The sequence below is a fragment of the Photobacterium rosenbergii genome, from assembly GCF_003026455.1.
GTDB lineage: Bacteria > Pseudomonadota > Gammaproteobacteria > Enterobacterales > Vibrionaceae > Photobacterium > Photobacterium rosenbergii.
Genome location: NZ_PYMB01000004.1, coordinates 115343 through 173013, shown reverse-complemented (window position 1 = coordinate 173013; position 57671 = coordinate 115343). Strand labels below are relative to the sequence as shown.

Annotated in this window: 52 protein-coding genes and 1 tRNA gene (2 of these 53 running past the window's edge); 21 read left to right on the top strand and 32 right to left on the bottom strand. The window is 48.6% G+C overall.

The window, feature by feature from the left end:
* The 3 genes from hcp to fldA all read left to right on the top strand — a co-directional run.
* On the top strand, positions 1–422 hold the final stretch of the coding sequence (gene hcp, locus C9J01_RS13220) for a hydroxylamine reductase (RefSeq protein WP_039459247.1). It extends 928 nt beyond the left edge of the window; 422 of the gene's 1350 nt are visible here — the last part of the coding sequence; the start codon falls outside the window, past its left edge; it ends in the stop codon at positions 420–422.
* Between the two features lie 142 nt (positions 423–564).
* A complete protein-coding gene (nifJ, locus tag C9J01_RS13215; protein ID WP_107298622.1) occupies positions 565–4137 on the top strand; it encodes a pyruvate:ferredoxin (flavodoxin) oxidoreductase in 3573 nt (1190 codons plus the stop codon).
* 98 nt (positions 4138–4235) lie between these two features.
* Complete coding sequence (gene fldA / locus C9J01_RS13210; protein WP_107298621.1) at positions 4236–4724, top strand: flavodoxin FldA; 489 nt, start codon at positions 4236–4238, stop codon at positions 4722–4724.
* 116 nt (positions 4725–4840) lie between these two features.
* Here the strand turns inward: fldA and C9J01_RS13205 are convergent, their stop codons facing one another.
* From C9J01_RS13205 to yejK, 3 genes are all read right to left on the bottom strand, one after another.
* Positions 4841–5221, bottom strand: a complete 381-nt coding sequence (locus tag C9J01_RS13205) for a nitrous oxide-stimulated promoter family protein (RefSeq protein WP_237156963.1) — start codon at positions 5219–5221, stop codon at positions 4841–4843.
* Positions 5222–5381: 160 nt separating this feature from the next.
* A complete protein-coding gene (locus tag C9J01_RS13200; protein ID WP_107298619.1) occupies positions 5382–6581 on the bottom strand; it encodes an Hpt domain-containing protein in 1200 nt (399 codons plus the stop codon).
* A 203-nt stretch (positions 6582–6784) separates the two neighbouring features.
* Positions 6785–7798 (bottom strand): nucleoid-associated protein YejK, encoded by a 1014-nt coding sequence (yejK, locus tag C9J01_RS13195; protein WP_107298618.1) that lies wholly within the window; start codon positions 7796–7798, stop codon positions 6785–6787.
* Between the two features lie 84 nt (positions 7799–7882).
* Here yejK and C9J01_RS13190 point away from each other — a divergent pair, with 84 nt between their 5' ends.
* Positions 7883–8101, top strand: coding sequence for a YejL family protein (locus C9J01_RS13190; protein ID WP_107298617.1), 219 nt, complete (start codon positions 7883–7885; stop codon positions 8099–8101).
* A 49-nt stretch (positions 8102–8150) separates the two neighbouring features.
* The gene (locus C9J01_RS13185) at positions 8151–9995 is read left to right on the top strand and encodes a DUF3413 domain-containing protein (protein ID WP_107298616.1); all 1845 of its coding nucleotides are present in this window, start codon (positions 8151–8153) and stop codon (positions 9993–9995) included.
* Between the two features lie 77 nt (positions 9996–10072).
* On the opposite strand, the gene C9J01_RS13180 is transcribed toward C9J01_RS13185, so the two are convergent.
* Positions 10073–10348: a hypothetical protein gene (locus C9J01_RS13180; protein WP_107298684.1), complete on the bottom strand. Its 276-nt coding sequence runs from the start codon at positions 10346–10348 to the stop codon at positions 10073–10075.
* 123 nt (positions 10349–10471) lie between these two features.
* Between C9J01_RS13180 and C9J01_RS13175 the strand changes: the two genes are divergently transcribed.
* From C9J01_RS13175 to C9J01_RS13165, 3 genes are all read left to right on the top strand, one after another.
* Positions 10472–11167, top strand: coding sequence for an SDR family oxidoreductase (locus C9J01_RS13175; RefSeq protein WP_107298615.1), 696 nt, complete (start codon positions 10472–10474; stop codon positions 11165–11167).
* Between the two features lie 173 nt (positions 11168–11340).
* On the top strand, positions 11341–12423 hold the full coding sequence (locus tag C9J01_RS13170) for a GGDEF domain-containing protein (protein ID WP_107298614.1): 1083 nt from the start codon (positions 11341–11343) through the stop codon (positions 12421–12423).
* 364 nt (positions 12424–12787) lie between these two features.
* Positions 12788–14443, top strand: coding sequence for a GGDEF domain-containing protein (locus C9J01_RS13165; protein ID WP_237156962.1), 1656 nt, complete (start codon positions 12788–12790; stop codon positions 14441–14443).
* Here C9J01_RS13165 and C9J01_RS13160 read toward each other — a convergent pair.
* The 5 genes from C9J01_RS13160 to C9J01_RS13140 form a co-directional block, all read right to left on the bottom strand.
* The gene (locus C9J01_RS13160; RefSeq protein WP_107298612.1) at positions 14440–16455 is read right to left on the bottom strand and encodes a DNA topoisomerase III; all 2016 of its coding nucleotides are present in this window, start codon (positions 16453–16455) and stop codon (positions 14440–14442) included. The genes C9J01_RS13165 and C9J01_RS13160 overlap by 4 nt on opposite strands.
* A gap of 193 nt (positions 16456–16648) precedes the next feature.
* The gene (gene mnmH, locus C9J01_RS13155) at positions 16649–17743 is read right to left on the bottom strand and encodes a tRNA 2-selenouridine(34) synthase MnmH (RefSeq protein ID WP_107298611.1); all 1095 of its coding nucleotides are present in this window, start codon (positions 17741–17743) and stop codon (positions 16649–16651) included.
* Between the two features lie 2 nt (positions 17744–17745).
* Positions 17746–18786, bottom strand: coding sequence for a selenide, water dikinase SelD (selD, locus tag C9J01_RS13150; protein ID WP_107298610.1), 1041 nt, complete (start codon positions 18784–18786; stop codon positions 17746–17748).
* A gap of 140 nt (positions 18787–18926) precedes the next feature.
* A complete protein-coding gene (locus C9J01_RS13145) occupies positions 18927–19475 on the bottom strand; it encodes an NAD(P)H nitroreductase (protein ID WP_107298609.1) in 549 nt (182 codons plus the stop codon).
* A 179-nt stretch (positions 19476–19654) separates the two neighbouring features.
* Positions 19655–21667 carry an NADPH-dependent 2,4-dienoyl-CoA reductase gene (locus tag C9J01_RS13140; protein WP_107298608.1) on the bottom strand — a complete coding sequence of 671 codons (2013 nt, stop codon included), beginning with the start codon at positions 21665–21667 and terminating at the stop codon, positions 19655–19657.
* A gap of 344 nt (positions 21668–22011) precedes the next feature.
* Here C9J01_RS13140 and sppA point away from each other — a divergent pair, with 344 nt between their 5' ends.
* From sppA to C9J01_RS13125, 3 genes are all read left to right on the top strand, one after another.
* Entirely contained in the window at positions 22012–23862 is a 1851-nt protein-coding gene (sppA, locus tag C9J01_RS13135; protein WP_107298607.1) for a signal peptide peptidase SppA, read from the top strand.
* 89 nt (positions 23863–23951) lie between these two features.
* Positions 23952–24962, top strand: coding sequence for an asparaginase (ansA, locus tag C9J01_RS13130; RefSeq protein ID WP_107298606.1), 1011 nt, complete (start codon positions 23952–23954; stop codon positions 24960–24962).
* A 130-nt stretch (positions 24963–25092) separates the two neighbouring features.
* Entirely contained in the window at positions 25093–25761 is a 669-nt protein-coding gene (locus C9J01_RS13125) for a glutathione S-transferase family protein (RefSeq protein ID WP_107298605.1), read from the top strand.
* 26 nt (positions 25762–25787) lie between these two features.
* Here the strand turns inward: C9J01_RS13125 and C9J01_RS13120 are convergent, their stop codons facing one another.
* Positions 25788–26096, bottom strand: a complete 309-nt coding sequence (locus C9J01_RS13120; protein WP_107298604.1) for a YeaC family protein — start codon at positions 26094–26096, stop codon at positions 25788–25790.
* 196 nt (positions 26097–26292) lie between these two features.
* Between C9J01_RS13120 and C9J01_RS13115 the strand changes: the two genes are divergently transcribed.
* The gene (locus tag C9J01_RS13115; RefSeq protein WP_107298603.1) at positions 26293–27105 is read left to right on the top strand and encodes a DUF2989 domain-containing protein; all 813 of its coding nucleotides are present in this window, start codon (positions 26293–26295) and stop codon (positions 27103–27105) included.
* A gap of 123 nt (positions 27106–27228) precedes the next feature.
* Here C9J01_RS13115 and msrB read toward each other — a convergent pair whose 3' ends face one another.
* Positions 27229–27633 carry a peptide-methionine (R)-S-oxide reductase MsrB gene (gene msrB, locus C9J01_RS13110; RefSeq protein WP_107298602.1) on the bottom strand — a complete coding sequence of 135 codons (405 nt, stop codon included), beginning with the start codon at positions 27631–27633 and terminating at the stop codon, positions 27229–27231.
* Between the two features lie 348 nt (positions 27634–27981).
* Here msrB and gap point away from each other — a divergent pair, with 348 nt between their 5' ends.
* Together gap and C9J01_RS13100 are read left to right on the top strand one after the other, a co-directional pair.
* Positions 27982–28977, top strand: a complete 996-nt coding sequence (gene gap, locus C9J01_RS13105) for a type I glyceraldehyde-3-phosphate dehydrogenase (RefSeq protein WP_039459186.1) — start codon at positions 27982–27984, stop codon at positions 28975–28977.
* 238 nt (positions 28978–29215) lie between these two features.
* Positions 29216–30091 carry a D-hexose-6-phosphate mutarotase gene (locus C9J01_RS13100; protein WP_107298601.1) on the top strand — a complete coding sequence of 292 codons (876 nt, stop codon included), beginning with the start codon at positions 29216–29218 and terminating at the stop codon, positions 30089–30091.
* Positions 30092–30171: 80 nt separating this feature from the next.
* Here the strand turns inward: C9J01_RS13100 and C9J01_RS13095 are convergent, their stop codons facing one another.
* Together C9J01_RS13095 and C9J01_RS29630 are read right to left on the bottom strand one after the other, a co-directional pair.
* On the bottom strand, positions 30172–30552 hold the full coding sequence (locus C9J01_RS13095; RefSeq protein ID WP_107298600.1) for a VOC family protein: 381 nt from the start codon (positions 30550–30552) through the stop codon (positions 30172–30174).
* A 36-nt stretch (positions 30553–30588) separates the two neighbouring features.
* Positions 30589–30765 (bottom strand): hypothetical protein, encoded by a 177-nt coding sequence (locus C9J01_RS29630; protein ID WP_158264539.1) that lies wholly within the window; start codon positions 30763–30765, stop codon positions 30589–30591.
* A 360-nt stretch (positions 30766–31125) separates the two neighbouring features.
* On the opposite strand from C9J01_RS29630, the gene C9J01_RS13090 reads away from it, so the two are divergent.
* Genes C9J01_RS13090 through C9J01_RS13080 form a run of 3 tightly spaced genes read left to right on the top strand, consistent with a single transcriptional unit; the run spans position 31126 to position 35920 of the window.
* Positions 31126–33060, top strand: coding sequence for a PrkA family serine protein kinase (locus tag C9J01_RS13090; protein WP_107298599.1), 1935 nt, complete (start codon positions 31126–31128; stop codon positions 33058–33060).
* A 35-nt stretch (positions 33061–33095) separates the two neighbouring features.
* Positions 33096–34367, top strand: coding sequence for a YeaH/YhbH family protein (locus tag C9J01_RS13085; RefSeq protein WP_107298598.1), 1272 nt, complete (start codon positions 33096–33098; stop codon positions 34365–34367).
* A gap of 23 nt (positions 34368–34390) precedes the next feature.
* The gene (locus C9J01_RS13080) at positions 34391–35920 is read left to right on the top strand and encodes a SpoVR family protein (protein ID WP_107298597.1); all 1530 of its coding nucleotides are present in this window, start codon (positions 34391–34393) and stop codon (positions 35918–35920) included.
* Between the two features lie 84 nt (positions 35921–36004).
* Here C9J01_RS13080 and fadR read toward each other — a convergent pair whose 3' ends face one another.
* Positions 36005–36856, bottom strand: coding sequence for a fatty acid metabolism transcriptional regulator FadR (gene fadR / locus C9J01_RS13075; RefSeq protein ID WP_107298596.1), 852 nt, complete (start codon positions 36854–36856; stop codon positions 36005–36007).
* A gap of 559 nt (positions 36857–37415) precedes the next feature.
* Here fadR and nhaB point away from each other — a divergent pair.
* Both nhaB and dsbB read left to right on the top strand, forming a co-directional pair.
* Complete coding sequence (nhaB, locus tag C9J01_RS13070) at positions 37416–39008, top strand: Na(+)/H(+) antiporter NhaB (protein WP_107298595.1); 1593 nt, start codon at positions 37416–37418, stop codon at positions 39006–39008.
* A gap of 237 nt (positions 39009–39245) precedes the next feature.
* Positions 39246–39770: a disulfide bond formation protein DsbB gene (dsbB, locus tag C9J01_RS13065; protein ID WP_107298594.1), complete on the top strand. Its 525-nt coding sequence runs from the start codon at positions 39246–39248 to the stop codon at positions 39768–39770.
* A gap of 114 nt (positions 39771–39884) precedes the next feature.
* On the opposite strand, the gene C9J01_RS13060 is transcribed toward dsbB, so the two are convergent.
* Positions 39885–39972 (bottom strand) — tRNA-Ser (locus tag C9J01_RS13060).
* A 238-nt stretch (positions 39973–40210) separates the two neighbouring features.
* Here C9J01_RS13060 and C9J01_RS13055 point away from each other — a divergent pair.
* Entirely contained in the window at positions 40211–40798 is a 588-nt protein-coding gene (locus tag C9J01_RS13055; protein WP_107298593.1) for a UPF0149 family protein, read from the top strand.
* An 83-nt stretch (positions 40799–40881) separates the two neighbouring features.
* Here the strand turns inward: C9J01_RS13055 and C9J01_RS13050 are convergent, their stop codons facing one another.
* The 17 genes from C9J01_RS13050 to C9J01_RS12970 all read right to left on the bottom strand — a co-directional run bounded on the left by C9J01_RS13050 (position 40882) and on the right by C9J01_RS12970 (position 56439).
* On the bottom strand, positions 40882–41754 hold the full coding sequence (locus C9J01_RS13050) for a bile acid:sodium symporter family protein (protein WP_107298592.1): 873 nt from the start codon (positions 41752–41754) through the stop codon (positions 40882–40884).
* Positions 41755–41856: 102 nt separating this feature from the next.
* Positions 41857–42918, bottom strand: a complete 1062-nt coding sequence (gene nadA / locus C9J01_RS13045) for a quinolinate synthase NadA (protein WP_107298591.1) — start codon at positions 42916–42918, stop codon at positions 41857–41859.
* A 120-nt stretch (positions 42919–43038) separates the two neighbouring features.
* Positions 43039–43785 (bottom strand): tol-pal system protein YbgF, encoded by a 747-nt coding sequence (gene ybgF, locus C9J01_RS13040; protein ID WP_107298590.1) that lies wholly within the window; start codon positions 43783–43785, stop codon positions 43039–43041.
* Between the two features lie 19 nt (positions 43786–43804).
* Complete coding sequence (pal, locus tag C9J01_RS13035; RefSeq protein ID WP_107298589.1) at positions 43805–44335, bottom strand: peptidoglycan-associated lipoprotein Pal; 531 nt, start codon at positions 44333–44335, stop codon at positions 43805–43807.
* Positions 44336–44370: 35 nt separating this feature from the next.
* Positions 44371–45720, bottom strand: a complete 1350-nt coding sequence (tolB, locus tag C9J01_RS13030; protein WP_107298588.1) for a Tol-Pal system beta propeller repeat protein TolB — start codon at positions 45718–45720, stop codon at positions 44371–44373.
* Between the two features lie 10 nt (positions 45721–45730).
* Entirely contained in the window at positions 45731–46774 is a 1044-nt protein-coding gene (gene tolA, locus C9J01_RS13025) for a cell envelope integrity protein TolA (RefSeq protein WP_107298587.1), read from the bottom strand.
* 13 nt (positions 46775–46787) lie between these two features.
* Positions 46788–47234, bottom strand: a complete 447-nt coding sequence (gene tolR / locus C9J01_RS13020) for a protein TolR (protein ID WP_107298586.1) — start codon at positions 47232–47234, stop codon at positions 46788–46790.
* A 5-nt stretch (positions 47235–47239) separates the two neighbouring features.
* On the bottom strand, positions 47240–47923 hold the full coding sequence (gene tolQ / locus C9J01_RS13015) for a protein TolQ (RefSeq protein WP_107298585.1): 684 nt from the start codon (positions 47921–47923) through the stop codon (positions 47240–47242).
* Positions 47920–48327 (bottom strand): tol-pal system-associated acyl-CoA thioesterase, encoded by a 408-nt coding sequence (ybgC, locus tag C9J01_RS13010; RefSeq protein ID WP_107298584.1) that lies wholly within the window; start codon positions 48325–48327, stop codon positions 47920–47922. Before ybgC ends, tolQ begins: the two co-directional genes overlap by 4 nt.
* 281 nt (positions 48328–48608) lie before the next feature.
* Positions 48609–48911 (bottom strand): cyd operon protein YbgE, encoded by a 303-nt coding sequence (gene ybgE, locus C9J01_RS13005; protein ID WP_107298583.1) that lies wholly within the window; start codon positions 48909–48911, stop codon positions 48609–48611.
* Entirely contained in the window at positions 48904–49017 is a 114-nt protein-coding gene (gene cydX / locus C9J01_RS13000) for a cytochrome bd-I oxidase subunit CydX (protein ID WP_107298582.1), read from the bottom strand. The genes ybgE and cydX overlap by 8 nt, the downstream gene beginning before the upstream one ends.
* A gap of 11 nt (positions 49018–49028) precedes the next feature.
* Positions 49029–50165 carry a cytochrome d ubiquinol oxidase subunit II gene (gene cydB, locus C9J01_RS12995; RefSeq protein WP_107298581.1) on the bottom strand — a complete coding sequence of 379 codons (1137 nt, stop codon included), beginning with the start codon at positions 50163–50165 and terminating at the stop codon, positions 49029–49031.
* A gap of 17 nt (positions 50166–50182) precedes the next feature.
* A complete protein-coding gene (gene cydA / locus C9J01_RS12990) occupies positions 50183–51769 on the bottom strand; it encodes a cytochrome ubiquinol oxidase subunit I (RefSeq protein WP_107298580.1) in 1587 nt (528 codons plus the stop codon).
* Positions 51770–52762: 993 nt separating this feature from the next.
* The gene (gene nanQ, locus C9J01_RS12985; protein WP_107298579.1) at positions 52763–53233 is read right to left on the bottom strand and encodes an N-acetylneuraminate anomerase; all 471 of its coding nucleotides are present in this window, start codon (positions 53231–53233) and stop codon (positions 52763–52765) included.
* 82 nt (positions 53234–53315) lie between these two features.
* Positions 53316–54797 (bottom strand): sodium:solute symporter family protein, encoded by a 1482-nt coding sequence (locus C9J01_RS12980; protein WP_107298578.1) that lies wholly within the window; start codon positions 54795–54797, stop codon positions 53316–53318.
* Between the two features lie 50 nt (positions 54798–54847).
* Positions 54848–55729, bottom strand: coding sequence for an N-acetylmannosamine kinase (locus tag C9J01_RS12975; RefSeq protein WP_107298577.1), 882 nt, complete (start codon positions 55727–55729; stop codon positions 54848–54850).
* A complete protein-coding gene (locus tag C9J01_RS12970; RefSeq protein WP_107298576.1) occupies positions 55726–56439 on the bottom strand; it encodes an N-acetylmannosamine-6-phosphate 2-epimerase in 714 nt (237 codons plus the stop codon). Before C9J01_RS12970 ends, C9J01_RS12975 begins: the two co-directional genes overlap by 4 nt.
* A 268-nt stretch (positions 56440–56707) precedes the next feature.
* Here C9J01_RS12970 and nagA point away from each other — a divergent pair, with 268 nt between their 5' ends.
* A protein-coding gene (gene nagA / locus C9J01_RS12965; protein WP_107298683.1) for an N-acetylglucosamine-6-phosphate deacetylase crosses the window boundary here: on the top strand, positions 56708–57671 show its 5' portion. The gene runs 191 nt beyond the window's last position; 964 of the gene's 1155 nt are visible here — the first part of the coding sequence; its start codon is at positions 56708–56710; its stop codon lies beyond the right edge, outside the window.

Sequence of the window (57671 nt, the reverse complement as noted above, 5' to 3'; positions counted from 1 at the left end):
TCCCGGACGATTGCATTATCCTGACATCTTCGTGCGGTAAGTTCCGTTTCAACGACCATGACTTCGGTACCGTTCCTGGCACAGAGATCCCACGTTACCTCGACCTTGGCCAGTGTAACGACAGCTACGGTGCGGTGATGATCGCACTAGCCTTGAGCGATGCGATGGGTGTGCCTGTCAACGATCTTCCAGTGAACATCGTTCTATCTTGGATGGAGCAAAAAGCGGTATTGATCCTGCTGGCGCTATTCAACCTAGGTATCCAGAACATCTACCTTGGCCCTAACCCGCCAGAATTTGTTAACGAAGATATCTTTGCCTTCCTGCAGCAGCAGTTCAACCTGCAGCTAACTGGCAATGCCAAAGATGATTTGGCTCGCATGCTGAACCCTCAACCGCAACTAGACGTGGTTGAAGTGTAAAACGGCAATCATGCCCTCGGGCCGGCCCTCTGCTACCCACTAGGGGTCGGCCCACCCTTAATTAAAACAATAACACAGCAACATGTTTGCCTGTGTCGATTACCTGCACCTGTTAAACAGGGCTTGCCCATTGGAGCCAGTCATGTCTACTCATCCACAAAGCCAATCGCAGTTTGTCACCATGGACGGCAATGAAGCCGCCGCATCAGTCGCTTACCGCTGTAATGAAGTGATCGGTATCTACCCTATCACCCCGTCTTCCCCGATGTCGGAAGCCTGCGAAACATGGGAATCCCAGCAAAAAGAAAATATCTGGGGCCAAGTCCCTCGCGTTATTGAAATGCAATCTGAAGGCGGTGCCGCCGGTGCGGTGCACGGTGCCCTGATGGCTGGCGCGATGTCGACTACCTTTACTTCATCGCAAGGGTTATTGCTCAAAATCCCTAACATGTACAAAATTGCAGGCGAACTCACCCCGTTCGTCATGCATGTTGCCGCCCGTACTCTTGCAACCCATGCTTTGTCTATTTTCGGTGATCACTCAGATGTGATGGCAGTTCGCCAAACAGGCTTTGCCATGCTGGCAGCAGGCAGTGTGCAGCAAGCCCATGACTTTGCGCTTATCAGCCAAGCTGCAACATTGGAAAGCCGTGTACCCTTCGTGCACTTCTTCGATGGCTTCCGTACCTCGCATGAAATCAACAAAATCAAAGTGATTGATGACGCGACGTTACATGCCATGATAGACAACGAGCAAGTCAACGCCTTCCGTGAACGCGGCCTGACCCCAGATGCCCCGAGCATCCGCGGTACCGCACAAAACCCAGATACCTTCTTCCAGGCTCGTGAAGCTTCAAACCTGTTCTATCAAGCCTGCCCTGATATCGTGGCAGACAAAATGGCACAGTTTGCTGAATTAACTGGCCGCGAATATCGCCCGTTTGACTACTACGGCCACCCACAAGCTGATGACGTCATTGTCGTAATGGGCTCGGCGTCATCGACGGTAAAACAAGCCGTTGACCACCAGCTAGCTCTCGGCCAAAAAGTCGGTGTCATTACCGTTCACTTGTATCGCCCGTTCTCGCTATCACATTTGATTGCCGTTTTACCGACTTCGGTGGCTCGTATCGCAGTGCTTGATCGCACCAAAGAGCCGGGCGCATTGGGCGAGCCGCTTTACTTAGATGTCATGGCGGCCTTACAACAGGCTGTTGCCAACCAGCAATTCCCGCACATGCCTGTGATTGTCGGTGGCCGTTATGGCTTGTCGTCCAAAGAGTTTACCCCGTCCCATGCGGCAGGCATTTTCAACGCCATGCTTGAAGGTCAAATCAGGCATCCGTTTACAGTGGGGATCATCGATGACATCACTCACTTATCCCTACCTCAACCGAATACTATCGACATTGAGCCTGCGGGGCGTCTGCGGGCGCTGTTTTATGGCTTGGGTGCCGACGGAACCGTCAGTGCCAACAAGAACACTATCAAGATTTTGGGTGAGAATACCCCGTTGCACACGCAGGGATATTTTGTCTACGATTCAAAAAAATCAGGCGGGATCACCACCTCGCATCTGCGTATTGATAGTCAATCCGTCGAAGCGCCATATCTGATTGAACAGGCCGACTTTATTGCTTGCCACCAATTCCAGTTTGTCGACAAGCTGGAAATGTTCGAAAAAGCAGCGCCCAAAGCGACCCTGCTCCTAAACAGCCCCCATGATGCTGACAGTGTTTGGCAGCACCTCCCACGGGAAGTGCAGCAGGTGATCATCGGCCGCCAATTGAAGCTGTATGTCATTGATGCAGTTAAACTGGCCCGGGAGCTTGGCCTGAAAAACCGCATCAATACCATTATGCAGGCAGGCTTTTTCGCCCTCAGCAACTTGATGCCACTTGAGGACGCCCTTTCTCAGCTAAAGACAGCTATTGAAAAAAGCTACAGCAAACGTGGCCCAGCAATTGTTGAAGCCAACCATGCTGCGGTAGATGCGGCGGTTGCACATATTCAGTCTGTGGCGATTCCGGATGAAGTCACCAGTGTTTTCCGTCGCCCACCGGTCGTCAGTGAAAATGCACCGGACTTGGTCAAGCGTGTTAGCGCCATGATGATGGCAGACAAAGGTGACCAACTGCCTGTCAGTGCTTTCCCCGTTGATGGCTGCTGGCCGACAGCAACAACCCAGTGGGAAAAACGTAACATTGCTCAGGAAGTCCCAGTATGGGAAGAAGATCTGTGTACCCAATGCAATATCTGCACCTTGGTGTGCCCGCATGCTGCAATCCGAGCCAAAACCGTTTCCCCGGGTGAATTGGTTGATGCCCCTGACGGTTTCAAGCATACCGACTATAAACAGCGTGACTTCAAGGGCCAAGCTTATACCTTGCAGGTCTCTCCAATGGACTGTACCGGCTGTAACCTATGCACTACGGCATGCCCTGCCAGTGACAAAGACAACCCAGCCCGTAAGGCAATCAACATGGTGCCGAAGCAGGAGGTTATCGAACAGCAAAGCACTAACTATGAGTACTTCTTGCAACTCCCAGAAGTGGAGCGCATTGATATCAAACGTATCGATGCCCGCACCAGCCAACTGCTGCAGCCACTGTTCGAGTACTCTGGCGCCTGCTCGGGTTGTGGCGAGACATCTTATGTCAAATTACTTACCCAGCTATTCGGTGACCGCTTGCTGATCGCCAATGCAACTGGCTGTTCATCTATCTATGGGGGTAACTTACCGACCACACCGTACGCCGTTAACAGTGACGGACGTGGTCCGGCTTGGGCTAACTCGCTCTTTGAGGACAATGCCGAATTTGGCTTAGGCATGCGCTTGGCACTGGACAGCAAGCGTAACAATGCCCTGTCACTGCTTGAAAATGCCCGCGATATTATTCCGGCAGAGTTGATCGAGCAGATCCGTGAAGATGCCTTCGACAGTAGTGAAGCTGCCGTTGTCCGCCAACGTGGCAACCTTACCCGCTTGCGTGCTGCTCTACCTTACTCAATGCGCCAGCTTGACACTTGTGCCGACGACTTGGTGGCGAAAAGTAACTGGATTGTCGGTGGTGACGGCTGGGCCTATGACATCGGTTATGGCGGCTTGGACCATGTGCTTGCCGGCGGCGATAACGTCAATGTACTGGTCATGGATACCCAAGGCTACTCCAATACCGGCGGCCAACAGTCAAAAGCTACCCCAACAGGGGCAGTCGCCAAATTCGCCACCCAGGGTAAAACCAGCCAAGGCAAAGATTTGGCGCTCAACATGATGATGCATGGCAATGTCTACATCGCCAAGATCGCACTGGGTGCCAACATGAACCAGACCATCAAAGCCCTGCAGGAAGCAGAAGCCTATCCAGGCCCATCTTTGGTGATCGCTTACTCGCCGTGTATTACCCATGGCTTTGACATGGCAGAAGGCGTCGAGCACCAGCAGTTGATGGTAGATTCGGGGCTATGGCCACTGTTCCGCTTTGACCCGCGCCGGATTGCCAAAGGCCGTGCCGCGCTGCAGATGGACTCTAAGCCAGCCAAGAAAGATATCGAAGAGCTAATTGGCCGGGAAGCGCGCTTTACCCAAATAAAGCGCAAAGATCCGCAGCGCTACGAGCAGAACCTCGCCCAACTTCGTCAGCAAGTTAGCCACAAACACCAACTGCTTGAGCAGTTGGCGCAGTGGAAACCAGCGCAAGAAAAAAGCGAATAACACCATTTATTTCATACAGCACTCAACAAGAACACAAAGCGGCTGGAGGCAAGGTTTACCCAACAACCAGCCGCAAAAAATAGTTAGGAGACCCTATTATGGCTAACATCGGTATTTTTTTCGGTAGCGATACCGGCAACACAGAAAAAGTGGCAGAGAAGATCGCTTCTAAGCTGTCTTTAGAAGCGCAGGACATTGCAGGCAACAGCAGCGAGATCTTTGATGACTATGATTTATTGATCCTAGGTACCCCTACTGCCAACTATGGTGAAATGCAACCAGACTGGGATTACTTTGTCCCTGAACTAGAAGACGCCGACCTCAATGGCAAAAAAGTAGCGCTATTCGGCCTGGGCGATCAGATTGACTACCCAGATAGCTTTCTTGATGCCATGGGCGAGTTGGCCGAAATGGTGGAAGAGGCTGGCGGTACACTAATCGGTGAATGGCCGACTGATGGCTATGAGTTCAACGACTCCCGTGCAGTCAAAGAAGGAAAATTTGTTGGCCTGGCGCTTGATGAAGACCGTCAACCAGAACTTACGGATGATCGTATTGCCACTTGGTTAGCTTCTCTGGGCCTATAGGCGTTAATTTCCCTACTGAACAAAAGAACAAAGGCTGCATCTTCTCGGTGCAGCCTTCTCTGATCTGGGTATTACGCCGATGCGCACACCATTATTAATGGTTTTAGCTAGAGCGGTTACTGTTGCAACGAAGAAGAGGAAGTTTCGACGCTTTCGCCACGGCGCATGCAGTCGAATTTAAACTTTAGGGTTTGCAAAGGACGCCGCCATACCAATTTCGGCATAGCCCATCGCAGCACATGGTTAAAGTGCAGGCGCTTGGCAGGCTGGTAGCAGTGGCTTTTACACTGGATACAGTTTGGCTTTTCATTACCAAGTCGGCATTTTTCAACGCGGTGTTCAACATATTTAATTAGCCCTTCACATTCAGGGCACATAATGGCACCACGGTGCAGCGTTTTACAGTAAAGGCGAATCATCGCCTTTGCAGTATCCAACTCACGCTGCTGACGAGCTGGACTAGAAGTTTGAGAGATCATAGTGGCGCTATTATCCACTGCCACCCCGGCATTTATATGATCTCGATCAAGTCAGGCTAGCGAACAAACAAATCACTCAGCTAAATTGCGACGCACCAAAATAAAATCCTGCTAACAATCTTTGCTTTTTCCCTACAGTACCCCAAAAGATTTACGTCTAACGACGTAGCAAAAAGTACTATGCCCCTATTGCTGACTTAGCAAGGTAAGCCTCAGCACTCGCGATGGTCTGGTTCAAGGTTTGCTCTATTGCTCGACATTCTTCAACCGATACTGGCTCATTTTGCTTAAATTTAGCCTCAGCCACACCACAGCATTCACGTAATGGCCTTGCACTGAGGTTTGCCGCGACCCCCTTCAACGCATGGACAATGTTAAGTGCATGATCTTGCTGACCGGGCTCCGAAACCGCCGCAACCAAGACCTGCCCTTTGCCGGCATTGTCCTCGATGAAAATCTCCAGCAGCATACAGACAGTGTCCTCATCACCATCCATCGCTTCCCGCAATGCATTCACATCAAGCCAATCAGAAGACAGCGTTGCCCCAGGTTCTTCACCTAATCTGGAGTGCTCTGCTATTGTCGCCTCTTGCTTACTTGCATTGAGTTCAGTAGCGGCGTAATTAGAAACCTCTTCATGATGGCTTGCCTCTTCTGATTGTTCACCCAGAGAAGAGTCTTCCTGAGTAGGATGGCGGGACTTAATCTCCGCACTTTCATCCATAAAAGCTTGTATTGCCAATGCTGCAGGTGTGAACACCATCTTCAACAACTCACCAAGGTTTTCTAGCTTTTCACTATTAGCCTGGTTCTTTGCTTCGTGTTCAATCTGTTCGGCCAAGGCATGAATTTGCTCAGTGCCCAAGCTGGCTGACACCCCTTTCAAGCTATGCGAAATCATTTGTACCTGATCTAAATCTCCGGCCTGGAGGGCCTTTACAATCTTATGGCCGTCATCAAGGTGCTCATCAACAAACACTTCCAATAACATAGTGACCATATCACGGTCGCCATCCATGGTATCAAGCAGGTATTCGGTATCAAAGACCACCATGGCTTCCACGTCAGCAGATAAGCTTAATGGCTTAGATACAGGCTCAACAGATTGGTTAAGCTCGAACGCCGATTCAGAGGAAGCTTCCAAGTCAATTTTCGTATCTCCTTTGCTCTTCACCAACTGGTTATACCCAATACCCAGAGCTGCCACCAGCGCCATAACAGAAATGGCTATCAATGAATAACCTATAACACCGGGCATGGTAGCGCCAAGATAAAGACTCGGCAGCGCAACGACAATTAAGCAGATACCAATCAAACTTGCCGCAGAATGGCGAGAGGGCTTGGGGGTAGTAGAACCTTTACCGGAAGCGTTTGTCATGGTCACTCCTTTCCATTTCACCAATGGTAAAACACCTCAACCTTGGTATGGAAATGTATTCACTTAAGTACTAAAAGACATACAAAAACTGTAGGCAAAAAAATTAGAGAGGTACAACCAAAATCAGAGTTTGCTTCCAAAATATGCAACAAAACACTCAACAAAAAAAGGGCAACTCAGAAAGCTGCCCTTTTTACAATATGTTAGCTGTCGCTATTAAGTCGACGCAACAGCTGATCTTTTAAGTTTGGAGGGGTACCTTTCAAGGTCAAGGTATCCGTATCAGCATCATAGAAGATGCGCTCACCAAGCAGCATACCATCAAAATTGATGGTCACCCCACCGCCAGAGCCAACAAACTTAGTAAGCTTACGCATTGCGGTGCGATCTGCAGGGAAGCTCTCTTCCAACTCATAACCTTGTTGAGAAGTGAACTGATAGAAGTCAGTACCGTCTTCTGATTCTGGAAGCTCGGCAGCCAGCTCTTTAACGGTGACTTCATCACCAGCTTGTAGCTGGCTATTGCAGTAGTCATACACTTGCTTGCGGTATTCCTGCTTCTCGTCTTTATCCATTCTTGAATCAGCACAGAAATCTTCCACGGCTTGCATCAGAACCTGATTTTGTTCTTTAACATCCAAACCCACTTCCGCTTGAAGGAAATCTAGGAAGAAATCAGCGATCTTACGGCCCACACGCCCTTTGATATAAGTGAGGTAGCGGTTAGAGTCAGCATCGGTCTCCCATGAAGACAAATCGATACGGGCAACAATATCCATCTTCGAGACGTCCAGGTAGTCCGTCGCACTGATATCAAGCTGCTCGGTAACCTTCATACTGTGGCAAGTCGGCAGTAGGCCGATAAATAAGTAGTCAGTGGCCAAAGATTGGTATTCAGCAATCACCAGCGTACCGGTTTCGGCAAACGGGTATTTCGCCAACTCCGTTTGCAGGCGCTGGGCTGATTGGTTAGAAAATGTAAGAAAGTCCAACTCACCGCGACGGGCCTGTTTCAGCCAGTGGCCAAATTCGCTATCGTCGGAGAAGTGGCCAAACCCTTTGGCCCCTTTGCTGCTGTATACACGGTGAAGCTCGGAGACCAGTTCTTCTGTTGCCGTGTTATTTTCAAGGGATTGTTTTCGTAGATGAATTTCCAATTCATCGTTTTCATTCTTAACAATTTGGTGAAGAATGACATTGGAAAGCGTGAGACTCATAATGGAAAAATTTCAGTAATTCTAATGTGTAGGTTATTATAAGTCGCTTTCCTTAACATTAAACAAGATTAAACAAGACTTCCTATGCCAATTACTTCAAAATACACCAATAAAAAAGTTGAACAAATCATTGAAGATATGTTCGATGTATTAGAGAAGCATGATGCTTCTGCAGAACTTGCACTGATGATCGTAGGCAACATCGCCACTAACATCATCAATGCTGACGTTCCTGCATCGCAAAGGAAAGCTATTGCAGACAAATTTGCACACGCGCTGCAATCTTCCATCAAAGAAGATTAATCTTGTTGCTTGTGACAGAGCTATATAGGACTGGGAAACACTGACATCTATGGTCTCCAGCGGTAACAATTACAAAGACAAAGTCTCTCAGCTTATCAGCTGGGGACACTGGTTCAGTTTTTTCAATATCATCGCTGCCATGCTTTTGGGTACGCGGTATATTGCCCATTCTGAGTGGCCGGCGTCCCTGCTCGGCCAACTCTACCTGTTGACAAGCTGGGTAGGCCACTTCGGCTTTTTGGTGTTCGGGTTCTATATCCTCATCCTGTTCCCAGCTAGCTTCATTATCCCATCACAACGCCTAATGCGGCTGTTTGCAGTGTTAGTAGCCACCATTGGCCTAACCGCTTTGCTGCTTGATACCCATGCCTATGAATCCCTTGAGCTCCATTTGAGCCCATTGGTCTGGGATCTTCTCCTAAGTGGAGAGCGCACCGAACTCAATGCCCGCTGGCAATATTTGTTTATTACTGTCCCGGTAATCTTCCTGCTCCAGTTGGTTCTATCCGAGTGGCTGTGGCGCAAGCTTAGAAAGCTGACCCGCAAGCATGTTGGGGTCCCTATCGCTACCGTCTTTGGGATCTGCTTTATTAGCAGCCACTTGATGTACATCTGGGCTGATGCCAATTTATACCGCCCAATTACTGCCCAACGCTCTAATTTCCCGCTGTCTTACCCAATGACGGCGAAAACTTTCATGGAAAAGCATGGCTTGCTTGACCGTGAAGAATATACCGAACGCCTCAATGCCCAGGGGATAGAGGCCAGCGAACAGCTGCGTTACCCGCTGGAAAAAATGGCCTTCGACGATCCTGGCACTGGCAAAAACCTGTTGGTTGTCATGATTGATGGCCTACGCAGCGATATGGTAGAAGCCGACACCATGCCTTACCTATCAGCGTTTGCCAGCCAGAATCTGAATTTCGAAAACCACTACAGCAGTAGCAACGAGAATACGGCAGGCATTTTCGGCTTGTTCTATGGGTTACCGAGTAGTTATATCAACAGCGCACGTTCAAGCAATACCAAGCCACTTGTGGTGAGTACTCTTGAAAAACGTGGCTACCAGTTTGGCTTATTTGGCAGCGATGACCTGCTGCAGGACCCGATTTATACCGAAGCCATTTTCAGCGGTCTACCACTCGAAGCAATGGCAGGAATCGCTCAAGATACCGAGGTCGTGGAAAGCTGGGCAAACTGGCTTGAAGCTAGAGATAGCGACAAACCTTGGTTTAGTTATATTGAGCTAAACTCGGTTCAAAACTTCGAAGAAGGCGGTGACTACACACCAAGATTCGAACCGTCACTAGGCTCTAACAACATATCAGGACAAGACACAAACCTGATCCTGAAGAACAGTTACCGAAATGCTGCTTATTTTATCGATGAGCAACTGATCCAGATCTTTGACCAGTTGGTGCAGCAGGACGCTTTGGACGATACCATCGTGATTATCACCGCAAACCATGGTACGGAGTTCAACGAGACTGGCAGCAACAGCTGGGGCGCGAACAGCAACTACAGCCAATACCAACTCAAAGTGCCTTTGGTTATTCATTGGCCGGGAAGTGTCTCCTCAGTCAGTGACAGGCTCACCAGCCACTTGGATATTGCGCCAACGCTGATGGAAGCATTACTCAATACGACGACACCAGCAAGTGCATACAGCAGCGGCAGTAGTTTGTTTACCGGTTCATCCAAGCGTCGCTGGATCCTAGCTGGCAACGAAAGGGATATTGTAATGATCCAGCCGACATCCACCACGGTGATCGATCAATACGGCAACTACCTGGTATATGACCAAGACTACAAACGATTGGATGCTGCCAAGCCCAAGCTCTCTACCCTGATGCAGGCCATGCACGAGATGAAGCGCTTCCACCAGGCACACTAACCACACTGATTATCTAGAAGGGAGGGCAGCCATTTGGCTGCCCTCTTTGTTTTTGCCCCGGTATAGGGAAACCTTGTTCAGAGATATTCTTTATTATCGGCATAGCATTGGTCATAGCCATCATGCCAGCCATAGGCATATTTGTTATCTGCTTCCATCCTTTCAGGGTCCTGCCTGAATCCATCCAGATGAGTCGATGGCTCGTTCTTGCGGCTAAAGCAGCCATCTTGGTACCCATCCAGGTAAGGACGGGTAAACCCTAAATCAGACAACGTCTCATGGCGGGTCTCGGCACACCCCAAAAGAATGATACAAAAAAGCGATAGTCCCGCAAACTTCAGTAAAAAAGTCATAAACATCCGTATATGAATATAAACACCTAAAATGTAGCGGAGTACACCTTTATCGCCTGTCTTAGTTTCGATACTTCCGCTATCTTATAGCTCAAAGCAATTAGGGTTTTCGAGGAAGAAATAATGAACAAAACCGTCTTAATTACCGGCGCAAACCGTGGTGTCGGGCTGGCGTTAACCGTGGCTTACCTTGAAGCCGGTTGGCAGGTCTTTGCAACCTGCCGCGATATAGCCAATGCCGAAGAGTTAACCCACCGGCAAGATGTTTTTCCAAACCTGACTATTGCCGAACTTGATGTCACTGATCACCAAGCTATCATGCACCTCGCCCAATCCATGGAATCTGTGAGCTTAGATTTGCTTATCAACAATGCCGGTTACTACGGCCCCAAAGGATATGGGTTTGGCAACACCGATGCAGATGAATGGCGTAAAGTATTCGAAATCAACACCATTGCCCCTCTGAAAATTGCAGAAGCCTTTTACCCCCAACTCAAGCAAGGTACACCCGGTGTACTTGCCTGCCTTTCTTCCAAAGTCGGCAGCACGGCTGAGAATACCAGTGGTGGCGGATACATCTACCGCTCTTCAAAAGCTGCGCTGAACTCAGTGGTAAAAAGCCTATCCAATGATTTGCTACCAGAAGGCATCATTTCCATTGCCCTCCACCCAGGCTGGGTACAAACCGAAATGGGCGGGCCAAATGCCCTCATCGATAGCCAGACTTCAGCCCTTGGGTTGAAAAAAGTGATAGACAACCTAACGCCCGCCGACTCAGGCTTGTTTATGGATTATCAGGGCAATTATTTACCTTGGTAAAGGTATATTGAGGCTTGGCGTAAAAGCCAAGCTCTACATTTAATATTTAATGCGATTTGTTCGGCAAAAAAAACTTGCCTCAAGTTTACTTTGCTAAATACAGACTAAACTAGCCTGCAGGAGAGTCTGATATAACATAACTACCGTTCAACCTGTGAGGATAGACAAGTTTAATGGAGTACTACAGCCGCTTAAAAAAAATAAAGCAACAATCAGTTAGTAGGATCTTTTATTCATTACTTGTACTCGTTGCTCTAGCAACACCGCTGTCATTATCACGCTGGGTGACAACAGGCTTCCTGCCTATCTATTCCATACATATCGTAGTTTTTCTTGCTGCCATAATCCTTTTTTTTCAGCGGGCCAAAACACCAATATTCGTTATGGAAATCTTTCTGGTTGTATGTAGTATGACGATTGGTCTGGGGACAACACTCACGTTCGGTATTTCTGCTAACACCGCAAGTATGTTTATGTTTTTGCTGCTTGTCACCAGTATCAGGCGAACTAAATTCGAGATGCTTATAATTAGTGGTTTATATTTAGCTGTTGTATCTGTAATTGGTTACCTCTTTACTGACGGGTATTTAACGCCTCGAGTAGAACACGAAATAGCCCTATCGCAGCCAGTAACATGGATATCACACCTTCTGATTATGGTCATTGCTGGCTATGCTGCTATCGACGCAATTTTAAAATTAAATGAAGTGAAATTATCTCTTTTAAATAATATCTCCAAACAAAAACTGCAGATTGAACACCTTGCCAATCATGATAATTTAACTGGGCTACTTACACTAAGGGTGGCAAACGACCGTTTGAAAGCGGCCATAAATAAAGCTAACCGTAATCAAGAGATGTGCTTCCTTCTATTCTTGGACCTTGATGGCTTTAAACTTATAAATGATAAGTACGGCCATGATGTTGGAGATAAGGTTATTCAAACTGTTGCGAAAAGAATGCTTGCAGTCACACGCCATACAGACAGTTGCTGCCGGATAGGAGGCGATGAGTTTTTAATCATTTTACCTGGCGTAAAAGATAAAACGATTGTAGTTAAAATATGCCAAAGGATCATTGAAGAAACAGTTAGCCCGATCTTTATTGGCGGTGACAAAGTTACTGTTGGTGTCAGCATTGGTGGTGCCAATTTCCCAAATGATGCGGTTGATTCAGACTCTCTCAAAAAACTTTCCGACATGAGAATGTACAAAGTAAAAGAAACGGGTAAAAACAATTTTTCACTGTGCGACTGAGTCAAAATATCTGGCACTAATTTCAGTAATAGAAAGATCTCATTCTCCCACTTGCGTTCAAGAAAGATAAGTCGCGCAGGGACTTCCTGTAATACTGCTATAGCTTCCCATAACCACTCGCTGAGCGAATTGACAATTACACCACACCTGTGTTATGCGTCGCATTCTTAGTAATTTCCCAACATAAAAATGTTAGTTTGCTGTATCCATTAGCCTTTCATAGTAAAAAAATCGTAACAATAGCAATGAAATAACCCTCGAAGGCAGTCTGTTACCCCGTTGCCGCCAAAAAGCTTCCACCGGTATCGAATACGGATTGAAGTAATTCTGTGCTACATCACAAGCTATGTTTTGGGAAGGTCATTTGGCTCAGACTACACACATTCAAGACTTCTATGATCGGGTACTTAACTTGACGGGGAAGTCTCATGGTTTACGAACCACTTGCGAGCAAATATGCCGGAACCTTCTACTGAGCTTTTCAGTGGAAGACGCTACCTTGGTCGTTGCTTACAAGTCACACTGGATGACTTTGCTCAATGTGGGAAAGGAGGGTATCCATTACTTTTTCCCTCCCGTTGAATATCAAGACAGCGACACTTTCCCTTTTCACCAAGTGACCAAGGCCATTAGGCTGAAAAAATGTACCCTCGTTGACTATAAAAACGTTCGTCGACTAACGCTTCCGTTGGAAAGACGCTCTCAGATCATAGGCTGTATGATTGTTGATTTTCCGCAAAACGTTGACACCTCACAACTAAGCGCCTGTGACTTTCGTTATCTTGGGGCATTACTCGCCTCCGAGCTTAACGCTTCCATGATTGATGCCATTATTCAAGACGAGCACAGCGGGCGACGAATCGCAGAGCGCGAATTGCAAATCCGCCAGCATGAACAGCACAACTTACAAAAACAACTACAGGCCTTACATGACATCTCTTTCAAGCTATGGCGGGCCCACTCTATCGACAATATGTTGTTTATTGCTGTCGATGAAGCCAAAAAGCAACTCAGCATCGACCGGATGGCTATTTTTTTATTTCAACCCGGTAACCGGATGCAAGGTACCTATGGCACCGATATCTATGGCAACACTGTGAATGAGCAATACTTTGAGTCCAAAATACCGGATTTATGGTTTGCGCCCCATATACTGCAACAAAGGGGAGAGTACCTCGCCATAGAGGATAACACGCCGCTATATCATAACTTGAAAGTCGTTGGCTTTGGTTGGAGCGCGTATATCTCTTTGTGGGATGAAGATACACCGATTGGCTGGATTGCCTGCGATAACCTATTGAGCGGGATGCCTTTACCCGGTCACCTTCACCAGTTATTGAAACAGTTTGGTTTCATCGTTTCCCAGCACCTTGTCAGGCGGCAAGCTGAGGAAAAGCTCATCCAACTCAATACGGAGCTAGAGCTAAGGGTTGCTGAGCGCACCCAGGCCCTCCAGCAGGCTAAAGATAAGCTTGAAAAGGTGTCACAAGAAGATCCGCTGACCCAAGTCGCCAACAGGCGCCTATTTGATGAGCGGTTTTCTGAGGAATGGCGACGGGCCGAACGCCATAAACTACCACTTTCGTTACTGATCATCGATGTTGACCACTTCAAAGAGTACAACGATAGCTTCGGTCATGCCGCAGGGGATCAATGCCTCAAAACCATAGCGGCCACATTAGCCCCTATAGAGCGTCGAGCAGGGGCGCTCTTTGCCCGCTACGGTGGTGAAGAGTTTGTTTTATTATTGCCGGGACAAGACCAGCAAGCGGCACGATACGCTGCAGAGCACTCACTGGAAGCTATTCGAGCCCTCTGCATACCTAGCTCTCCCGAAAATGGCAGCCAAGCAAATATCGTTACGATTAGTGTCGGCGGTTGTACGGTGACCCCCTCACCAAAAAGTTCGGCTGATGCCTTTTTCAAATTAACCGACGCCGCTCTTTATGAGGCTAAATCTAGTGGCCGAAATCAGGTATTTATGATCAGTGATGACGGCTCGAATTATCGTACTCCCTAATCCGCTTTCTTCGTCGTCCGACGGCGAGGTGAGCGCGATTTTGCTGAGGAAGACGAAGCACCAGAACCCGATGACTTACGCGCTCCTTTGCTGCTCTTACCGCTGCCTTTACTGTAACGTCGTTTTTTGAACGGTTCAGGCGATTTCAAATCACGAAGGCTCTGGGGTACCTCGCTGGTTTTAACCTTTTCCATCAGCTGGGTTACCTGTCCCTCAAGTGCATCCATAAAGGGTTTATAAGCACACTTTTTATCAGCCATGTCCTGCAGTTGGTGTTCCCAGTGAGCCGTCATATCTGGATAAGTCGCCTCATCAGGCAAGGCATAAATCAGCCCCTTTCCGGCCTCTGTGGCATGGATACTTTTGCCTTGGCGCATCAACAACTGCCGCTTGAACAAAATATCAAGGATCCCGGCCCGAGTTGCCTCAGTGCCTAAACCATCCGTATCACGTAGGATTTTTTTCAGCGAACCATCAGAGACAAAGCGAGCAATCCCGGTCATCGCCTGTAACAGTGTCGCCTCAGTGAATGGCTTCGGAGGTTCAGTCATTTTATCGAGGATCTCGCCATCACGGCAGGTCAGGACCGTCCCCTTCTCGAGCGGCGGCACTTTATCTGCCAGATCAGCCTCTTTGTCGGTAGGTTCATCACGGCCAAGCAAGGCCCGCCACCCAGCCGACATCAACTGGCGTCCCCGTGCAACAAATAGCCCTCCGGCAATAGTGAACTCCAGCTTGGCTTCACTGTATATTGCTGCAGGGTAAAACTGCATCAAGTATTGCCTTGCTACCAACTGATACACCTTCTGCTCGCTACCACTCAGGCTTGCTGCGTTAACTGCCTTGGGGGTTGGGATAATTGCATGGTGGGCATCAACTTTCTTGTCGTTCCAGGCTTTCGACTTGAGGTTGGTATCTGCACCATCCACAGCTTTACCGAGTTGGTTATCCGTATTGGCAATAGCCTGACAAACCTCTGTAGCCTGACGGTAGTGATCCATTGGCAAATAGCGGCAATCCGAGCGCGGGTAAGTAATCACCTTGTGCTTTTCATACAGTGACTGGCAGGTGGCCAGCACATCGGCAGCACTCATGCCAAACCGTTTAGCGGCATCTATCTGCAGCGCTGATAGTGAGTAGGGTAATGGCGGAGCTTGTCGGGTCTCCTTCCGCTCTGAAGCGGTCACTTCGGCAGGCTGCCCCTTGATACGGCTGACAACGTTCTCGCAAAGCTTGCGGTTCATCACCCGGCCATCTTCATCCTGCCAAGGCTTACAAGCTTCACTCGGCTTCCACCTTGCGCGGATTTCTTGCTGCTGATAGGGAATAAGCGCAAACAGTTCATAAAATGACTTCGGGACAAAATTGGCAATTTCATCATCACGGCGCGTCACCAAGCCCAAGACTGGTGTCTGTACCCGACCGACCGACAATACGCCCCGGTAGCCTCCTTTCTGGCCCAGCAGGGTATAAGCCCTTGTCATGTTCATGCCATACAGCCAGTCTGCACGGGAGCGGGCCAATGCCGAGACCGATAACGGGATAAAATCACGGTTGCTTCGCAGTTTACCAAGCGCCCGCTTTACCGCTGACGGGTTAAGGTCGGAGATCAGCAGACGTTGCATGGCCGCTTTCTTACTCTGCGCAAGGTTCACATAATCTATAACCTCATCTACTAGCAGCTGCCCTTCCCTATCCGGGTCTCCGGCGTGGATCACTTCGCCAGCTTGTTTACATAGCTTACGTACTACGCCCAACTGCTTCTTAGCCGATTTACGCGGTGATAGCTGCCACTGCTGCGGTACAATCGGTAAGTCTGCCATATTCCATTTCTTATACTTCTCGTCGTAGGCATCGGGTTCGACTTGCTCAAGTAAATGACCGATACACCAGGTGACGATATCCCCGTTGCCCGCCTCGATATAACCGTCATGGTTCTTGTGAGGACGAGGCAAGACAGCGGCTATCGCACGGCCAAGGCTAGGTTTTTCTGCAATATATAGACGAGACATGGTTGAAATTCAGTTGGTTCGCTTTGGAAACTCTTGGCTGAACTATAAGAAAAAAGTGCGGAGAGAACAAGAAAAACACTGGATATAGATACAGTTCCTATATTCCGAGATAGCCTTAACAAAAAGGCCCAGCTCAGTAGAGCTAGGCCTTTGCTGTTTTTCGCTGTAAACCGCGACTAAACGATCTATTACGTTAAGCGCAGTTTTCCGCCAACCATGCCTTCACATCGGCGTATTCACCACGGAAGACAATACGATCAGCTTTCTTGCCAAGCTGGTAGGTGTACATAGGATCGTAATACTGCTCAAGCAACAAGCTCAACCAATCATAGTGGCCTGACACATCGCCATTTGTTTGCATTGCTTTCACAGCCTGCTGTTGGACCAACAGCAACTCTTCATAGCGTTGGTATCCCAGACGCTTGCGAATGCTGAACATGCCGCGTTCAAGGTACTGGGCAAAACGCTCCCAGCCATCTTGCTCGCCGTATTCAGCACAGAAATCACGCTGCATCCGAACCACATAGTCGTCAAGCAAACGCTCGAGGCGCACATCAAGCGGATCATCAACAATGGCAATCGGCGCCTGCTGCATAGCCTGGTTGATAGCCAAAGGTACGCTGACCGAGCCAATGATCTTGCCTTCATCTTCGTAGACAAAGTGCGATACCCCAGCAGCCTGCTTCTTGAGCATCGCGATTGCCAGAACATTCTCGAAGTTGATTTGGGTACGTTGTGCCGTCACGTAACGGCCAAAAGACGACCCGCGATGGTTCGCTGCACCCTCCAAATCAATACCATTTTTGAGCTCATTGACCATGATGGTTTTGCCGCAGCCTGTATTACCGCCAATAAGTGTCATTGGCTTGGTCGCTACGTCATCGATGGTGTCAATGAGGAAACGGCGCAATGCCTTATACCCACCTTCAACAAATGGGTAGTCAATGCCAGCCTCTTTTAGCCATTGCTGGGTAATGCGCGAGCGGAGCCCACCACGGAAACAGTACAAATAGCCGTTTGGGTTCGCTTCACAAAAGGCTTTCCACTGGGCAACTCGCTCAGCTTTGATGTCGCCATGAACCAACTCATGGCCAAGTGCAATCGCCGCTTCCTGGCCATGCTCTTTATAGCATGTACCGACCGCCTGACGTTCTTCATCAAGCATCAATGGCCGGTTGATAGAGGTGGGGAAAGCACCTTGTTCAAATTCTACTGGCGCCCGCATGTCCATCAACGGGGTATCGCTGATAAACAACTGACGGAAATCTTGGCAATTAGGACGTGACATCTTTAGCAAATCTCAATCAGTACCGCTTCGTCAGCTGCAGCTGCTGCCAACTCACCGATTGCATTGAGTTCGATACCATGCTGCTGGGCCAATGCTTTCACTTCTGCTTCAGCATCCGCTGTAACTGCCAATAGCAAACCACCAGACGTTTGTGGGTCACAAAGCAACGCTTTCTGCTGCTCGGTCATCTCACCCAAACGGTGACCATAACTGGCAAAGTTACGCTCGGTTCCACCTGGTACACAACCTTGTGCGATGTAATCAAAGACACCCGGTAGGTGTGGTACCTGAGCAAAATCGATGCTAGCTTTCAGGCCGCTGCCCTCACAAATCTCATTGAGGTGACCCATCAAGCCAAAACCTGTCACGTCGGTCATCGCTTTTACACCGGCAATATTAGCAAAGTCGGCACCCGGCTTGTTTAGCTGACACATCCAGTCACGGGCCAAACCACGATGCTCATCGAGTAGCTTGGATTTCTTCTCCGCAGTAGTCAGCACGCCAATACCCAAAGGTTTGGTCAGGTACAGTTTGCAGCCAGCTTCGGCTTGATTGTTGCGCTTAACACGGTCGGTATCAACAATGCCTGTTACAGCAAGGCCAAAGATTGGCTCAGGCGCATCAATCGAGTGGCCACCGGCAAGGGAAATACCGGCTTCACGACATACCGCGCGGCCCCCCTCAATCACCTGCTGAGCAATTTCAGGCGCCAGTACGTTTACCGGCCAACCCAGAATGGCGATAGCCATGATCGGCTTGCCGCCCATGGCATAGATGTCACTGATCGCATTTGTTGCAGCGATACGGCCAAAATCATATGGGTCGTCGACGATCGGCATAAAGAAGTCAGTGGTACTCACCACTGCCGTACCGTTGCCAAGATCATAAACCGCCGCATCATCTTTACTTTCATTACCTACAAGCAGGTTAGGGTCGGCAAACGGAGCGAGCTGCGTTCGAAGAATAGTATCAAGAACTTGAGGGGAGATTTTACAACCACATCCTGCTCCGTGGCTGTATTGAGTAAGGCGAACATTTTCCATGACACGCTCCGAAAAATTTACAAGAGCGATGGATTCTACTCCTGCAACCAGATCCTGTCATCCACTTGGATCAAAAAGGGCAGCCAATTGGCTCCCCCTGCTGATTTAGCAATGTATACCTAAACGACATAGCAATAAGGCTACAGGTACTCGACAAATTGGGTCAGATCCCGATGTGGTGCTTTGGCATCACGGCAACCGGGAGTCCCGAGATACAAGAAGCCAACAATCATATCATCACCTTCTACCCCCAATGCCTGGCGCACAACCGGGTGGTAAGCCCATTTGCCGGTACGCCAAAACCCCGCATACCCTTGGGCAACCGCCGCCAATTGCATCGCTTGTACTGCACACCCCGCCGAAAGGTGCTGCTCAATCACCGGCACCTTGTCATGCTCAGAGACCTTTGCCACAACCGTTATCACCATTGGCGCTCTAAACGGCGATTTGCCTGCTTTCTCGATAGTCGCCTCATCGGCCCCATCACTGTTGGCCGCTTCTACCAAGATATCAGCGAGTTTCTGCCTACCATCTTCTTGAGAAACAATGAACCGCCACGGGGTCAAACCAGCATGGTCCGGTGCTCGCAAGCCAGCACGAAGAATCGCTTCCAGCGCTTCTCCCTGCGGTGCAGGCTCTACCATTTTGGGTAGTGACCTGCGGTTTAGCAATAAGGTAAGTGCGTCCATAACAACCTCGTTAAAACCTATCCTAATTAAGACGATAGCATAGTTTTAATACGGTAAGTCCATGGGAAAAGTGTGAGATTCGGAGATTGAGATCCTAGAACCTAGATCCTGGTTCCTAGAGGTTGAAGAACCAGTTTCTCTCTTCCTCGGAACTAGGATCTAGGTACTCGTTTCTGCTTCTATAACTTCGCTGCCAGCTCAACACCTTGGCGGATCACCCGCTTGGCATCGACTTCACCGGCAACGTCAGCGCCACCGATGACATGGACGTTGATGTTCTTGGCTTTTAGCGCATCGGAGAGTTCATCTACCGACGTTTGCCCAGCACATAGAACGATGTTGTCAACATCCAGTATGCGGGACTGGCCTTCGACAGTGATGTGCAAGCCTTGGTCATCGACTTTGTCGTAGCTCACGCCACTGAGCAGTTCGACCCCACGTTTTTCCAGAACTTTCTTGTGGATCCAACCGGTTGTCTTGCCGGGCCCTTTACCCATCTTGCCTGGGCGGCGCTGCATCAACCACACCTGACGCTGGCTAACATATTCCTCGTGCGGATATAGACCACCAGCATGCTCAATGGACTTGTCGATCCCCCAATCCTTGAGCCAGTCATCCAAGCTTTGATGATCCGGTTCGGTCAACATGGTAGAGACATCCACCCCGATACCACCTGCACCGATGACAGCAACCCGCTGACCTAATTCGACTTTGTCACGTATCAGCGTCTGGTAATCAATCACTTTTTCATGGTCGATACCCGGAATTGGCGGCCGGCGTGGCTGGACGCCGGTGGCAACTATCACTTCATCATAACCTTGCAGATCTTCCACAGACACAGCTTGGCCGAGCTTCACATTCACCTCGGTCTGCTCTAGGCGGCGGGTGAAGTAGCGGATAGTTTCCTTGAACTCTTCCTTACCCGGGATTTGCATCGCCAAGTTGAATTGGCCACCAAGATGATCATTCTTTTCAAACAAATCGACTTTAAAGCCACGCTCTGCCGCCGCAACGGCCGTTGCCATACCGGCTGGCCCTGCCCCGACAATCGCAACTCGGCGCTGACTGGCCGAAGGCGACAAAATCAATTCCGTTTCGTAACAGGCTTGCGGGTTGACCAAGCAACTTGCCCGCTTGCCAACAAACACATGGTCCAAACAGGCTTGGTTACAACCAATACAGGTATTGATGTCATCAGCCCTGTCCTGCTCAGCCTTGATAACGAAATCCGGGTCGGCCAAAAATGGCCTTGCCATAGAAACCATATCTGCTTGGTTGCTCGCCAAGATATCTTCGGCAACCTGCGGGGTGTTGATACGGTTACAGGTCACCAGCGGGATAGATATTTCCGACTTGAGCTTTTCAGTAACCCACGCGAAGGCCGCCCTTGGTACTTGGGTTGCAATGGTTGGGATCCTTGCCTCATGCCAGCCAATACCGGTATTGAGGATAGTAACCCCTGCTTGCTCAAGTTGCTTGGCGAGCATCAATACCTCTTCATGGGTACTGCCCTGCTCTACCAAATCGAGCATCGAGAGACGGAAAACGATGATAAAATCCCGGCCAACACGAGCCCTTACCGCTTTGACCAACTCAATCGGAAAACGCATCCGGTTCTCATAGCTGCCGCCCCACTCATCATAGCGATGGTTCGAGCGCTTACAGATGAACTGGTTGATCAGGTAACCTTCTGAACCCATCAACTCCACCCCGTCGTAGCCAGCCTCTCTGGCAAGCTCAGAACTGCGGGCAAAGGCTTCTATGGTTTTCTTGATCTGCCGGGTACTCATCTCTTTCGGGGTGAATTTAGAGATAGGAGCCTTGATAGACGAGGCACTAACAGCAAAGGGATGCATGGCATAACGCCCGGCATGGAGTAGCTGCAAGGCGATTTTCCCACCCTCATCATGCACGGCGTCAGTAATCACACGGTGCGCCCGCGCTGCACGCCCAGAGCTGAATTCAGCACTAAGCGGGTGAAGACGACCACGAAAGTTCGGCGAGAAACCGCCGGTAACAATAAGACCAACACCGCCTTTGGCTCGGGCAGCATAGAAGGCGGCAAGTTTCTTGAACCCGTCGCGGGATTCTTCCAGCCCGGTATGCATCGAGCCCATCAACACACGATTACGTAATTGAGTGAAACCAAGATCCAGCGGTGATAACAGATGAGGGTAAGATTTATCGTCCATGGCTTCCATTCTTTATGTTGTTATGGTCTGACCAGTATACGAAGCGACCAACCATATTTCAAACAATCGTTTACATTAACGCAACAATATATTGATTTAGATCTAACTCCATGGATAAAAACGTATCCAAAAGTAGCGACATGGCACAGGATTATCTTGATGATAGGTACTTCCCACTTGTGCCGCTAAACCACTAGCCTACTTCGATTAATTACTGAATTTCCTTTATTAGTCGGTTAGCATGTACATTTAGATACAGAACTAAATCATTATTATTACGTCCAATCTTATATAGATTGAGAAATAAGCAGGCTCAGAGCCTTGGCGAAAAATCAGGAAACTTCATGAAAGTGATCTTTAAAGGAATTGGCAAAATCTTCCGTTGGATATGGAAATTGATCAGCTTTACCCGTCAGCTGATCATCAACTTACTGTTCCTCATTATCATTGGCGCGCTGTTCTTCGCCTTTACTGAGAGTGGCAAAGAGCCAGAACTACCGGAGCAAGCTGCGTTAGTATTGGATCTGTCGGGTCCCATCGTCGAGCAGCGCAGCTATACCAGCCCGCTTGATAGCCTTACCAGCAGTGCATTCGGTAATGAGCAGACCCAAGAAAACGTCCTGTTCGATATCGTCGATACCCTGCGCACCGCTGCCACTGATGAACGTATTACTGGCCTAGTACTCAACCTGCGCGACATGAGCGAAACCAACCTGACCAAGTTGCGCTACATCGCCAAGGCACTGGAAGAATTTAAGGAGTCCGGTAAACCGGTTTATGCCATTGGTGATCATTACAAACAAAGCCAGTACTACCTATCGAGCTATGCAGACAAAGTGTTCATGTCGCCAGATGGTGGTGTCATGCTCACTGGCTACGGCAGCTATACCCTGTACTACAAGAGCTTGTTCGAGAAGCTGAACGTCAATACCCATGTTTTCCGTGTCGGTACATACAAATCATTTGTTGAACCTTACACCCTAGATGGCATGTCTGACGAAGCCCGTGAAGCCAACACCGCATGGCTAAACCAACTTTGGGGCGCTTACACTTCTGATGTAGCAAAAAACCGCCAGATCGATGCCAGCACACTGACCCCAGAACTGGATCAATTTGTTGTTGAGTTGAAAAGCGTCGACGGTGATTTTGCCAAGCTAAGCGAGAAAATGGGCTTGGTCGATGAACTCGTAAACCGCCCTGAGCTTCGCAAGCAACTTATCGATGCTTTCGGCGAAAACGATGACCATAGCTTCAACCAAATCAGCTACTACGATTACCAGCCAACCATTGGTGATATACAGTTGCCTAGCGACAACCAAATTGCGGTCGTTGTTGCAAGCGGTGCCATCATGGATGGTACTCAACAAAGAGGTAACGTTGGTGGTGATACCACTGCGGCCCTACTGCGTGAAGCTCGCCTTGATGACAAAGTGAAGTCGGTCATTCTCCGTGTCGATAGCCCGGGGGGCAGCGCTTTTGCCTCAGAGGTGATCCGCAACGAAGTTGATGCCCTAAAAGCGGCAGGCAAGCCTGTTGTTGTCTCTATGTCGAGTGTGGCAGCATCAGGCGGCTACTGGATTTCATCTTCTGCTGACAAAATCATGGCCCAGCCAACCACGATTACTGGCTCGATCGGTATCTTTGCCATCTTGACCACCTTCGAAAAAGGCCTGGAGAAGATGGGTGTTTACAGTGACGGTGTTGGTACAACCCCATTCTCTGGTGTCGGTGTAACCCGCGAACTGCCTGAAGGTATTGCCGAGATCTTCCAGCTAGGCATCGAGAACGGCTACCAGCGCTTTATCGGTCTGGTTAGCCAAAACCGTGATATGACGCTTGAGCAAGCAGACAGCGTTGCGCAGGGACGAGTCTGGACTGGTAAAGATGCCCTTGCCCTAGGTCTGGTCGACGAACTGGGTGATTTTGATGATGCCGTTGCCAGTGCCGCCGAGTTAGCAACTCTGGGTGAGGATTACGAGGTGCGCTGGATGGCTAAGCCATTGAGTACAGCAGAAATGTTCATGCAACAGTTCAGCTCTGAAGCCAAAGTCTTTTTCCACCAGCTAGTCTGGGGAGAGTTGCCTGAAGCCATGCAACCTGTTACACAAAAAGTTGTAACAGACCTATCTACCCTTGGTAACTTCAATGATCCAAAAGGGCAATATGCCTTCTGTGTAAACTGTCCGGATCTTTAAAAGTGAGATCAGCCCGGCAACGCCGGGCTTTTTTTACGCTACATACCCCGTATAATGCGCCCACCAAACCGATAATTCTGTACCTTCATATGGAAAGAAAACACATTTACATCGCCTACACCGGCGGCACAATTGGTATGCAGAAGTCAGACCATGGCTACGTACCAATTGCTGGTTTTATGGAACAGCAATTGGAAAGCATGCCAGAATTCCATCGTGCAGAAATGCCAAAGTTCACCATCCACGAATATGATCCCCTGATTGATTCGTCGGATATGACGCCAGCGGATTGGCAGCGCATTGCTGATGATATTAAAGCGAACTACGACAAGTACGACGGTTTTGTGATCCTACATGGTACGGATACCATGGCATATACCGCCTCTGCTCTGTCATTCATGTTCGAAAACCTCGACAAGCCTGTGATTGTCACCGGTTCGCAAATTCCGCTTGCGGAGCTGCGTTCTGACGGCCAGAGCAACTTGCTCAATGCCCTTCACGTTGCCGCGAACTACCCGATCAACGAAGTCACTGTGTTCTTCAACAACAAACTGATCCGTGGTAACCGCAGTACTAAAGCCCATGCAGACGGATTCGGTGCCTTTATTTCACCTAACCTACCACCGCTGCTGGAAGCCGGTATCAACATCCAACTCAACAATGTTGAAATCGACAAGAAGCCGGAAGGGGCATTCAAAGTCCATAATATTACCCCTCAACCGATTGGCGTGATCACCATGTACCCGGGGATCTCACCTGAGGTGATCCGCAATACCCTGCGCCAACCGGTCAATGCGATGATCCTGCTAACCTTCGGTGTCGGTAATGCCCCGCAGAATGCAGAACTGCTTGAGCAGCTAAAAGAAGCTAGCGACCGTGGTGTTATCGTCATGAACCTTACCCAGTGTCTATCTGGCAAGGTCAATATGGGCGGCTACGCGACAGGTTGTGCCTTGGCGGATGCTGGTGTCCTGAGCGGTTACGATATGACCCCAGAAGCGGCATTGGCCAAACTGCACTTCCTGCTGAGCCAAGATCTTCCGGTTGAAACCGTACGCAGCCTGATGCAACAAGACCTTCGTGGCGAACTAACCCACTAAGCCTCCACTTTGCATCACGAAAGCAAAACAAACGGCAGCCTAAGGCTGCCGTTTTTATTGTCATGCCCTCAAAATCAACTACTCGGCTACACTTTGACTATTCCCGTCAGCGAAAGGCTCTGAGTACATTATGATCCTACATGGCTCCTCGATTTCACCCTTTGTTAGAAAAATCATGCTGGCCCTTGCCTATAAAGGGATCACTTATGAGCTTCAGCCCCTCAACCCCTACGTCGAAAAAGAGCTCGCTCAAAAGCGTCACCCGCTGGGGAAAGTGCCGGTGTTGGAAGTCGACCAGCACAGCATCATGGACTCAACGGTAATCGCCCACTTCCTCGACGACCAATACCCTGTCCCGCCCCTATACCCCGGTGACGCAATCACCCGGGCTAAGATTCGTTGGTTGGAAGAGTATGCCGGCACCCGCCTCACTTCCCTCATTGGCGGGGTACTGTTCTATCAAAAAATTCTGCGAGGAAAAATGCTCGGCAAAGAGGTCGATGAAGAAGCGGTAGAGCAGTGCCTCGAGCATCACCTGCCAAGGGCAATACAATACCTAGAAGAGCAATTGCCGGAGCAAGGTTATATTGGCGACCATATGTCGATGGCTGAAATTAGCCTCTGGAGTGTAATGCGAAGTGGCTGGATGGCAGGATTACGTTTTAGCCATTACCCGATGCTAGAGAGCTATCTGGCCCGCATCGAACAAGAACCCTGGGTGGCAAACCTAATGGGAGAAGAAGACCACGAGCTGTCAGGTTTTTATTGCCCGCCCGTGGTTCTCGGCACCATCAAATAAGGGATGGATAGCGGCAGGAGGCTGCTTTAGAGTTGGTCATGTTCAAAACGGGCAATATCGTCTGTTGCCATCCCTGACGCCGACTGGTTATCACCGGCAAACTCTTTTTTCAGCTCCGCTTTGGATTTGAATTTGATTTCCCCACCTTTCTCTACTGTCATGTGGGCCGCTTCAGCATTATGGCGGGACTGGTAGAGCATCACGGCCTGCATGGAAGAATCACGCTGCTCTGGCGTAAGCGGTGTCCCATCTGGCCACTTGCCAATTTCAACCGCCGTTGCAAGGCGCTGGTATACTTCTGGGGTCATAGCGTTAAGCAAAGTTTCAAGATCCATGGCTGTTTTGTTTTCCTTTTAATAGCATTTCTTGCTCGCAGTAATAACAGTTTCCTCTAAAGCTCGCCAAGAATACGTCGATAAAATGCTTTAGGGATCACACTGCTGAAAATCAGCGGCCCGCCTCAGTCTTTTATTTCTATTTTGATAAACTCGTTAACAACGATTCACGCTATTGGATTCACTGATAAGCCAAATGAGAAAATCCGCGCGACAACTTACCCTATTAATGGCCAGCTTGGTCTTGCTCAGCGGTTGCTTTGAGCGACACCGCTCTACCGACAGTTTGTGCCAAGCTGAACCGCAACTCTGCGCTGACACCAACCTCAATGATGGTCAATGCCGCCTTCAGCGGGTCAACCTCATTTGGCAACGTTATGAAGTGCTAAAAAGCCCAACAGATAAAGAGAAATTTAAAGAGCTGAAATACACCTACGACTACCAGAAATGTTTGGAGTACGCGGCACGTATCGAGCCTACCGAGCTGAAAGAGCGCAAAACCATCCGTACCCAAGCGATGCTCAGCGCGTATGCATCAATAAAGCGCCTCAACGAAGAACTAGCACAATCAAACGACCCAGAAATCCTTTATTTCCGTTGGAGCCAAGGTGATCAGGATGCTTTGCGCAAGTTCCTGAGGCTTGAGGGCAGCGAGGTAATGGAAACCCCAGATATGCAATTAGCATTGGCGACTTTCTATACCACCAAAGATCAGGAGAAGACGGTTGCGTTGCTGGAACATGCTCTGGAGCTTTACGGGAGCCGGCCAAAGATTAAACCGGAAATCATCCTAAGTTTAGCGACGCTATCTCATCAGAATGGGAGAACAGAAAAAGCCTACCTATGGGCGAAAGTGGGTAGCGAATTATCCATGCCAGTTGCCAGCCAGGACAAATTGAATGCGTTTTACCCAATGAGTACCGAGCGCCGCAGCGAACTGGACGGTCAGGCTATCAGCATTGCCCAATCACTTCGAAATGGTGAATTCAACGCCAGCATGGCCAATTGAGTATTCCGGCTTCTTCACCTTTGCTCAAGCGCCTACAAAAACGCCCTGCTATCTTTGAGCAGGGCGTTTCCGTTTAAGCCCATATCATAAGATGGCTTGAGAACAAAGCACAGTAGGCTGAGCTTATTGGCCGCCGCCAGCCTCTTCATTATTAAAAATCAGAGACACCGAGTTCACACAATATCTTTCCCCTGTCGTTTTCGGCCCATCAGGGAAAACATGCCCGAGGTGACTGTCACACTTGGCACAACGGATCTCAATCCGCTGCATACCATGGCTGTTATCTTCCAGGTAGCGGATAGCATCTCGCTCAATAGGGGCATCGAAACTCGGCCAGCCGCAACCTGAATCATACTTACCGTTTGAATGGAACAATGGCGCTTGGCAACACGTACAGCTATAAACACCTGTTTCGCGGTTATGAAGTAGCTTGCCCGAGAACGGCGCTTCCGTTCCCTGCTCACGACAGATGTGATACTGCTCTTCCGTCAGTTTTTCACGCCAGTAAGAATCTGATTTGGCTGACATTATACTTCCTTCTTATATTATTCACGTTATCAATTCTGAAAAATGGTTGCCATTTGCGTCAACTGTGGCACATACTTTCTGCTCGAAAGGATTTTACATCTTCACTGCTCATTTAAGCATATTTTGGATGAGCTTCGTGTTGATATTAAAAGTTAATAACAGCAATGATTGATATTCATACAACTTCTGTACGAATTTGCAGCGTTGTAGTGGGAATGTAAAAAAGATCCGAACTTTTTTTTGACCTTACGCAATTTAAGTTCGTTTTTCACTTGCAGCGTCACGTTAGATTCTGTAATTTTACTACCAGTTATCTTTCATTAGAAATTAAGTTGTGGAGCAACTGTAATGACTATCAAAGTAGGTATTAACGGTTTTGGCCGTATTGGACGTTTTGTTTTCCGTGCTTCTGTAGAGCGTAACGACATCGAAGTTGTTGGTATCAACGACCTAATCGACGTTGAGTACATGGCTTACATGCTTAAGTACGATTCAACTCACGGCCGCTTCAACGGTACTGTTGAAGTAGAAGGTGGCAACCTAATCGTTAACGGCAAAACAGTTCGCGTAACTGCAGAGCGTAACCCAGCGGACCTTAAGTGGGACGAAATCGGTGTTGACGTTGTTGCTGAAGCAACAGGTATCTTCCTAACTGACGAAACTGCTCGTCAGCACATCACAGCTGGTGCGAAGAAAGTTGTTCTAACTGGTCCATCTAAAGATGCGACTCCAATGATCGTTATGGGTGTTAACCAAGACACTTACGCAGGTCAGGACATCGTTTCTAACGCTTCTTGTACTACGAACTGCCTAGCGCCAATCGCTAAAGTTCTTAACGACAAGTTCGGCATCGAGTCTGGTCTTATGACTACTGTTCACGCAACTACAGCTACTCAGAAGACTGTTGACGGTCCTTCTGCTAAAGACTGGCGTGGTGGTCGTGGTGCTTCTCAGAACATCATCCCATCTTCAACTGGTGCTGCTAAAGCTGTAGGCGTTGTTCTTCCAGAACTAAACGGCAAACTAACTGGTATGGCTTTCCGCGTACCAACTGCTAACGTTTCTGTAGTTGACCTAACAGTTAACCTAAAAACTGGCGCATCTTACGAAGCTATCTGTGCAGCAATGAAAGAAGCTTCTGAAGGCGAGCTGAAAGGTGTTCTAGGTTACACTGAAGATCAGGTTGTATCTCAGGACTTCATCGGTGAAGTACAGACTTCTGTATTCGATGCTAAAGCTGGTATCGCTCTAACTGATAACTTCGTTAAAGTTGTATCTTGGTACGACAACGAAATCGGTTACTCAAACAAAGTTCTAGACCTAATCGCTCACATCTCTAAGTAATGTAAGCTTTTAGCTAGATGATAAAAGGCGACGCTACGGTGTCGCCTTTTTTGTATCTGTACTTTTTACGCTCACAACCAAGAAGCACTAAAACGCAGTTAAAAAATAACTACAAATTTAACAAATAATTTTTAATAGATGCCGTTATTTTTTTAATAAAAATAAGTGTAAAATTGACTGTTACTTTCACACCAAGGTGGCAATCATTTATACATTGCTACAACCAAAGGATAGTCTGATGGATTTCAATACTCTTCCAACAGTGGCGGCCTTATCCGATGCTGTCACTATCTGTGATTACCAAGGGATCAAGATTGTAAAGATCAGCCATGAGCAGGCTGAAGCCGGTATTTCCCTGCATGGCGGGCACCTTGTCTGGTTCAAGCCAAAGGGTGAGGACGATGTTATTTGGCTTAGCGAAAAAGCAGAATTCGATACGGCGAAGGCTATCCGAGGCGGGATCCCTGTATGCTGGCCTTGGTTTGGCAAGGCGGCAGCACCCTCGCACGGCTTTGCCCGTAACAGCGAATGGACGCTAAAAGAGCACCGTGAAAATGATGAAGGTGTGATTGTCGCGTTGACACTGGCAGATAGCGAAGCTACCCGCGCAGTATGGCCTCACAAGTTCAACAATGTATTGACGTTTGAAATTGGGACAACACTAAAAGTCTCGCTGACTTCTACCAATACCGACGACACTGAGTGGAGTTTCTCTGGTGCTCTTCATACTTATTTCAATGTAGAAAGCATCCGCAACACCACTATCACCCAAATGGGCGGCGAATACCAAGATAGCACACAGGCAGGGAAAGTCTACCAAGGCAGTGAGCAACTTAGCTTTGAGGGTGAAGTTGACCGCGTTTACACCCAACCTGAGCCAACGGTGATGATCCAAGACCACCAGCGTCGCCAAATTGCGGTGGCTAATAGCGGTCACAATGCAGCAGTGATTTGGAACCCATGGCAAGAGCTATCCATTAGCATGGCTGATATGGCCGACGATAGCTTCGAAACAATGGTCTGTGTCGAGTCAACTATCCACAACAGCAATAGCATCACTTTAGCCCCAGGTGAATCTCATACCCTGGCCACTGAAATCAGTGTGAAGCGTTAACCGTTATTGCAGCGCAATCAAAGTAACTCTTCTCTAATTGATACCGGAGCGGCCCTGCCCTCTGGTATCTTTCATACACATCAAGCTAGCATCTGCGTGTTAGCTTCAATCAATACCCAACCATTGCCGTCAGGATCGGCAAAGGTCGCAAACCGTCCCCCAATTAAAGTGACAATCTCCGACAGAGGCACGCCTCGGCTCGATAACTCATCATGGGTCGAGTGGATATCATCGGTCTGCACGACTAACCCCTGAACCGAACCGGCTTTCATCCCGCCAAAAGGCATGACCAAGCTAATCGTTGTCTCAGCACCTCTAGGGGCCAGTTGAATCCAGCGTTTATGCTGATCCGCTTGGTGATCGCGGATCAACTCAAATCCCAGCATGTCCCGGTAAAATGCTAACGCTTGGTTTTGATCAGAAACGGGTATCGACACAGTATCAACACGAGAAATACTCATTAATTCAGCTCCCCCAACTCTCGGCACTTTTTTAGCTTAAGCCAGAGATTTTGATTTAGCTCTCAAAATAACTCCGGCTCGCATTTTTTTGACACTGCTGATGCACACCGTTAGACCCTCCTCACCCACCTCGACTTCAAGCTTATTTGCAATAATCGCGATGGAAAGTCCATTTTTTTGCAAAAAAGCCATCATGCCCTCTACTGCCACCATTTATCACCATCTTTAATCAATGAAATCCTTTGCATTCAGTAAATAGCTCTGTAATGGAAATAAATTTCACCATATATGACTATCCATTTGCACAAGCCACCAGCATCACATTCCATCAACATTTTCGTGAATTTTTTTAAACACTAGCTCTTGCAGAACGGGATTTATAGGAGGATAGTAGATTGATGAGCAAAAAATATTCAGCTTGTAAGGAACACCGAAAAAGGAAATTTAGTTTATAAACCAACAACTCAGTCAAGCAATTTAATCAGTTAGGTCTAGTCTTAAGATATGGGGGATGTGAAAGATTTGTGTTTTCGTCCTTTCTAATTGATTAAAGAACGATTCAGGGGGCATACCATGAGTATTTTTGACCACTATCGTCAACGCTATGAAGAATCCAAGGATGAAGAGCTTTCATTGCAAGAGTTCCTTGAGATCTGCCGTAACGATCGCAGCGCTTACGTCAACGCAGCAGAACGTCTGCTGATGGCAATTGGCGAACCCGAAATGATTGACACTGCTCAAGACCCACGCTTGAGCCGACTATTCTCCAACCGCGTAATTTCCCGCTATAAAACATTTGAAGATTTTTATGGTATGGAAGAGGCGATTGAGCAAATCGTTTCCTACCTTAAACACGCCGCACAGGGCTTGGAAGAGCGTAAGCAAATCCTTTACCTATTGGGTCCTGTAGGTGGCGGTAAATCATCATTGGCTGAAAAACTGAAAAGCCTCATGCAGAAGGTGCCAGTTTATGTGCTAACAGCTAACGGTGAACGCAGCCCAGTTAACGATCATCCATTCTGCCTATTCGACAAAGGTGAAGATGGCGACATCCTCAAGAAAGAATATGGTATTCCTGATCGCTACCTAAACACTATCATGTCGCCTTGGGCAGCTAAGCGCCTGCATGAGTTTGGTGGTGATATTACTAAGTTCAAGGTTGTGAAGGTTCGTCCATCAATCCTTGACCAAGTCGGTATTGCCAAGACCGAGCCAGGTGATGAGAACAACCAAGATATTTCATCACTAGTCGGTAAAGTTGATATCCGTCAGCTTGAACACTTCGCTCAAGATGACCCAGATGCCTATAGCTACTCTGGTGCACTCTGTAAGGCCAACCAAGGTCTGATGGAATTCGTCGAGATGTTCAAGGCACCTTTGAAAGTCCTACACCCATTACTTACCGCAACGCAAGAAGGTAACTACAATGGTACCGAAGGACTATCAGCACTGCCATTTGACGGCATCATCTTGGCGCACTCAAACGAATCTGAGTGGCAGTCATTCCGTAACAACAAGAACAATGAAGCCTTCCTAGACCGTGTCTTCATTGTCAAAGTACCTTACTGCCTGCGTGTTTCCGAAGAGATCAAAATCTACGAGAAACTACTGCAGAGCTCTGAGCTGTCAGCGGCACCATGCTCGCCATCGACACTTGAAATCTTGGCCCGCTTCTCAGTGCTTTCACGCCTGAAAGAGCCAGAAAACTCAAGCCTGTACTCGAAGATGCGTGTCTACGACGGTGAAACACTTAAAGATACCGACCCGAAAGCCAAGTCTTATCAGGAATACCGTGATTACGCTGGTGTTGATGAAGGGATGGCAGGTCTATCTACCCGTTTCGCGTTCAAGATCCTATCTCGCGTATTCAACTTCGACCACTCTGAAGTGGCGGCGAACCCAGTCCACCTGTTCTATGTCCTAGAACAGCAGATTGAACGTGAGCAGTTCCCACAAGAGTTGGCCGAGAAATACCTTGAGCACCTCAAGGGCTACCTAACACCTAAGTATGTCGAATTTATCGGTAAAGAAATTCAGACTGCTTACCTTGAGTCCTACTCTGAATACGGCCAAAACATCTTTGACCGTTACGTCAGCTATGCCGACTTCTGGATTCAGGACCAAGAGTACCGTGACCCTGAAACCGGCCAGTTGTTCGACCGCGCAGCACTGAACAACGAACTGGAGAAAATCGAGAAGCCTGCAGGTATCAGTAATCCGAAGGATTTCCGAAACGAAATCGTCAACTTCGTACTGCGTGCCCGTGCAAGTAACGCCGGTAAGAACCCGAACTGGACGAGCTACGAGAAGCTTCGTACGGTTATTGAGAAGAAAATGTTCTCTAACACCGAAGAGCTACTTCCGGTCATTTCATTCAACGCCAAAACCTCGACCGAGGAGCAGAAGAAACATGATGACTTCGTTGCTCGTATGATGGAGAAAGGCTATACCCGCAAGCAGGTACGTCTACTTTCCGAGTGGTACCTCCGTGTGCGTAAGTCTTCTTAACTAAGCGTAGGATGGGATGAATAAGGGGAGAGCTTATGGCGCATTTTATAGACCGAAGGCTCAACGGTAAAAACAAAAGCACGGTAAACCGTCAGCGTTTCCTTCGCCGTCACAAGCAACAGATCAAAGAGTCTATTGCTGATGCGGTAAACAAGCGCTCGATTACTGATGTGGAAAGCGGTGAGGATATTACTATCCCGAACCGTGACATCCGCGAGCCAAGCTTTCACCAAGGCCGAGGTGGACAACGTGAAGTTGTCCACCCAGGCAACGACCAGTTCAGCCCCGGAGACCGAATTGAGCGCCCCCAAGGAGGGGGCGGCCAAGGCGGTGCTGGTGAAGGACAGGCCAGCCCAGATGGTGAGGGCCAGGATGAATTCGTATTCCAAATTTCCAAAGATGAGTATCTCGATTTACTCTTTGAGGATCTGGAACTGCCAAACCTCGAGAAGAACCAGCTCAACAAGATTGTTGAGTGGAAAACGTTCCGCTCGGGCTATAAGTCGTCCGGCGTACCGGCCAATATTGCCATTGTAAAATCGCTCCAGAATTCACTGGCGCGTCGTACTGCAATGACAGCAGCCAAACGCCGTCAACTTCGCGAACTAGAGAAGACGCTGGATCTGCTTATGAACACCGAACCAGCTCAGCCTTTCGAGGAAGAGCGGGTGAAAAATGAGATCCAGGGGCTACGGCAGAAAATAAGCAGCGTACCGTTCATTGATACCTTTGACCTACGCTACAAAAACTATGAGCGTCGACCGCAACCAAGCAGCCAGGCAGTTATGTTCTGCTTGATGGATGTCTCGGGCTCGATGGATCAGGCTACTAAAGATATGGCAAAACGCTTCTATATCTTGTTGTATCTGTTCCTCAACCGGACTTACAAAAACGTCGACGTAGTGTTTATCCGCCACCATACCCAAGCCAAAGAGGTGGATGAGCATGAGTTCTTCTACTCCCAGGAAACTGGGGGCACCATAGTGTCGAGTGCACTGCGGTTGATGAATGAGATTGTGAAGAAACGCTACTCCCCTGCCGAGTGGAATATCTACGCGGCACAAGCATCAGATGGGGATAACTGGGCGGATGATTCGCCGGGCTGTAGAGAGCTGCTGGACAAAGAGCTGCTACCTGTTACCCGATACTACTCGTACATTGAAATCACACGCCGGGCACACCAAACACTATGGCGGGAATATGAGGCGCTACAAGCCAGCCACAGTAACTTTGCGATGCAGAACATAAGGAGTGTGGAAGACATTTTCCCTGTATTCCGGGAGCTATTTAAAAAGCAAGTCAGTTAACATCGCTTTAGGGGGAATGTGCAATGGATACAGTCGCCAAATCTAAGACACTCAGTGACGGTCCAGATTGGACATTCGATTTGTTGGATCAGTACCACAAGGAAATCAAGCGGGTAGCAGACCACTACCGGCTTGATGCCTACCCCAACCAAATCGAGATCATCACTGCCGAACAAATGATGGATGCTTATTCCAGTATTGGTATGCCGATTAACTACCACCACTGGTCATTCGGTAAGCGTTTTATCGAAACCGAGCGGGGCTACAAGCACGGCCAAATGGGCCTCGCCTATGAAATTGTGATCAACTCTGATCCCTGTATTGCCTATTTGATGGAAGAAAATACCATCACTATGCAAGCACTGGTTATGGCACACGCATGTTACGGCCACAACTCGTTCTTCAAAGGTAATTACTTGTTCAAGACATGGACAGATGCCAGTTCGATTATCGACTACCTATTGTTCGCCCGTAAGTACATCACCGAGTGTGAAGAAAAATACGGCGTCGATGAGGTTGAGCGACTACTGGACTCCTGCCATGCGCTAATGAACTACGGCGTCGACCGTTACAAGCGACCACAGAAGATCTCTATGGTTGAAGAGAAGGCACGCCAGAAAGCCAGGGAAGACTACCTCCAGACGCAAGTCAATTCACTGTGGCGAACCATCCCAGTGACACAGGAAGAGGAAGTTGAAGCGGAAGAAGTACGATTCCCAGCCGAACCGCAGGAGAATATCCTCTACTTTATCGAAAAACATGCCCCTTTGCTGGAGCCATGGCAACGTGAAGTGGTCAGGATAGTTCGAAAGGTCAGCCAGTATTTCTATCCTCAGAAACAGACTCAGGTCATGAATGAAGGATGGGCAACATTCTGGCACTACACCATCCTCAACCATCTTTATGATGAGGGTCTGGTGACGGATCGTTTCATCATTGAGTTTTTGCACAGCCATACCAATGTGGTGGCCCAACCGGACTACAACAGCCCGTATTATAGCGGTATCAACCCCTATGCCTTGGGCTTTGCCATGTTCCAGGATATCCGCCGGATCTGTGAAAACCCAACGGAAGAGGACAAATACTGGTTCCCAGACATTGCCGGCAAAGACTGGTTAGATACCCTGCATTTTGCAATGGAGAACTTTAAGGACGAAAGCTTTATCAGCCAGTTCCTGTCTCCTAAGGTGATGCGTGATTTCAAACTGTTTGCTGTCAATGATGACGACCGCCATAACTACGTTGAAGTCAGTGCGATCCACAATGAGGAAGGTTACCGGATGATCAGGGAAAAACTGTCATCACAGTACAACCTCAGCAACAATGAACCGAATATCCAGGTTTGGAATGTCGCTTTGAAGGGCGACCGCTCGCTAACGCTGCGTTATGTACCTCATAACCGGATCCCATTAGCCAACAGCCATCAGGAAGTGCTCAAACACCTGCACCGCCTATGGGGCTTTGATGTAACACTGGAAGAGGAATTGCCGGACGGCCGCTCCCACATTTTGGGAACTTGCCCTAACCGTGCTCAGTACAACACGGAGATATAATCGCTACATAGTTGTTAATATTTAGATACAAAAAGGAGATGCCGAGGCATCTCCTTTTGTTTTGTTGAGTAGCAAAAAACGCTATTACTGCTCTTCTTCGTAGAGGTAACGAGCAATTTCGATACGGTTAGCATACCAAATCGCGCCGCTCTCACGACCGTATTTGCGGATACGATCGGCAACCAGCTCTGGTTGGTTGTTGTCACCGTAAGATTTCATATCACGGTAGAACTCGAGAGCTAGCTCACAAGCTTCTTTAGACATGAAGTAGTAGCCACCAACACGGGTGTAAATTTTGCGTAGACCATTAATGGTCAATACGTAAAGAGTGTTGCCTGATTTAGAGGCCATACCCTGGAACATACGGTAGTCGAAGTAATTGAATGCGCGGGCACGACAAATGGCTTCGCACAATTCAGGATCATCTTTGCCGTATTTATCGACGATCTTCTTCACTTCCTGCATCAAGACAGCTTTATCTTCGCTGTTCTCAATGTACTCAGCAAAGCTATCTGCTTTCAGTAGGGCTTCACACTCTTCAATCACATGATTGATCAAAGCAGAAGACGCTTCTGGGTTCCCTTTGATGGCGTAGCGCATAAATACGCTGCTGATGTCGGTTCGGGCAGAAAGCAAGTCTTCCAGCACGCCCTGAACATCTTGGCCATCGAGTGTAATAAGGGTATCAAGAATGCTAAGCCCAGACGTGTCCATGTAATTGTTCACTCTGGTTGGCTTACCATGCTGAATCGTTAACCAGCCATCACGGGCCAGACGCTGCAATACCTCACGAAGCGTTGTACGAGTAACACCAATTAACTCTGACAACTCTCGTTCTGCGGGAAGGATTGAGCCCTGCGGGAAGTGATTATTCCAGATACTCTCAATAATATATTTCTCAGCAAATGTTGCTGGGCTATCAGCCTTTATAACCATCTGATCAGTTTTCCAGTTGCTTCTTGCTCTATTTTTATTAACTCATCATACCACCAGTCTTTACCTAATGCCTACCTAATTACTAAAAGAAGTATCTCGGTTGTCTATTTATAACCATGCAGTTTGTAGTGATTGATATGCACCCGGTATAACTCAAGCACGTGAAATTCCGCTCAAAGATTCGTCGAACCAAAGTTTGACTAAGCTCAACGTAAAATGAAAATTGTAAGCATATATTTCAAGGCTACGTGAGGAATACCTGTGCAAGCCATGTTTTAGGATGAATTTTCATAATCTTAAATAACCTTCATCTCTAAGCACTTGACTGCGATGGATCACGCGGTAGAGTTAGCACGTTTTCACTCTGGGAGCTGAATGGATGCTGCTGCCTGCTTTAAGTTAAACACCATCAAGGAAATGGTCTTTAGCTTAGAGGGTCTCAAAAGAACACTTAACCAGAACAACAACATAATGGTTATCCTGCTCTCGGACTTCAAAGGCAAGATAGCAACGCAGCTCATAATTATTAGTATTTGCGTATATCAAGAGACTCGAACAAATGGCAATTTCGCTAGGGAACGCCTTTATAAAAAACTTCCTAGGAAAAGCACCCGACTGGTACAAAGTCGCGATCATTGCTTTCCTGATCATCAACCCAATTGTTTTCTTCTTCGTTGACCCATTCGTTGCAGGCTGGCTACTCGTTATCGAGTTCATCTTCACCCTCGCAATGGCGCTGAAATGTTATCCCCTTCAGCCTGGTGGCTTGCTGGCCATCGAAGCTGTCGCTATCGGAATGACCAGCCCTGAAATGGTCAAACACGAGCTAGTTGCCAATATTGAAGTACTTTTGCTACTGATCTTCATGGTCGCAGGCATTTACTTTATGAAACAATTGCTGCTTTATATCTTCACCAAGATACTGATCGGCATTCGTTCCAAAACCCTGCTCTCTTTAGCATTCTGTGTCATGGCGGCCTTTCTATCGGCCTTCTTGGATGCCTTGACCGTGATTGCCGTGGTGATCAGTGTGACCATTGGTTTCTACAGCATCTACCACAAAGTGGCTTCAGGCCAAGAACCCCATGCTTCTCACGACCATACGTCGGACCACAAAATTCTGGAAGTCAGCCGAGATGATCTGGAAAACTACCGTGCGTTCCTTCGCAGCCTGCTAATGCACGCTGGTATCGGTACCGCGCTAGGTGGTGTAATGACCATGGTGGGTGAACCTCAAAACCTAATCATTGCCGATCAGGCTGGTTGGTTATTCGGTGAGTTCATTCTGCGCATGCTACCTGTCACCCTGCCTGTATTCCTGTGCGGTATCGTCACCTGTGTGTTGGTCGAGAAGTTCCAGATCTGTGGCTACGGTGCCCGCCTGCCAGAGAACGTTCGCCGTATCTTGGTCGAATTCGACAATGAAGAGCGTAAACGCCGAACTAACTTAGATTACGCTAAGCTTGTTGTCCAAGTTATCATCGCGGTTTGGCTGATTGTTGGCCTTGCGATGCACCTTGCCGCAGTAGGTCTTATTGGCCTAACCGTTATTATCCTTGCTACCTCGTTCACTGGTATCACTGACGAGCATGCGCTGGGTAAAGCGTTTGAAGAAGCACTGCCGTTTACTGCGTTATTGGCAGTCTTCTTCTCGATTGTAGCGGTAATTATCGACCAGCACCTGTTTGCCCCGATTATCGAAATGGTATTGAGCCTTGAAGGTAGCATGCAGATGACCATGTTCTACATTGCCAATGGCCTGCTTTCCATGGTGTCGGACAATGTGTTCGTCGGTACTGTCTACATTAATGAAGTCAAAGCTGCGCTGCTTGATGGCATTATTACCCGTGATCAGTTCGACATGCTGGCGGTTGCAATCAACACAGGTACCAACCTACCGTCTGTTGCGACACCGAATGGCCAGGCAGCATTCCTATTTGCTTTGACATCGGCACTGGCCCCGCTTATCCGCCTGTCTTACGGCCGCATGGTATACATGGCACTGCCATACACCATCGTGCTATCACTGGTTGGCCTTGCGTGTATCGAATTTACATTGGTGCCAATGACTCAGTGGTTCTATGACCTTGGTTGGATCACTCAGGGAACAGTAGAAGCCGCCTCACAAATTGCACCGGTAGTTGGCCACTAATTGAATTTTTTCAATATTTGATTGTCTGTATTAAAGCCCTGAATCATCAGGGCTTTATTGTATTTTTCGTTACTAATTGGTGCTAATATTTATTTTTTAGCCCTTATTGCTGACAGAAATTAGCATTATTTTGGTCATTATTTTAAATGGCTAAGTGCTAAACCGGCTCAATGATTGAAATGTTCAGCACTTCTAGACAGCCGATTTAGCAGTTAACCTTTTACTCGGGAACACCGTATGTATTTTTTAAATACTTTTTCGAAAAGCCGCCTGTCTTGGGCTATCTTATTGGCTTTCATCGTCTTTTTTGAAGCCTGTGCCCTATTCTTCCAGCATGTGATGAAGCTTGACCCATGTGTGATGTGTATCTACGAGCGCGTTGCCATGATGGGGATCGGCTTTGCTGCAATCTTGGGTATGATCGCGCCTAAGAACAATGTGATTCGCTGGGCAGGTTTAGCCGGTTGGGCCTACAGTTCTTACCAAGGCCTTGCGCTAGCCCAAGAGCACATCGGCTACCAGTTCCCTGAATTCCCGTGGTCAGCCACCTGTGCGCTTGATGTTAATTTCCCAGCCTGGGCCCCGCTTAACCAATGGGTACCTTGGATGTTTGAAGCCTCGGGTGACTGCGGCAAGATTGTATGGCAGTTCTTCGGTCTTTCGATGCCACAGTGGTTGGAGATCATCTTCGCAGCCAACTTAGTCGCTGTTGCAGTTATTGTGATTGCGCAGATCCTTGGCAACAAGAAAAACGAAGCCTAAGAGTTTTCGTAGCAAAAAACAAAATGCCCAAATTGTCTTTTCAGGCAAACGTAGAATTTGGATTTCGATACATAGCAAAAAGCCGCATCCTTTCGAATGCGGCTTTTCAAAATATGGCGGTGAGGGAGGGATTCGAACCCTCGATACGTTGCCGTATACACACTTTCCAGGCGTGCTCCTTCAGCCACTCGGACACCTCACCAAATTGTCAGCCAAGGCATGTCGCCTCAACAGGGTCGTTACTATAGTGGCTGGGACTGCTAAGGTCAACAAAAAACATAGCACAATCAATTGAGTGTTCACTATTGCAGCAATGCTTCCGAATTACCGGTGAACAGTGCCACCTTCTTCACTACCCTGTTACAATACCTCAATAATGTGTTTTCCAGCGGCTAAGTTGCGTTGGACCAACCCAGATACCAAATATACGAGAGCGAATTATGTCTTCATCTTTACGCACAGTGCTGGAAAACCCGCAACTGGCTCAACAGTTGCTTTCCGAAGCTCAGACCCGTGGCTTTGTGACAGCAATGGCAGCGGCCCCTCACCTTATCAACCCATCTGAATGGCTTGCCTTCATGTGGGGCGGCGAAGAGTCCTCACCTTTCACTAGCCAAGAAGAGCTTGAAAGCTACGCCAATGCTATTATTGACCTTTGGAACGAGAGCCGCCAAGCACTGCTTGAAGGCAGCTGGCAATGGCCGGAAGGTTGTGCCCTAGATGATAAAGAGTTGGTCTCAAGCGATGCCCGCGAGTTTTCTGAAGGTCTACTACAAGGCTGGCAGCTATCCCGCGATGACTGGGAAACCATTATGCCAGAAGAGAGTGAAAACAACGCACTGCTTGGCGGTGTGCTGCTTTGCTTTAGCCTGCTTTACGATCCTGAAAACGCAATGGAAGCGCTTTCCCAAGAAGGTGCTGACGGCCTTGCTCAGTTTGAAGAGATCTTTACCTCAGTACCGACTATGCTTTGCGGCCTGACCATTCGTGGCTACCAGCTAGTCAACGAAGGCGAAGCTGAAGCATAACGGTATAGCAGACAAACGAAAGGCGGCCACTCAGTACCGAGCGACCGCCTTTTTTATCTCACCTTTACTTCGGTGGGATTTATTCAACTTGGCTCGCGGGCAAAGAAAGCACGCAAGCGTCCACGCTGATGACGATAGATCATCACTGCCACCGGAATGTTCATCAACACTCCGTACAACAGTGGAGTCAATGCTAACTCAGGCTGTTTAAGTTGGACCACAGCGACAAAAATGGCCGTACCGGCATTCTGAACCCCAACTTCGATTGCCAGCGTCTTAGTCAGTTGCTCCCCACCTCTTAGCAAACGGGCAACAACCACACCCAATGCCATCCCCAACAAACACAAGGCAATCGCCACGATCGACGCACTTGAGAAGAGTTGCTGGAACACCTTGGTGTTGGCCGCCAATGTGATTGCAACGGTAAACATCAACACCCAAATCGACGAGCGCCCAGCCCATTTGGCAAAAATCTCAAACCGTTTTCCACGCCCGATATGGTGGCACAGCATACCCATTGATACTGGGACTAAAGTGACCATGACCAATTGCAAAATAGCCGTTTTCAATGGCAATACCAGTTGGCTTTCACTCAATACGATGGGAAGCAATAGTGGAAGGCTGAAGGGAATGATTAGGCTACTGACTGCCGTCATTGATATAGACAATGCGGTATTACCGCCGCTAAGGTGAGTGATCACATTCGACGAGGCCCCACCGGGAGCCAGTGCCAGTAGCCACAAACCAACAGCAACAACTTCTGGTAAACCAAGTAGCTGGATAAGGGCGAATGCAATCAGCGGCAAGCCAATCAATTGTGCGGATAACCCTGCCAGCACTGCAATGGGATAACGTCCTACCCGTTTGAAATCCGCCAGTGACAGTGTCAGGCCAACACAATACATCATCCATGCCAACGCAATGGGCAAAGCGACGGTCAGCATTGTCTGTCCCATTCGAGATCTCCTTCCTTAAAACGTAGAGTCTAATCCAAGACCCGCTGTAGCACATAGAAAAAGAGCGACCCAAGGTCGCTCTTTTTGCAATACATTGATGCTTTACGCATTACCCTTCACGCTAACCTGCAGCTGGGCCGCAAAATCCAGCATACGGTTCAGCGGGATCAACGATTTTTCACGCAGTGATTCATCAACGAAAATTTCATGCTGTTCACCGCCTTCACGTAGACCTTGCTCAATGGCTTTAAGGCCATTCATCGCCATCCACGGACAATGAGCACAGCTACGGCAAGTCGCACCTGCACCGGCAGTCGGTGCTTCAATCAGCTCTTTGCCCGGCACCATCTGTTGCATCTTGAAGAAGATGCCTTTGTCAGTGGCAACAATCAGTTGCTGGTTAGGAAGTTCTTTCGCGGCTTTGATTAGCTGGCTGGTCGAACCCACGGCATCGGCCAGAGCAACGACACTTGCCGGTGATTCCGGGTGAACCAAGATTGCAGCATCTGGGTAGACATTTTTCATATCGCGCAGAGCTTTAGCCGAAAACTCGTCATGGACGACACATTCGCCTTGCCACAACAGCATATCGGCACCCGTTTGCTTTTGGATGTAAGAGCCAAGGTGGCGGTCTGGACCCCAGATAATTTTCTTGTCTTCGCTATCTAGGTGTTCAACGATCTCTAGCGCGATACTTGAGGTCACTACCCAATCAGCACGTGCTTTTACCGCTGCTGATGTATTGGCATATACAACTACTGTATGGTCTGGATGCGCATCACAGAACTTGCTGAACTCATCAATCGGACAACCAAGATCAAGTGAACACTCGGCTTCCAGTGTTGGCATCAAAACACGCTTTTCTGGGGTCAGGATCTTGGCTGACTCGCCCATAAAACGCACACCACAGATCACTAGCGTTTTCGCTGGGTGCTGATTACCGAATTTGGCCATTTCAAGAGAATCGCCAACAAAGCCGCCGGTCTCTTCCGCCAGAGCCTGGATTTCAGGATCGGTGTAGTAGTGGGCCACCAGCACTGCATCTTTTTCCTTTAGCAATGCCTTGATTTTTGCCTTGTACGCCTGCTGTTCATCGACAGTTAGCGGGGTTGGCTTAGGTGGAAACGGATAGACCATTTCAGAGGGATCAAATGTTAGACTCATAGCTCGGTTGCTCTATTGCTGTCCTTGTACAATCCGCGCATTATACACCGCAAACGTTCAAATAGCATGGATCAAAAAAGGCCGTATAAACGGCCTTCTTATATCTATCCAAGCAAGCGCTTAAAGCTTATCAAGATTACTTTGTGCCTGTCGTGAACTGGTTGAGTTCGGGTAGGCTGAGATAACTTGCTGGTAGTATTTCTTCGCGTCTGCTGCCTTGTTGCTACGCTCTGCAATGATACCTAGCTTGAGCAACGCATCAGCGCGCTTGTTGGACTTCTCAAAACTGGCAACCGCGGTGAATTGCTCTGCAGCATCAGGTAACTGGTTCTGAGTGAAGTAAAGCTGACCAAGCCAGTAATGTGCATTCGGCTTGTAGCTTGATTCAGGGTAAGTGGTGAGGAAACCTTTGAATGCAGTGATCGCACCGGTGTAATCCTTCTCTTTCAAGATCAGGTTTACAGCAGATTCGTACGCTTCGTTTTCCCCGACATTACCAGAGTAAACTTCTGTGCTTGCCTTCTCAGACGCTTTTTCTTCCGCAGGCTTGGCTTGCGGCTGACGGCTCAGGGTGTCGATTTCACGGTATAGCTCGCGCTGTCGCTCAAGCATCTGGCTAAGATCATAGCTGTTTCTTTCTACGATCCCTCGTAGCTCATCCATTTCGGTTGCCAGCTGATCCAGTTGCAGTTGCATATCCAACTGCACCTGGTTGCGGGCCTCAATCATCCTTTCCAGACGTTCCAGGCTACCGCCCTGCGCACTGTTACCGCTAATTTCAGTAACAGGAGCAGGTGCGGCGACCACCTGGGTCGCCGCACCAACCAGCAACGTAAATGCGAGCTTTCGCATTGTGTTACTGTTCATCGTAATTACCTATTATGGCTTAGTAAACCAGAACCGAACGACGGTTCTTGGCGTAGTCAGCTTCAGTGTGGCCTAGAACTAGAGGCTTTTCTTCACCGTAGCTAACAATTGAGATCTGGCTAGCAGATACGCCTAGCGCCTGAAGGTACTTAGCAACTGCGTTTGCACGGCGCTCACCTAGGGCGATGTTGTACTCTGGGGTACCGCGCTCATCAGCGTGACCTTCAACAATCACTTTAACTTCCGCGTTGTCGCGAAGGTATTCAGCATGTGCAGTTAGCATGTCCTGGTAATCAGGCTGGATTTCAGCGTTGTCAAACTTGAAGTAAACAGTTTGCTCTTGACGTAGCTGCTGGCTGCGTAGCTCCTGCTCAGAAAGTACTGGCTCTTGCTCTACAGGTGAAGTCACAACGGTTGACTGTTCAGTTGTTGAACCTGTATTAGTCTCTGACGCCGCTGAGCTATCAGTGCTTTCACTTGAACTACACGCCGCTAGAGTGAACATTGGCAGCGCAATTGCCAAACCCTTTAAAACTTTGTTCAGTTGCATTTTATTTTCCTTTTTTATTGCTTGTTGCGACTAACTTAGAGAAAAGGTCCCCATGATGGAGCTCTTACTCGGCCATTAGTTGCAGGTAATCTTGCTTTAAATCGCCCATCAATCGACACTAGCGACAACTCGTTAGACTTGTTATTCACCGAGCTGTAGATCACCATGCCGCCATTAGGCGCAATGCTTGGTGACTCATCCAAAAATGTCTTGGTCAGTACCTGCACCGCATTGGTTTTCAGATCTTGCTTGGCAATGTTATAGCCAGAGTCCGACTTATTCACCATTACCAGGAACCGGCCATCAGGCGTCAATTGACCACCGAGGTTCTGACTTCCTTGCCAAGTCAGGCGCTTAGTCGAACCGTCAGCTAAATTTACTCTATATATCTGTGGGTTACCACCTCTGTCTGAGGTAAATATCAAAGAGTCACCGCTCGGGTCCCAAAATGCTTCGGTATTGTTGGCTCGACCACGGGTGATCTGCTTCAATTCCTTGGTTTCTAGGTCTTTAATGTAGATTTGCAAGCTACCACTCTTCGACAGCACCATCGCCAGTTTCTTGCCGTCTGGCGAGAAGCGCGGGTTACCGTTATGGCGTGGGAACGAAGAGACCATCTCACGGGTACCCTTATAGATATCCATGATAAAGATCTGTGCCTGCTGGTTTTCAAAGCTCACGTACGCCAGCTTGCTGCCATCAGGTGACCATGAAGGGGACATCAACGGTTGCTGGGATTTCAGAACTAGACGCTCATTAAAACCATCGTAATCTGCCACACGCAGTTGATACGGGTACTGGGCCTTGTCATCAATCACCACGTAAGCAATACGCGTAAGGAATGCCCCTTTTTCACCTGTCAGCCTTTCGTAGACGATATCTGAAATACGGTGGGCATAGTGACGTAGGCGCGACTCTTTTACCGTTGCACGGTTGTTGATCAGCAGGTGATCTTTGGTCATCACCAGCTCACCGTTTTCCAAGCCTCGGCTCTGGCCGCTAGTCAGTTGGCCGCGCACCACATCAATCAACTGGTAGTTGATGACATAGTTGCCCTGCTCGTTCATGGTTACCGTACCGGTTACCAGAGCATCGACGCCCATTGACGTCCAGGCGTTGTAGTCAACCTGCTCTTCGCTCGAAGGTGTTTGCGGCATATTGCTGGTCGACACCGGTGAAAACTTACCGCTTCGACGCAAGTCAGAAGCAATGACGGCCGAGATATCGGTCGGCATTTGGCCGGCACCTTCCCATTTAAAAGGCACAACACCGATTGGACGGGCAGAGTCTACCCCTTCGGTGATCACCAACTCCAATTCCGCCTGTGCGATTTGGCTGAAACTCAACAGCGCCACGCACAATCCCATTAACCAACGTTTCATCATTACTCCTTCCTTATTGCGGGCTTACTGTTAGTCTGATATTGCGAAGCTGCTCAACAACAGCTGGGTCTTCCGGCATCGGGAACTGGCTGACTTTGACCACCGCCGCTTTCGCTGCACGGCAAACCGCACTGTCACCACCATCCTCCGACGCATCAAGTACCAAACCATTGCTCGACAAACGCATACGGATCACACATTCCTTGCCGATAAAGTTTTGCTCTACCAACAAGTTCTGCTGGATCATCTGGGTATAGATGGCTCCGTAGCGCTGGGTTTCGTCCGCCACAAACTGGCCGCGGGCACCGCCTCGCTGCTCAGACTCAGCTTCAAGGCCTGCGAACATATCATTCAGTGCTGCTTCCTGCTGGCGCTGTTGTTCACGGGCCTCTGCCGCTTTACGTTCGGCTTCCTTACGGGCAGCCTCCGCTTTGCGGGCTTCTTCTTCGGCTTTCTTCTTGGCAGCTATCTGTGCCTGGCGCTCTGCTTCTGCTTTCGCAGCGGCGGCTTCCGCCTGGCGTTTTGCTTCTTCTGCCTTACGTTGCTCTGCTATCTGGCGCTGACGTTCCGCTTCTGCTTTCGCAGCCGCTTCCTGCTTCGCCTTGCGGTCTGCTTCAGCTTTGGCAGCTTGCTCGCGGGCAATACGTGCAGCCTCATCAGCCTTACGTTTTTCTTCCGCCGCTTTTGCTCGCTCGGCAGCTACTCGCTGGCGCTCCTGCTCAGCTTCACGTGCTTCTTTTTCAGCTTTCAGCTTGTCAGCCTTGAGCTGGCGTAACCTTTGCTCTTCTTCCTGACGCATCTTTTCCAATGCATCAGCTTGCTGCTCCAAACGCTTCAGCCTGTCCTGCTCGGCAGCTTTTGCCGCCTCGCGCTGCTGGCGGATACGCTGAGCCTGCTGGTTCACCAAAGCCGGATCGACCACCACCGCCTGAACGATGTTTCCCGATGGCTTGGGTTTTGTCATGATGAAATCCGTTCCCCACAACAACATTGCGACCAGTGAACCATGCATAAGTAACGAAATAATGAAGGCAGCACTGTATTCTCTTTTCTTCATCCTGCCTGCCTACTTATTGCTCTAGAGGTTCGGTCATCAGACCTACTGACCCTACACCAGCCTGATTAAGGGCATCGAGGGTTTCGATGATGTATGCATACGGTGCACGTGCATCACCACCAACCAGCACCGCTGATTCAGGATTGAGCTGCAATTCGGCGCGAACACGGGTTAGCAGTTCATTTAAACCCAACCCACGTTGCATTTCGCGATCATCAACACTGATGCCAAGGTGACCATCTTGGTCAACTTCAACGATAATCGGCGACTTTTCGCTGTTTTCACCAACCAGTTCCGCTGCAGTCTTGGCCGTTGTAGTGCTCGGCAAATCAACGTCAACGCCCTGGGTGACAAAAGGGGCTGTTACCATAAAGATAATCAGCAAGACGAACATCACGTCGATATAGGGAACAATGTTAATCTCGCAAGTAACCTTGCGCTTTTTCGGTTGATAAGCCATCGCGGTTACTCCTGCTGAGCAGCAAATGCCTGGCGATGCAGGATGCTAGAAAACTCATCCATAAATGTGGCATAAGAGTGCTCAAGCTTGGCCACCTGGTTGGTCAGTTTGTTAAAGAAAATAACCGCAGGGATCGCTGCAAATAGGCCGATCGCTGTTGCGATCAGGGATTCGGCAATACCCGGGGCAACCATGGCAAGCGTGGCTTGCTTTACTGCACCCAGCGCGATAAAGGCATGCATTACCCCCCACACCGTACCGAACAGGCCGATATATGGGCTGATCGAACCTACGGTTGCAAGGAATGGTAGGTTGGTTTCAAGCTCTTCAACTTCACGAGACATGGCAACACGCATCGCACGTCCCGTCCCTTCCATAACCGCTTCTGGCGCTTTGCCGTTGTTGCGGTGAAGTCGGGCGAATTCTTTGAAACCGGCGTGGAAAATTTGTTCAGTTCCGGTCAGGCTATCTTTGCGCGCCTCTACCTCTTGGTATAGCTGCGACAGATCGACCCCAGACCAAAAACGGTCTTCGAAACGCTCCACATTCATTTTGGCCCGTGACAAGACCTGGGAACGTTTGATGATCATGGTCCATGATGCAACGGACATACACATCAAAATGATTACAACGACCTTACCTAGCAGACTCGCCTGCAGGAAAAGATCTAAAATCGAAAGTTCAGTCACTTAGTTATCTCCGATAAAATATGTTCTGGGATCTTGATAGGTTTCAACGTATCGGGGTGGACACAGGCTACCTGAATCGATGCGCTACACAAGGTTTGCCCGCTAGTGTTAACTAAAACCTGACAAAATTCGATCGACGCCCGGCGTATAGTATTAGGCCAGGTCCGTACAACAAGTTGATCATCCAATTTGGCACCCTTGAGGTAATCAATCTCTAAATGCCGAATCACAAAGCTGGCTTTTTCGGCGAACAAGTCGTTAAGACTGACACCGATGGAGCGGAAGAGTTCCGTCCTCGCTCGCTCAAAAAACTTAATATAGTTAGCATGATAGACAAGGCCACCTACGTCAGTGTCTTCATAGTAAACCCTGATAGGCCATTCAAACGGGTGTTCTTCGGTCATTATCATTCCAACCTTGGTGTTCAATCACTTGTGCCAATGTATCTAGGCTTTTGCCCAAGGGCTTACTATACCTAACTTGGCTACCAGATTGGAATCATGCATTAACAGTAAACAGGCAGAGTTTTACTTTTTGATGATCCTGTCACTCCCTGAACGGCCCTGCTCTCTCCCTACCTGTTGGCATTTTATCCAGATATAAAAAAACAGCCCATTACTCAATTGCAATGGGCTGTTTCAATTGTATGTTTTTGTATCAGCGTGAACAGTTTGAAATCAAATTGTTACGTTAAACGCAAAAACAAAATGTAAGCCAAGATAGGCAACGAAACGTACGGGGTGAAAAACACCTGCCAGTACCAACGGCGAGGGACAAAACCAACGCCGAAGACCATAGCTGCACACGTTGCCCAAATCAGGGCTGGCGAGATGACCGGTCCGAATCCGCCAATCGCCTGGGCGAAGAGTGTGGGTTCCCACACCACCAGCCCTGCCGATGCCATCGACATCAGCAGTGACGCAACGCGTAGTAGACCGAAGTCCACCCACTGGTGGGCACGCTTCACCCAGTGATCGAGGTTACTCACCGGTTTCCTCTTTATCCATATTTTCTGTCGCTTCAAGCCACAGCGCGTTGATGATACCGAATGAGCAAGCAAGTAGCACACCCAGGATCCAAGCGAAATACCACATAGTCTGTCTCCTTAGTACAGTGAGTTCTTGTTGTCTTCGATATATTTGGTATCAAGACGGCCAAACATCTTGTAGTAACACCAAGAGGTGTACGCCAGGATAATCGGAACCATCACCGCTGCAACACCGGTCATGATGTTCAGGGTCAGCTCAGAAGACGTTGCGTCCCACATGGTCAAGCTGTGGCTTGGAACCAGGCTTGAAGGCATGATGAATGGGAACAATGCAAAACCAGCTGTCAAAATCACACCCGCCATAGTCAGGCTTGATGTAACGAATGCCAGTGCTGCGCGGTTCGCACGAGAGCACAGTACCGTTAGTACAGGCATTGCTACCGCTAGCAAAGGTGCAATCCACAGCAGTGGGTAAGCATCAAAGTTAGCAAACAGCGCACCGGTCTGGCGCATAACTTCTTTCGTTAGCGGGTTAGAAGGCGCATTTGTCGCGATTTCAGAGGTCACGATGTAGCCTTCGATGCTCTGAGCCCAGAAGCCAGCAATGGCAAAACAAACCGCTGTACCAACTGAAGTTATCATCGCTACGCGACGAGCACGCTCGCGGATGGCATCTGTCGTTTTCATCTGCAGGTAAGCTGCACCTTGGGTAGTGATCATCAGAATGCTCACAATACCGCATAGCAGTGCAAACGGGTTAAGCAGACCGAAGAACGAACCCTTGTAAGTCGGGATCAGGAACTCGTTCAGCTCAAACGGTACACCTTGCATCAGGTTACCGAACGCCACACCAAAGATCACTGGCGGTACAAAACTACCTACGAAGATGGCTTTATCCCAAGCTTCACGCCATTTTGGATCTTCAATCTTCGAACGGTAGTCAAAACCGATCGGACGTAGCCAAAGTGCCGCTAGCGTAATGATCATAGCAAAGTAGAAGCCAGAGAACGCTGTTGCGTAGACCAAAGGCCATGCTGCAAACAGGGCACCACCTGCGGTGATCAACCAAACCTGGTTACCGTCCCAGTGCGGGGCGATTGAGTTAATCATTACTCGGCGTTCGCTGTCTGTCTTACCGATAATACGGGACAGTACACCTACACCCATGTCAAAACCATCTGTGACTGCAAAGCCGATGCATAGCACACCGATCAGCACCCACCAGATAAATCGCAATACTTCATATTCAAACATTGCTCAACTCTCCCTGATTATGCTTCAACCTGACGCGCAACAACATTCTGTGGTGCATCGGTAGTTTCAAAGTGGTAGCGGCCAGTTTTCAGGCTGCTAGGACCTAGACGAGCAAACTTGATCATCAGGTACAATTCAGCAATCAGGAACACTGTGTACAGTGCAATAATTGCTAGCAAAGAAGTGATGATATCTGATGGTGCCAAGTTGGACACCGCCATCGATACCGGCAGGATCTCACCCACAGCCCACGGCTGACGGCCGTATTCTGCAACAAACCAACCCGCTTCTACTGCGATCCAAGGAAGAGGTAGACCGTAAAGCGCTGCTTTCAGTACCCACTTGTTCTCGGTGATCTTATGACGGCAAGACTGAACGAATGCCGCACCAATAATACCCAGCATCAGGAAGCCACATGCCACCATGATACGGAAGCTCCAGAATAGCGGCCATACTGTTGGGATAGAGTCATCCGCTGCACGGGCAATATCTTCTTCTGTCGCATCAACCACGTTTTCAGCATAAGGCTTAAGTAGGAAGCCGTAGCCAAGGTCGTGTTTCACTTCATCGAACGCTGCGATGTTTTCTGGTGTCTTGTCACCGGCACGCAGTTTTTCAAGCAAGCCGTAAGCCACCATACCGTTACGGATACGTACTTCGTGCTCAGCTTTCAGGTCACGCAGACCCGTTACTTCAGTGTCGAAAGAACGCGTAGCGATAATACCCATGACATAAGGGATCTTGATCGCGTAGTCGGTTTCCATGGTTTCCTGATTCGGGATACCAAACACAGTGAAGGCAGCAGGCGCTTCTTCTGTATGCCACTCAGCTTCGATAGCCGCTAGCTTAGTTTGCTGAACATCACCTAGCTCGTAACCTGATTCGTCACCCAGAACGATTACAGATAGGATTGACGCCATACCGAACGCTGCTGCAATCGCGAATGAACGACGAGCAAAGGCAATATCACGGCCTTTAAGGATGTAGTAAGAACTGATAGCCAGTACGAACATCGCACCTGTTACGTAACCAGACGCGACAGTGTGAACAAATTTCACCTGGGCAACCGGGTTAAGTACCACTTCTGCAAAGCTAACCATTTCCATACGCATGGTTTCGAAGTTGAACTCTGCACCTACAGGGTTCTGCATCCAACCATTTGCCACAAGAATCCATAGTGCCGAGAAGTTAGAGCCAAGAGCAACTAGCCAAGTAACAGCAAGGTGCTGACGCTTGGATAGACGATCCCAACCAAAGAAGAACAGGCCAACTAGGGTAGATTCAAGGAAGAAAGCGATAAGTGCTTCGATAGCCAGCGGCGCGCCGAAGATATCACCTACGTAGTGGGAGTAGTACGCCCAGTTAGTACCGAACTGGAACTCCATGGTAAGCCCCGTGGAAACACCAAGGGCGAAGTTAATGGCAAAAAGCTTACCCCAGAACTTGGTCATGTCCTTGTAGATTTGCTTTCCGGTCATTACGTAAACCGACTCCATGATGGCTAGTAGGAACGCCATACCAAGAGTCAATGGGACGAACAAAAAGTGATACATCGCAGTTAATGCGAACTGTAACCGCGATAGTTCGACGATATCAGTGAACATTGAGAACTCCTTCTTTCGCCAGGCTGACTGACGACAGTACAACACAGTGCACTTATGGTTGGGCTTAGCAAAAAGTAGCCAAACGTAGTCGCAATTTGTCACCTTCCTGGTTGCCATTATTTAAATAATTAGTGGCATCCCTGATATGTTGCGATACTGTACCAAATTAGTTAATTTGTTGTTAAGCTACAGCTAATAAAGTCATTGCTAATATTACTGGCATTCGTCGTTTGGCTCAATGGATTTATCGCACAATTTGCTTTGATAAATATCAATAAACCCTGTTCAAATTTTAATCACCCGCATCTTGATTGACTCAGATCAAACTATTAAGCACCGTTTAAACAGCTGGAAGCTCAATATTAAAACTCCACTCTTCTAAATCTTGAACGGGACTATTAATGCCACTTCACATTCTGTTTTATCCCTTCATATTCGAGGTGTTTATCCTTAGAAAAAAAAGGATTGAATATGTTTTAACTGGTTATTCAATAACCAAAATCTCATACGTACTACTGACAAATCAGTAGGTACATGGACCTCCACCATCAAAATCGGATTAGTTAAATTTATGCGAAAGTGAAATTTAACTCGCTTTTGGATAAATTAAAAATGCCTATAATCAGCACCAGAAACAGATAAGGCCGCCTAGAGAGTAAAAGTCATCTTTTTGGCGGGTTGTAGGCTGTTTCCCCAACCACTTTGATTTAGATTGAGGAAGTAGATATGGCTCGTATTTTTGAAAAAATCGTTGCGCTTTACCAACCAAGCTTTGCTGAAATGTACAAAAGCAACTGCTAGAAACTGCTCACGAAGCAAGCAAGCGCTCTGACGGCTGTTAAATGAAGAATATTTTCTTTCTGTGGCCCTCGCTCGATATGTCACAGACTTGTAACGATAGAAACAGCCATTAAACAAAAAATAGTTGCGCTAGGTGTAAAAACAAAAACGAGGCCCTATGGCCTCGTTTTTGTTTACCGCGGATTTAACGTTTTATTCAAATAGGTTGCGATGCACTTTTACCACCGCTTTCTTTATTGGCTGCGGTGCTGCGATGGTGCATCCCGGCTTATGTGGCTGCCCAGGTAGGAAAATCGCAAACATGCCTGGTTCAAGTAGCACTTCTGACTCGCCTTTCACGGCGCCGGCCAACCAGAAATCATTTTCAGAATCGTAATGCTTCTCAACGGTATGTGCCTCACTCGCAACAGCGAAGCCAATACGCTCACTTCCGGAAATCAGGAATTGGATATCGAGGTAATCACGATGCACTTCATGCAACTTACTTTCCGCGCTTGAGGTTTCAAACGCCATCACATTGACAAATATTTTGTCGCCATCAATATCATGGCGGCCAACGGGAAGTGTTTCTAGATTGGTCCCAGACAAAAATGCCAAGCTACGGTGGACAGCGGCAGGTAGATAGGAAAACGTCTCTCGCTGATCAATATGGCCAACAATCATAGGTACTCTCTTAAAATAAAGGCCCGGCCAATACGGCGCGGACCTTGAGGGGGAATTAATTTTGTAACGATTTGAATCAGGGTTAGATAGTCAGCGCCTTGACCTCTTCATCACTGTGGCTGTTTTTAAATAAAGGCGCGGTGATAAAGCCCACCAGCACAACCACCAAGGTGCCAATCACGCCATAGAAAAAGAAGTTAAGATCTGTGCTTGCACGTACCCACAAGATAGTAGCAACGGCTGCCACGACACCTAGCAATGCACTGTTGGCATTGGCACGGCGTACGAAGACACCCAGCATAAACAGACCAGTCATTGGACCGCCCATCAAACCAATCAAGCTATTGAAGGCATCCCATAATTCACTTTCATTCGACATAATGAGATACGTAGAAGCAATCACACCAAACACACCTGCAGAGACTGTCACCATTCGGCCAACTTTCAGCTTCTGCTCAGGGCTCTTCTCGCCGCCAAATCGGGTATAGATATCGGATGTAAAACACGCCGAGATACTGTTAAGGCTACTTGAGATACTTGACTGTGATGCTGCAAAAATTGCCGCGATGATCAGCCCAGCAATACCAGCAGGCATCTGAGAAATTACAAAGAATGGCAAGATCCCGCCAGTGTTGAAGTTCTCCGGCATTAGCTCAGGATGCTGGGTATAGTAAGCATATAGTGCCGCGCCGACTGCAAAGAAGAATACTGGAATGCAGGCGACCAATTTGGCATTAGTAACCAACGCTTTTTTAGTCTCTTCAACAGAGTCAGTCACAATGTAGCGCTGAACCACATCTTGGCTGGCGGTAAACTGCTGCAAGCTAGCGAACAGGAAACCAATCATCAGCACAGGAACGGTACTTTCTGACCAGCTCCACGCCATTTTATCGGCTGGGAAATACTTATCTGCCTCTGCAGATAAACGGAAGATTTCAGTCATACCGCCATCAACATTGAAACAGATCATCACAAAGATCATCACGGCGGCAGCAGACAGCATGATCCCCTGGATCACATCGGTCCAAATAACCCCTTCGATACCCCCCATGAAGGTGTAGACAATACATAACACACCAATTAGGAAGACAATGGTAAGCGGACTGATATCGATAAATGGCATCAGAGCCAACGCCGTCAGGTACGTAATGATCGCGATACGACCAATGTGGAACAGCATGAATGACAAACTAGCAAACAATCGCATTCGCACATCAAAGCGTTTTTCCAAATATTCATAAGCCGATGTCAGGTTCAGCTTACGGAAAAATGGGATGTAATAGATGAAAACGAACGGCAGGATAATAATCGCAATATACTGACCGATCAGAAAGGTCCAATCTTCCGTGTAAGCCTTGGCCGGAATCGACATAAAGGTGATTGAACTTAGGGTTGTTGCGAATACGCTGATCCCCGCAGCCCAGCCAGGGATCCGCCCACCGGCCTTAAAGTAGTCATCCGCTGACTTCTGCCGTTTGGCGAAATACATTCCCACCATCATGATCGCCGCTAAATAAACCAGCAAGACGATATAGTTCAGGGTTCCAAAAGCATGCATTTCCATGCGCTAGCTCCTCTCAAGAGTGTAGGTTGAGATAAAATGTCTATAAGTTGTTATCTTTGGCTGCAGGCTTGTGCCCACAGGGCAGCACCGATCAGTCCGGCATCAGTACTGCATGTAGCTGGGAGTAACTTGGGTTGGTAAACCGCTGGCAACGAGCTGAGAGCTTCTTCGACCAATTCCAAGTAATTAGCTGCCAAGCCTACCCCACCGCCGATCACGACAGCATCAAGGTCATTGGTAATGGTGAGATCAGCGACCAGTTGAGCAATTGCAGTCGCCGAGCGAGAGACAATTGCCGTAGCGGCTTCATCACCGGCCAGATAACGCTGGTAAACTTCCTGCCCCGTGCAATTTTCACCGAAGACTTCGCTGCCTTGCTGACCTATCGCCGTTCCCGATGCAATGGCTTCAACACAGCCTTTACGGCCGCAGCCACACACGGGACCATTGGGATCAGCCAAGCTATGACCTGCATGTCCAGCAATACCACGGGCACCAATTTGCAATTGTCCGTCAATCACCAAGCCTGCCCCTACCCCCGTTGACACGGTAATAAAAGCCATGTTGGCATACTGCCCACCCGCCGCGTGGTATTCCGCCCATGCTGCGGCCTGAGCATCATTGAGCACCAGGGTAGGAAGCCCTGTAATTGCCTCAATCTCCGCTTTGATAGGGAAATGATCCAGACCGCCTAGATTCTGCGGGTTCAATGCGGTAAGCAGTCCATCCTGAATGATCCCAGTTGAGGCAACCACCACTTGATCAGCCTGATCGTGAAATGAAGCGAGCAAGGTGGCCAGGTTTTGCCGTAATAACTCAGTAGACTTATCCGATTGGGTATTGAGTTGCTGGCGGGCACTGAGTACGCCATCCGCGACTAGTGCTGCAGCCAGTTTCGTTCCACCAAGATCAACCGCTAGGTAGGTCGTCATAAAATGGCCTCTCTCGCCGGATGTTTAGCTAGTGACACTTCCTGGCTAAACCACTGGCAAATATGCTCAATACGGGTGATTGCAGAACCCACTGTGACACAAGAGGCTCCCGCCTCAATGGCCTCACGGGCAAGCTGCGGTGAGTTGTAGCGACCTTCAGCCATGACAAAGCAGCCAGCCTGATTAAGTTTGGTCACGAGGGCGAAATCAGGTTCTGCGGGGACAACACCGCCGGTATATCCAGACAAAGTCGAACCGATGATCTCCACGCCCAAGCGCTGGCTGTTTAGCCCTTCTTCATAAGTAGCGCAGTCCGCCATTGCCAAACAGCCAGCCTGCTTAATAGCAGCGACTAGTTCTGCAACGGGTACCGGGCGCATACGGTCAGTCGCATCGATCGCGATAATGTCTGCTCCCGCCTCAGCCAAAGCAACGACATCTTCGATATACGGCGTAATACGTACATCGCTGTCTTGTAGGTCGCGCTTAACGATACCTATGATAGGCACAGATACCGTCGGCCTAACCGCTTTAAGGTTATCGATCCCTTCAATTCTCAATGCGGAAGCACCACCAGCCACAGAAGCCTGTGCCATAGCTGCAACGATGGCTGGCGAATCCATAGGACCATCATCAACTGGCTGACATGAAGACACAAACCCATGCTTCATCGTTGCCAGAACAGTGTTGTTAACAGTAGAAACTGTCATAAAGCATAACTCCAAGAAACAAAATAATAGTGAAGTTTTATTTCAATTTATTTTTTACGGAGCAAAACTTCAACCATGATTGTTCAAAAAGGAGATCAACACCACACTTATTAGCTCAAGGTATAAATACCCCTCGATAGGACATTTAAGTTTCTTTAAAGTCGCCTCAAAATGGAGGAATACTCCAAACCAGACGCGATTTGATGACGAGTCGTCCCCCACAATGAGAAATACCCCTTTAAAACAAAAGAATTAGGAAGAAAGGATGATGGAAAACTTCAATGCTTCCCAGACACCGGTTGCGCTGATCCATGCAACGGTCTTTGATGGCGAGACACTGCTCGATGATCAGGCCGTTATTATTCGAAGTGACACTATCGTAAGTGTAGTGCCTATGTCGCAGGCTCCGTTGTTACCAACTGACTGCATCGACGTCAAAGGGCTACTACTAACCGCCGGTTTTATCGATTTGCAACTTAATGGCTGTGGTGGGGTGTTGTTCAATTCAGATATCAGTCTCGATACCTTACACATCATGAACCAAACCAACCTGAAATCAGGTACCACTCAATTCCTACCGACGTTAATCACCAACCCACAGCCACAAATGCAACAGGCGATAAGCCTAGTTGATTCAATGGAAATTAGAGAAAGTTCAGGCGTGCTTGGCCTGCATCTAGAAGGGCCATTTATCAATGTCGCGAAAAAAGGTGCCCACCATGCAGATTTCATCAGGCAACTAACGCAGGAAGAAGCAGAGCAACTGGCCAAGCGTCATGGTGCGGTCAAAGTAATCACGCTTGCACCGGAGTGTGTCGGGCAGACAGCAATAGATGTGCTAACCGATGCGGGGATCAAAGTCTCTATCGGCCATACCAATGCCACTTACCAACAACTGGTCGATAAGCAAGGTCTCAGCATGGCTACCCACCTCTACAATGCCATGACACCGCTTGCCTCACGGGAAGTCGGCGCCGTGGGATATATTGCCGAACATAAACCGGCAACGGGGATCATTGTCGACGGTATCCATGCCGCCTACCCTGCCGTGCGTATCGCCAAAGCGCTACTGGGAGAGCAACTTTTCCTCGTTACCGATGCGGTTACTCCAGCAGGAACAGACCTTTCCAGTTATGACATGGCGGGGCAACAAGCCTTTGTCACCGACGGTAAATGTCACTATAAAGATGGCACTATCGCAGGGGCTGCAATCACCATGATTGATGGTATTA

Bases quoted from the DNA above. Each gene is read 5' to 3' on its own strand.
- C9J01_RS13175 (WP_107298615.1), top strand. From the start codon at position 10,472: ATGAACAAAACCGTCTTAATTACCGGCGCAAACCGTGGTGTCGGGCTG.
- fadR (WP_107298596.1), bottom strand. From the start codon at position 36,856: ATGGTTATAAAGGCTGATAGCCCAGCAACATTTGCTGAGAAATATATT.
- C9J01_RS13160 (WP_107298612.1), bottom strand. From the start codon at position 16,455: ATGTCTCGTCTATATATTGCAGAAAAACCTAGCCTTGGCCGTGCGATA.
- nifJ (WP_107298622.1), top strand. From the start codon at position 565: ATGTCTACTCATCCACAAAGCCAATCGCAGTTTGTCACCATGGACGGC.
- nadA (WP_107298591.1), bottom strand. From the start codon at position 42,918: ATGAGTCTAACATTTGATCCCTCTGAAATGGTCTATCCGTTTCCACCT.
- C9J01_RS13100 (WP_107298601.1), top strand. From the start codon at position 29,216: ATGGATTTCAATACTCTTCCAACAGTGGCGGCCTTATCCGATGCTGTC.
- C9J01_RS13180 (WP_107298684.1), bottom strand. From the start codon at position 10,348: ATGACTTTTTTACTGAAGTTTGCGGGACTATCGCTTTTTTGTATCATT.
- sppA (WP_107298607.1), top strand. From the start codon at position 22,012: ATGAAAGTGATCTTTAAAGGAATTGGCAAAATCTTCCGTTGGATATGG.
- cydA (WP_107298580.1), bottom strand. From the start codon at position 51,769: ATGTTCACTGATATCGTCGAACTATCGCGGTTACAGTTCGCATTAACT.
- dsbB (WP_107298594.1), top strand. From the start codon at position 39,246: ATGTATTTTTTAAATACTTTTTCGAAAAGCCGCCTGTCTTGGGCTATC.
- C9J01_RS13190 (WP_107298617.1), top strand. From the start codon at position 7,883: ATGCCAATTACTTCAAAATACACCAATAAAAAAGTTGAACAAATCATT.
- tolA (WP_107298587.1), bottom strand. From the start codon at position 46,774: ATGAAGAAAAGAGAATACAGTGCTGCCTTCATTATTTCGTTACTTATG.
- C9J01_RS13115 (WP_107298603.1), top strand. From the start codon at position 26,293: ATGAGAAAATCCGCGCGACAACTTACCCTATTAATGGCCAGCTTGGTC.
- tolR (WP_107298586.1), bottom strand. From the start codon at position 47,234: ATGGCTTATCAACCGAAAAAGCGCAAGGTTACTTGCGAGATTAACATT.
- C9J01_RS12970 (WP_107298576.1), bottom strand. From the start codon at position 56,439: ATGACAGTTTCTACTGTTAACAACACTGTTCTGGCAACGATGAAGCAT.
- ybgC (WP_107298584.1), bottom strand. From the start codon at position 48,327: ATGACCGAAGAACACCCGTTTGAATGGCCTATCAGGGTTTACTATGAA.
- selD (WP_107298610.1), bottom strand. From the start codon at position 18,786: ATGGAAAATGTTCGCCTTACTCAATACAGCCACGGAGCAGGATGTGGT.
- mnmH (WP_107298611.1), bottom strand. From the start codon at position 17,743: ATGTCACGTCCTAATTGCCAAGATTTCCGTCAGTTGTTTATCAGCGAT.
- pal (WP_107298589.1), bottom strand. From the start codon at position 44,335: ATGCAACTGAACAAAGTTTTAAAGGGTTTGGCAATTGCGCTGCCAATG.
- tolB (WP_107298588.1), bottom strand. From the start codon at position 45,720: ATGATGAAACGTTGGTTAATGGGATTGTGCGTGGCGCTGTTGAGTTTC.
- C9J01_RS13050 (WP_107298592.1), bottom strand. From the start codon at position 41,754: ATGGGACAGACAATGCTGACCGTCGCTTTGCCCATTGCGTTGGCATGG.
- C9J01_RS13085 (WP_107298598.1), top strand. From the start codon at position 33,096: ATGGCGCATTTTATAGACCGAAGGCTCAACGGTAAAAACAAAAGCACG.
- C9J01_RS13145 (WP_107298609.1), bottom strand. From the start codon at position 19,475: ATGGACGCACTTACCTTATTGCTAAACCGCAGGTCACTACCCAAAATG.
- C9J01_RS13055 (WP_107298593.1), top strand. From the start codon at position 40,211: ATGTCTTCATCTTTACGCACAGTGCTGGAAAACCCGCAACTGGCTCAA.
- C9J01_RS13185 (WP_107298616.1), top strand. From the start codon at position 8,151: ATGGTCTCCAGCGGTAACAATTACAAAGACAAAGTCTCTCAGCTTATC.
- C9J01_RS13140 (WP_107298608.1), bottom strand. From the start codon at position 21,667: ATGGACGATAAATCTTACCCTCATCTGTTATCACCGCTGGATCTTGGT.
- C9J01_RS13080 (WP_107298597.1), top strand. From the start codon at position 34,391: ATGGATACAGTCGCCAAATCTAAGACACTCAGTGACGGTCCAGATTGG.
- C9J01_RS12975 (WP_107298577.1), bottom strand. From the start codon at position 55,729: ATGACGACCTACCTAGCGGTTGATCTTGGTGGAACGAAACTGGCTGCA.
- C9J01_RS13200 (WP_107298619.1), bottom strand. From the start codon at position 6,581: ATGACAAACGCTTCCGGTAAAGGTTCTACTACCCCCAAGCCCTCTCGC.
- yejK (WP_107298618.1), bottom strand. From the start codon at position 7,798: ATGAGTCTCACGCTTTCCAATGTCATTCTTCACCAAATTGTTAAGAAT.
- C9J01_RS13090 (WP_107298599.1), top strand. From the start codon at position 31,126: ATGAGTATTTTTGACCACTATCGTCAACGCTATGAAGAATCCAAGGAT.
- cydB (WP_107298581.1), bottom strand. From the start codon at position 50,165: ATGTTTGAATATGAAGTATTGCGATTTATCTGGTGGGTGCTGATCGGT.
- C9J01_RS13120 (WP_107298604.1), bottom strand. From the start codon at position 26,096: ATGGATCTTGAAACTTTGCTTAACGCTATGACCCCAGAAGTATACCAG.
- C9J01_RS12980 (WP_107298578.1), bottom strand. From the start codon at position 54,797: ATGGAAATGCATGCTTTTGGAACCCTGAACTATATCGTCTTGCTGGTT.
- msrB (WP_107298602.1), bottom strand. From the start codon at position 27,633: ATGTCAGCCAAATCAGATTCTTACTGGCGTGAAAAACTGACGGAAGAG.
- nhaB (WP_107298595.1), top strand. From the start codon at position 37,416: ATGGCAATTTCGCTAGGGAACGCCTTTATAAAAAACTTCCTAGGAAAA.
- nanQ (WP_107298579.1), bottom strand. From the start codon at position 53,233: ATGATTGTTGGCCATATTGATCAGCGAGAGACGTTTTCCTATCTACCT.
- cydX (WP_107298582.1), bottom strand. From the start codon at position 49,017: ATGTGGTATTTCGCTTGGATCCTGGGTGTGCTACTTGCTTGCTCATTC.
- C9J01_RS13095 (WP_107298600.1), bottom strand. From the start codon at position 30,552: ATGAGTATTTCTCGTGTTGATACTGTGTCGATACCCGTTTCTGATCAA.
- C9J01_RS29630 (WP_158264539.1), bottom strand. From the start codon at position 30,765: ATGGTGGCAGTAGAGGGCATGATGGCTTTTTTGCAAAAAAATGGACTT.
- C9J01_RS13125 (WP_107298605.1), top strand. From the start codon at position 25,093: ATGATCCTACATGGCTCCTCGATTTCACCCTTTGTTAGAAAAATCATG.
- gap (WP_039459186.1), top strand. From the start codon at position 27,982: ATGACTATCAAAGTAGGTATTAACGGTTTTGGCCGTATTGGACGTTTT.
- fldA (WP_107298621.1), top strand. From the start codon at position 4,236: ATGGCTAACATCGGTATTTTTTTCGGTAGCGATACCGGCAACACAGAA.
- ansA (WP_107298606.1), top strand. From the start codon at position 23,952: ATGGAAAGAAAACACATTTACATCGCCTACACCGGCGGCACAATTGGT.
- ybgF (WP_107298590.1), bottom strand. From the start codon at position 43,785: ATGAACAGTAACACAATGCGAAAGCTCGCATTTACGTTGCTGGTTGGT.
- C9J01_RS13170 (WP_107298614.1), top strand. From the start codon at position 11,341: ATGGAGTACTACAGCCGCTTAAAAAAAATAAAGCAACAATCAGTTAGT.